Below are 41882 nucleotides of genomic sequence, written 5' to 3' on the forward strand. Positions count from 1 at the left end.
GATGGTGCCTTCATCGACGGCTTCGAATTCCATCGTGGCCTTGTCGGTCTCGATCTCGGCCAGGATGTCGCCCGACGATACGGTGTCGCCTTCCTTGACCAGCCATTTTGCAAGCGTGCCTTCCTCCATGGTGGGAGAGAGCGCGGGCATCAGAATTTCGGTTGCCATGTCTGTCCCCTCCCCTCAGGCTTCGGCGTAGATGTCGGTATAGAGTTCCGAGACATCCGGCTCGGGGCTTTCCTTGGCAAATTCGGCCGAGTCGTTCACCACCTCCTTGATCTCCTTGTCTATCTCTTTCAGCTCGTCCTCGCTGGCATGTTTGCCGGTCAGCAGAAGCTCGCGCACATGCTCGATGGCGTCGCGCTCCTCGCGGATCTTCTGCACTTCGTCGCGGGTGCGATATTTCGCCGGATCCGACATGGAATGCCCCCGATAGCGATAGGTCATGACCTCAAGGATATATGGCCCCTTGCCCGCGCGGCAGTGCGCGACGGCCTTGTCGCCGGCAGCCTTGACCGCCAGCACATCCATGCCGTCGACCTCTTCCCCGGGGATGCCATAGGCCTCGCCCCGCTCCCACAGCGAGGCCGAGCGCGTGGCCCGCTGCACGCTGGTGCCCATGGCATATTTGTTGTTTTCGATCACGAAGATCACCGGCAGTTCCCACAGCGTGGCCATGTTGTAGGTCTCATAGACCTGGCCCTGGTTGGCCGCGCCGTCGCCGAAATAGGTGAAGGTGACGCGGTCGTTGCCCTTGTACTTGTCCGAAAAGGCAAGCCCCGCGCCAAGCGGGACATTGGCCCCGACAATCCCGTGGCCGCCGTAGAAATGCTTTTCCTTGGAAAACATGTGCATCGATCCGCCCTTGCCGCGCGAATAGCCGCCCTCGCGGCCTGTCAGCTCGGCCATGACGCCCTTCGGGTCCATCCCGCAGGCCAGCATGTGCCCGTGGTCGCGATAGGTGGTGATGCGCTTGTCGCCCTCTTCCGCCACCGCTTCGAGCCCCACGACAACCGCCTCTTGCCCGATATAGAGGTGACAGAAACCGCCGATCAGCCCCATCCCGTAAAGCTGCCCGGCCTTCTCCTCGAATCGCCGTATCAGAAGCATTTCGCGGTAGTAATGCAGCAGTTCCTCTTTCGAGATATTTGATTTCTTGGAAGATTTTCGTGCAGCCATGCGAGATTCCCCGTCGCGCTTCGCGTTAGTTCAATATTAAACTAACTCATAGCGCACCGTCGCTACAAGAGCGAGGGCAAATCCCCGCCCCACGACAAGGGCAGACACGCGCGAAATGCGTCCCCCGGTTCAGTTGAGATCCCTGAGCAGCCGCCCGTGCTTGCGCATCTGGGCCAGCACATCGCCAAAGGTCACAAACCCACGGGCCTGCAACATCGGCAGCAGCTTGAGAAAGGCATCCGCCGTGGCGACCGTATCGCCCAGCGCGGTGTGGCGCGCCTCTTCCGGGATGGTGATGCCCAGACGTGCGCTCAGCGCATCGAGCGAATGCGCCTCCTGCTGGCCGAAGATCACTGCTGAAAGCAACACGGTATCGAGCACCGGATGTTCGAACCTTGCGCCGATATTTGCCTCGTGGCGGCGCAGGAACTCCATATCAAAAGGCGCGTTATGCGCGATCAGCACCGACCCTTGCGCGAAACGGTGAAAGGCCGCGCCAGCCTCGGCGATACTTGGCGCTCCCTTCACCATGCTGTCGGTGATCCCGTGGATTTCGGTCGAGCCGGGCGGGATCGGCCGCCCCGGATCGACCAGGGTTTCGAACACCTCGCCCTCGACCCGGCGGCCATTGACCAGCCGCACGCCCGCGATCTGCACGATCTCGTCGCTGGCGGGTGAAAGCCCGGTGGTTTCGGTGTCGAACACCACATAAGTCAGGTCTTCCAGGCGGCTGTCGGCCACACGGGCGTTGCGCGCCTTTGAAAGCAGCTCGAAATCATAGACCACCGCGCGGCTGATGGGCGGCGGGCGGCGCCCGGCGCGGCGCGCCTCGCGAATGGGCATCCGCAGCGCCGACCAGCCATCAGCGCGCGCCTCGGGCCAGATCTCGGTGCCGTGGTTGTGCAGCACGGTGCGGCCGGTGAATTCGGGCATCCCCACCTCAAGCGGCGCATCGAGCCAGCGCTCAAGCCGCGCCACGCCCAGCGGCTGACCCTGCCATTCCAGGTCAAGCACCGCACCGGGGCCATCCTCTTCGATGATCTTCATTCGGAAATGGCCCGCCTCCTGTTCTTCCGCCAGCCGCCCGGCCAGCGCGGCCAGCAACCCGACCATCTCGAACCCGTCGCAACGCAGGATCAGATCGGGGCTGTCGGTCTCCAGCGTGGCGCCCAACGCCTCGACCCGCGCGCGCAGGCTGTCGATCAGATCGGCGCTGCGGGTCTGGCCCAGCGGGCGCCAGTCGGTCCGCCCGGCGTCATAGCGACGCGCCAAATCGGTGATGGCCGCACTCAGCGCCTGCACCTCTTGCAGCATCGCGGCGTTCAGATCCTCGGCGCCGCGCATGTCCGGGTCTTCCGAGAGCACCCCCACCACCGTCTGCAGGTTCGCCGCCAGCCGGCGCACCCGGTCGAACACCTCGGCCAGCAGGGCCTCGCGCGCGCCATGTGCCGCCAGATCGGCGGTAACGTCGCGCAGGGTCAGCACGTAACCTGGCGCCACGCTTTCCTCGCGGCGGCGCAACACCCGCATCCGCCCGGCCAGGACCCGCGCCGCGCCGGTGGTGGTGCACAGCAGGTCGGTCACGGCGTCAGGATCGCCCGCCTCGGCAAGGCGACGATAGGCGTGGCGCACCGGCCCGTCGCGCAGGTAATCGAACAGGTTTCGCGCCAGCCCCGGCGCCTGCCCGGTGCCCAGGAAATCCACCGCCTGCCCGTTGTAGAAAACGATTTCATGCTCGCCGGTGCATAGCACAACCCCCACGGGCACATCGGCCAGCAATGTCTCGAGCCGCGCCTTTTCGGCCGAGAGCCGCGTGGTTTCGCGCGCCACCGATTCTGCCAGCGCGTTGCGGGTTTCCGAAAGCCGCCGCGCAACAGCCGCCGCAGCCGGAGCCAGATCACCAAGGTAGCGCGCCGGGGTGCGGTCGATGTCTCCCTCGATTTCGGCATGGGCGCGGGCACGGATCGCGGCAGCGACAGACTCGATCGCGCGGGCCACATGGGTGTCGAACAGATACCAGACCCAGGCCAGCAGCGCGACGATGGCGAAAGCCGCGAGCACACCGCCCTGGATGAAAGCTGCCAGCGTCTCGGGAATGTCCAGGCGGCGGTAGCCGATGAACAGCCCCAGCCCCAGTGCGATCAGGCTGCCCGCCGCGAGCGCCGCGAAGAACAGGAAGATGCGCAGCCGCAGGCCAAGACGTTCAACCATGCCCGGCAGCACCTCCATTATCGGCCGCGCCGCCATCGCCATGCAGGATGCGTCGCACTTCGTCGCGCAACTCCTTCAGCTCGAAGGGCTTCGAGATGAAGCCGTCCGCCCCCATGGCCAGCCCCTTGCGACGCTCAATCGCCGAGCCCCGCGCCGTCATCATCAGGATGCGCACATCCGCAAGCGCCGGGTCCATGCGCACCTGCTGGCAGATCTCGTAACCCGACTGCCCCGGAAGCATGACATCCAGCAGCACCAGATCGGGGCGCAGCTCGCGGATGCGCTCGAGTGCGCCCGCGCCGCTCGACATGCGCTCCTGAGCGTACCCCTCGCGACTGATCAGGTAATCCAGCGCAATGGCGATGTTGTCCTCGTCCTCGATCACCAGAATGGTTTTTGCCGGCGCGGTCATTCTGTGTCACTCCCGGTCGCAGACGGCCCTTAGGGCCGGATCATCCTCGGGCAGGCGCAGCCAGTCGGCCCCCTCGAGCGCGCCGTCATCGGTAAAGACCACATCGGCGCTCATATCGGCGCGCAGGCTCTGCGCACAGTCGAACACGACCGGAACCTGCCGTCCCGGCTCCCAACGGCCCATCAGCACCACGGCGGTCAGCACATGGTCTGGGAAAGCCTCGTTGCGGCGGTCGAAACGGTGATCGACCAGCGTCATGCGGTTGGTCAGCGGCCAGATATAGGTCCAGGGGCGATACCAGTTGCGCACCTCGTTTTGCGACACCACGCTGACCTCTTCGGGCAGGGTGTCGATGATCCGGCTCGACCAGCTGTATTCCGACCACACGATGAAACCGATCATGCCCGCCCCGGCCGCCAGAGGGATCAGCCATTTCGGCAGCCGCCCGCCCAGGATCCAGTTCAGGATCAGGACGCAGCCGGCAGCGGCAAAGCCCATGACGACGGTGGCAATGAGTTCCAGAAGCATTCGTTGCACTCCTTTGGCGCTGGCCAGTTTCAGCCAAGCGCACCCTTTCCGTGGCCCAGCGCCGATTGCATCGTCCGCACGACGACGAAGGCATCGCGCAGGTGGCTGCGCTCGAAATCCGACAGGTCGGACGGCGCAAGGTAGTTGTCAGGCTTGCGGCCCGAACGCACCAGCGCGGCCTGGCTTTCCAGCCTCATGCTGGCAATCATGTCATAGGCCTCGATCAGGTCGCGCCCCCCCGAGACGCTGACCACCCCTGCCTCTTCGGCCGCCAGCAGCCGCGCGCGGGTGTTGACCTCGCTCAGACGCCCCTGCAACGCGTAAATGCGGCCCAGATCGACAATCGGGATCACCCCGCCCAGCTTCATGTCGATATGGTTGCGGTGCTCGCCCGAGCGGATCGTGGCAAAGCCGCGCAAGAGCCCAAGCGGCGGCTGATGCTTGAGCGAGTTCGAGATCATGTGCGCCACGAAGATCGAGTTGCGCGATGCCATTTCCAGCGTCTCGGCCTGAAGATCGCGAAACAGGCTGGAGGTGCCGCCGATCGGGCGCAGATCGAACATCACGCTGGCCAGCATTTGCGCCTCGGGGTCGGGGGTTTCCACCCAGTTGCGGAAATACTGCCGCCACACGCGCACCGGCTGGCACCAGCGCGGGTTGGTCGCCATCATGTCACCGGGGCAATGAAAATACCCGGCCGCGTTCAGCCCGTCGCAGACGAAACGCGCGAGCCGGGCAAAATAATCCATGTCGTCGGGTCGCACGGCATCGTCGAGAAACAGGCAGTTGTCCTGATCCGACACGCCGGTCTGTTCCTGCCGGCCCTGGCTGCCGCAGGCCAGCCACAGGTAAGGCACCGGCGGGGGGCCAAGCCTGGCCTCGGCCAGCACAAGCAGCCGCCGCGTCACTGCATCGGCGATATCGGTGATCAGCCGGGTGACGACCTCATGGGCGTTATGCGCCCCCACCAACTGCATCAGCAACCGGGGTATACGCTCGGTGACCTCGGTCATTTCCTCAACCGTATCCGCGGTCGCGACATCACGGATAAGCTGCGCCGAAGACACCGCCTGGAACCGCGTCAGATCGGTCTGTGTGATCATGCCGCGCAGCACGCCGTTTTCCACCACCGGCAGATGTCCGATGCGGCGTTCGAGCATCATGTGCAGGATGTCCGAGCCCAGCGACCCGGGCGCCAGGGTCAGCGGATCGGGGGTCATCACCAGCCCCACGGGGGTGGAGCCATCCAGCCCCTCGGCCAGCACCCGCGCTGTCAGGTCGCGCGTCGTCACGATGCCGGTCAGGCGCGCGGCCTCGCCATCGCCCTCGACCACACCTAGGCTAGAGACATTGTTGTCGCGCATCAGGCGCGCGGCCTCGGCCACCGGGGTTTCGGGGTCGCAAGTCAGCGGCTTGCGCGCCATCAGTTCCGATACCTTGGTCGTGGCCAGATCGGCACCGTGGCCCGCGCTTTGCCGTGCGCGGCTGAAAAAGCGCTCGAACGCGGGGTATTCGTCGATCAGCCGCCGCAATTCGGCCTTGGGCAGCATCAGCAGCACACTGTCGCGCGTGGTGCGCGCGCTGGTCATGGCCAGCCCGTCGCGCAGCAGGCCGCGTTCGCCAAAGCTGTTGCGCGGCCCCAGCACCGAGACGAGCGCGCCATTGGGGTCCAGCACCTCGACCGCGCCTCGCTTGACCAGGTAGAGGCCTGAAAGCGGCTCGCCCGCGGCGTAAACTTCAGAATTCTCGGGGTATTCCCTGCGGCGAAACTGCGCCGCCACCCGTGTCAGCACATCTCGTGGAAGGCTGTCGTAAGGATGCACCGTTTCCAGAAAGGCGATGATCGTCTCTTGGGCGCTGTCCATGACACCAGGCTCCGGGATGGAGGGGGGCGGATGCGCCAGCGAGGACCGGCGGGCGCATCCCTTGTTCATGGTGGACCGGGCCGGGGCAGTTGCCTGCCCGGCCCGGCCGATATTGCTCAGTGGCTCTGGGCCGAACCGGCGCCGCGCGGCACGCGGATGCTTTCCACCAGTTCCTGGATCTCTTCCGGCGGCTCCTTGGTCATGTTCATCACAACATAGGCTGCGATGAAGTTGAGCGCCGCACCAACCGCCCCGAACGAGAGCGGCGAGATGCCGAACAGCCAGTTGGCCGGTACGTTCTCCAGCATGTTGGTGCCGGGGATGAAGAACCAGCCCAGATAGGTGAAGATGTAGAGCAGGGTCGAACCAAGCCCCACCAGCATGCCGGTGACGGCACCTGCGGTGTTCATCTTCTTGGAGAAGATCCCCATCATGATCGCCGGGAAGAGCGACGAAGCAGCAAGCCCGAAGGCCAGCGCCACCACCTGCGCCGCAAAGCCTGGCGGGTTGGCCCCAAGATAGGTGGCCACCACGATCGCCCCCGCCATCGAGATCCGCGCGGCCAGAAGCTCGCCCTTCTCGCTGATATTGGGGTTGATCGTCGACTTGATGAGGTCGTGACTGACCGCCGACGAAATCGCCAATAGCAGACCCGCCGCCGTGGACAGTGCCGCCGCAAGGCCGCCGGCCGCGATCAGACCGATCACCCAGCCGGGCAATTGTGCGATCTCCGGATTGGCCAGAACGAGGATGTCGTTGTTGAACCGCACCATCTCGTTGCCTTCCCAGCCACGCTCTGCGGCGATGGCGGCGAATTCGGGCGAGGCATCGTTGTAGTACTGGATCAGGCCGTCGTTGTTCTTGTCCTCGAAGGCCAGAAGACCCGTCTGTTCCCATGTGCGCATCCAGTCCGGCCGTTCCTCATACGAGATAGGCTGGCTGTCCGTGCCATCCGGGTAGATCGTGGTCATGATGTTCAGCCGCGCCATGGCACCCACGGCCGGAGCCGTCAGGTAAAGCAGCGCAATGAACACCAGCGCCCAACCTGCCGACCAGCGCGCGTCCGACACCTTGGGAACGGTGAAGAAGCGGATGATCACGTGCGGCAGGCCCGCGGTCCCGATCATCAGCGAGATCGTGAACAGCGTCATGTTGAGCATGCTGCCATGGTTCGACGTGTAGTCGCGGAAGCCCAGCTCCTGCACGATCTCGTCGAGCTTGGCCAGAAGCGGCATGCCGGATTCCACATGGGTCGAGAACAGGCCCAGCGGCGGGATCGGGTTGTTGGTGAGCTGCAGCGAGATGAACACCGCCGGGATGGTGTAGGCGGTGATCAGCACGCAGTACTGTGCAAGCTGGGTGTAGGTGATGCCCTTCATGCCGCCCAGCACCGCGTAGGCGAATACGACCGCTGCTGCGATGATAAGGCCGGTGGTGGCATCCACTTCCAGAAAGCGCGAGAACGCCACGCCCGCCCCGGCCATCTGACCGATCACATAGGTGATCGACATGACCAGGAGCGAGATGACCGCCACCATGCGGGCGGTCTGGCTGTAGAACCGGTCGCCGATGAACTCGGGCACGGTGTAGCGGCCAAACTTGCGCAGGTAGGGCGCCAGAAGCAGTGCCAGAAGCACATAGCCCCCCGTCCAGCCCATCAGGAAGGTCGAGTTGTCATAGCCCACGAAGGCGATGAGACCCGCCATCGAGATGAACGAGGCCGCCGACATCCAGTCGGCCGCAGTGGCGGCGCCGTTGACCACCGGGTTGACCCCGCGGCCGGCTGCGTAGAACTCCGAGGTCGTGCCCGCGCGCGCCCATATGGCAATCGCCACATAGAGCATGAACGAACCGCCGACGAAGATGATGTTGATTGTAAACTGATCCATGCCGGGCGCTCCTTACTGCTCGTCCACGCCGTGCTCGCGATCGAGCCGGTTCATGTAGGTCGCGTAAAAGAAGATCAGCGCGATGAAGACCAGGATCGAGCCTTGCTGGGCGAACCAGAAGCCAAGATCCGTCCCGCCGACGGGGATGCCCGAAATCAACGGGCGAAGCAGAATGCCGAAGCCCAGCGAGACGAGCGCCCAGATCACCATGCAAATCTTGATGATCCGGAGGTTCGCCTGCCAGTAGGCATTCGAGGATGATTTGTCCGACATGAGATGTTACTCCCTGGGTTGCTGGTGCCCGCGCCCCTCTCACAGGGCGCAGGTTTCCTCCACGCCCGCGCCCCCTCCCCTCTCACAAAGGGGGGCGCGGGTTCCCTCAGGCCGATTCCCTTTCAAGGGCCTCGGCCATTGCCACGGCGATATTGTCGATCGTTCCCATCGCATCGACTCGCCGCAACACGCCCTTGCCTTGGTAATAGGCAATCAGCGGTGCCGTCTGCGCGTGGTAGGCCGTGAGCCGCTCGCGCACAGTTTCGGCATTGTCGTCGGCGCGGCGCGTGAACGCCGTGCCGCCGCATTTGTCGCAAACCCCATCGCCGCGCGGGGGTTTGAATTCGTCGTGATAGCCTTCGCCGCAGCCTGCGCAGGTGAAGCGGCCCGCCACACGGCCCACCATCGCGGTGTCATCAACCTCGAGCGATATGGCCACCGTCACCTCGGCCCCCTGCGCCGCCAGCAGCGCATCGAGCGCGCGCGCCTGCCCTTCGGTGCGCGGAAAGCCATCAAGAATGATGCCCCTGGCCGTGTCGGGCTTTGCCATGCGATCCTTGAGCACGGCTAGCACGATCTCGTCGCTGACAAGCTGGCCGGCCTCCATCACCGCCTTTGCCTTCTGCCCGGCCTCGGTGCCCTCGGACACGGCGGCGCGCAGCAGGTCGCCGGTGGAAAGCTGAACCAGGCCGAAGCGTTCCTCCAGAAGCCTTGCCTGGGTACCCTTGCCGGCACCCGGCGGCCCCAGAAGGATCACCACCCGGGGCGCCGATCTCGATGCTCCTCCCGCCATCGGCTCAGCCCCGGTTCATGCGGTTGGCGATCAGATCATCGACCACCGCCGGATCGGCCAGCGTCGAAGTGTCGCCCAGCGCGCCATAGTCATTCTCGGCGATCTTGCGCAGGATGCGGCGCATGATCTTGCCCGAACGGGTCTTGGGCAGGCCCGGCGCCCATTGGATCAAGTCCGGCTTGGCGATCGGCCCGATTTCCTGGCGCACCCAGGCCTCCAGCTCCTTGCGCAGCGCGTCGCTGGGCTCTTCGCCGGACATCAGGGTCACATAGGCATAGATCCCCTGGCCCTTGATGTCGTGCGGATAGCCCACCACAGCGGCCTCGGCGACCTTTGCATGAGCCACAAGCGCGCTTTCGACCTCGGCGGTGCCCATCCGGTGGCCCGAGACGTTGATCACGTCATCGACACGCCCAGTGATCCAATAATAGCCGTCGCCATCGCGCCGGCACCCATCGCCCGAGAAATAATACCCCTTGTACTGCTGAAAGTAAGTATCCTGAAAACGCTGGTGATCGCCCCAGATCGTGCGCATCTGCCCCGGCCAGCTATCCTTGATGCACAACACGCCCTCGGCTTCGGCGCTGGTGATCTCGCGGCCCGACTCGGGCTCCAGCACCACCGGCTGCACACCGAAGAAGGACTTCGTGGCGCTGCCCGGCTTGGCGGGAATCGCGCCCGGAAGTGGTGTGATGAGGTGCCCGCCGGTCTCGGTCTGCCACCAGGTATCGACAATCGGGCAGCGGCCCTTGCCGACGACCGTGTTGTACCAGTTCCAGGCCTCGGGGTTGATCGGCTCTCCCACGGTGCCCAGTAGGCGCAGACTGGACAGATCATGTCTCTCGACCCATTCGTTGCCCTGCCCCATCAGGGCGCGGATCGCGGTGGGCGCGGTATAGAACTGGCTGACTTTGTGCTTTTCGCATACTGCCCAGAACCGCCCTGCATCCGGCCAGGTCGGCACCCCCTCGAACATCAGCGTGGTCGCGCCATTGGCCAGCGGGCCATAGATGATGTAGCTGTGGCCGGTCACCCAGCCGACGTCGGCCGTGCACCAGAAGACATCGCCATCGTGATAATCGAACGTGTACTGGTGCGTCATCGCGGCATAGACAAGATAGCCGCCTGTGGTGTGCACCACCCCCTTGGGCTGACCGGTCGAGCCCGATGTATAAAGGATGAACAGCGGGTCTTCGGCGCCCATTTCCTCGGGCGGGCAATCGGCGCTGACCTTCCCGGCCTCCTCATGCCACCAGTAATCAAGCCCGTCGCGCCAGGCGATCTGGTCGCCGGTGCGGCGCACGACCAGGCATTTCACATCGTCGGTATCGTGCAGCAGTGCCTGGTTCACATTGTCCTTGAGCTTGGTGCGCCGGCCACCGCGCGGGGCGGTATCGGCGGTGATCACCAGTTTGGCGTCGCAGCCATTCACGCGCGCGCCCAGTGCATCAGGCGAAAAGCCCGCGAAGACGATCGAATGAATCGCACCGATCCGCGCACAGGCCAGCATCGCGTAGGCGGCCTCGGGGATCATCGGCATGTAGATCACCACCCGGTCGCCGCGCCCGACACCCAGCGCCTTGAGCACGTTGGCCATCTTGCCGACCTGGGCGTGCAGTTCGCGATAGGTGATGTGCTGCGCGGGCTCGCTGGGGTCGTCCGGCTCCCAGATGATCGCTGTCTGATCGGCCCGCGTCGCCAGATGCCGGTCGACACAGTTGGCCGCGACATTGAGCGTGCCATCCTCGAACCAGCGGATATCGACCTTGCCAAATTCGAAGCTGGTATTCTTGACGCGGCTGAAGGGCTTGATCCAGTCGACCCGCTTGCCATGCTCGGCCCAGAAAGCCTCCGGGTCACTCACCGAAGCGGCATACATCTTCTCGTAGCCGGCGGCATCGATATGCGCCTTCGCCGCAAACTCTTCCGATGCAGGGTAAAGCTTGGTCGAATCGGTCTGGCCCTGTGCACTCATGGATAGCTCCTCCGTCATCTGGCGGGATTCGGCCCCGCCACGCCCGTTCCGCCCCATGCAGGGGTATCTGGACTCTCACTCCTCACGCCATTGTAGCGCATTCGTCAATAATTTCGTAACCCTCTTTTTTTACTCATTTTTTTTGAAAATTTCTTCACTGATTTTGAAGAAAACCTGTAAACAGCCTCCGCCGGTCATAAAAAACACATTGAACAATCAGGTCTTTGGGTCGGTTCGAATCTGTCAAATTTTGGGCAGTTTGCGAAAAGATGCTGCCGCGCGGCGAAAATTCCCTTACTGGCGCCGAGTGCAACACGCGGCGACTTGCAGGCCTATAGCCGCCAGTGATTCGTCCGCGCGCCCATAGCGGGTTTGCGGCTGCCGGCGCGGCGGCTATACTTCGCAGCGATGCGCAGCAGGGCAGGGTCGGCCATATCGTGATACAGGCAGAAAAGGCCGGGGGTGGCCTCAACATCCTCGCGGTGGCGCAGGCCGGGCGGCTGCAATACGAGGCGGTGCTGCTCGCCGCCAGCCTTGCGCAGACCAACCCGCCAGGCAGCTACAGGCTCTGGCTGGCCGAGCCGCAGCCCGGCCCGCTCTGGCCTGAAGACCCGCGCATCGCCGACGCGGAAACCCGCGCCCTGCTGGAGGGGCTTGGCGCACGGTTTCTGCCATTCGAGAACAGGCATTTCGGTGCCGCCTATCCCCACGGCAACAAGATCGAGGCGCTGATGGCCCTGCCCCCAGGCGAGCCGTTTCTGTTTCTCGACACCGACACGCTGGTGCTGGCGCCGCTGTCCGAAGTACCCTTCGACTTCAGTTGCCCCACCGCCTCGTTGCGCCGGGAAGGCACCTGGCCGCAGATCGAGCTTTACGGCCCCGGCTACACCGCCATCTGGAAATCGCTCTATGACCGGTTCGGGCTGGATTTCGACAGCTCGCTCGACCTGTCCCAGCCCGCCGAATACTGGCGCCGATACCTTTATTTCAACGCCGGGTTCTTCTTCTATCGCTGCCCGCATGAATTTGGCCGCCGTTTTGCCGAATATGCCTGCGCCATCCGCGACGACCCACCGCCCGAGCTGGTTTGCCAGCCGCTCGACCCCTGGCTCGACCAGGTGGCACTACCGCTGGTAATCCACAGCCTAGGCGGCGGGCGCGACACTCTGCCTGCGGGGCTGATGGATGGGCGCATCACCTGCCACTGGCGCGCGCTGCCGCTGCTTTACGCCCGCGAAGGCGACGCAGTGGTCGACCTTCTCGAGAAAATCGCGGCCCCCAACAAGATCAAAAAGGTGCTCAAGCAATACGATCCTTTCCGCAAGATGATCTACCACGGCAAGGGCCGCCGCCTGCGCGACGATTTCGACCGCGACAACCTGCCCCGCCCCGAGGCCCGGCTGCGCAAGATCCTGCGTAACCGCAACCTCTGGCTGCGTTGAAACCGGCGGGCCAGCCCCTTTTACTGCCGGCAGAAGGTTCTATACAAACCCAATGGCCCCTGAATCCCCGAACGGTGGGCGAAGCCCCGCAACTCCGGCCAGGGCCAATACAGAGGGATCGACCGAAAGGCGACGCATGATACAGCGCAAGGGCATCATCCTGGCCGGTGGCTCGGGCACGCGGCTCTGGCCGATCACCATGGGCGTGTCGAAACAGCTCTTGCCGATCTATGACAAGCCAATGATCTATTACCCACTGTCGGCACTGATGCTGGCGGACATTCGCGAAATCGCCATCATCACCACATCGGAGGATCAGGAGCAGTTCCGGCGTCTGATGGGCGATGGCGGGCAATGGGGCCTGCACTTCACCTGGATCGTGCAGGACCGCCCCGAGGGGCTGGCGCAGGCCTATCTTCTGGCCGAGGATTTTCTGGCCGGCGCGCCCTCGGTCATGGTGCTGGGCGACAACCTGTTTTTTGGCCACGGCCTGCCCGAACTGCTGGCGCGGGCCACCGCGCGGCCGTCGGGGGGCACGGTTTTCGGCTATCGCGTGGCCGACCCGCAGCGCTATGGCGTGGTCGATTTCTCGGCCGAGGGCACAGTGCGCGGCATCATCGAGAAACCCGTGCAGCCACCCTCGAACTATGCCGTGACCGGGCTTTACTGCCTTGACGGCAGCGCGCCCGAACGCGCAGCGGGTATCCGCCCCTCGGCCCGAGGCGAGCTGGAAATCACCCACCTGCTGGAAAGCTACCTGGCCGAGGGGTTGCTCTCGGTCGAGACGATGGGCCGTGGCTACGCCTGGCTGGATACCGGCACCCATGAAAGCCTGCTCGATGCGGGCAATTTCGTGCGCACGCTTCAGGCGCGGCAGGGCCTGCAAATGGGCTGCCCCGACGAGATTGCCTATCTCAAGGGCTGGATCGACCGCGCCGCACTGCGCGCGCGGGCGGACCTGTTCGGCAAGACGGGCTATGGGGCGTATCTTGCCTCGCTTCTTTCGTGATCGCGATTGTCCGGACCATGAATATAGTGGGCATGAATACGCCAGGTGACACCCCGCAGGAGGAACAAAATGCCCGAACAGACCCGAACCGCCGAGCAGGATCAGATCATTCGCGACCTTGCCGAGCGTTTCGGCACAACCCTGCGGGGCGGCGCTCTCCCCGGCGCCGGCGCCAGCCTGCTTGCCCATATGGCCGGGCACAGGGTGCATCGCCGGTTCGAGAAACGTCCCGTGCCCGACGACCTTCTGCGCCTGCTTTGCGCTTGCGCGCTTTCGGCCCCCTCCAAGAGCGACCTTCAGCAGCGCGACATCATCGTCGTGGATGACCCGGAAATCCGCGCCCGCATCGCCGAACGCACGCCGCGCATGACCTGGATGCACGAGGCGCCTGCCTTCGTGGTGTTCTGCGCCAATGGCCGGCGCCTGCCACAGATTGCCGCGTGGCGCGACAAACCCTTCCCCAACGATCATTTCGATCTTCTGTTCAACAGCATCGGCGATGCGGCCATCGCCTTGGCCTGGTTCCAGATCGCGGTGGAAAGCGCAGGGCTGGGCGGCTGCCCGATCAGCGAGATCCGCAACTTCGCCGATGATCTGTCCGAATGGCTGGACCTGCCCGAGCGCGTGATCCCCTATGCCGGCTTCTGCCTTGGCTGGCCTGCGGAGCCCGGCCAGATCAGCCCCCGCCTGCCCCTCGAGGCCACGCTGCACCGCAACCGCTTTTCCGAGGCGGGGCTGCAAGAGCAGATCGACAGCTACGACCAGCGCCGCGCCGCCCTCCAGCCCGCCACCCGCCAGCGCGCCGAGGCCCGCTGGGGCCACAGCGACAGCTACGGCTGGTCTGAAGACAAGGCCCGGCAATATGCCGAACCGTTGCGCGATGCTTTCGGTGCCTTCGTGCGCGGCAAGGGCTTCAGCATGGAATAGGCGCGGCTCCGTCCCGGCCCAGCGGGTAGCTGGCCAGCACCTCGTAAACCGGTCCTTCGCGCCCCGGCAGAGACTGGTAGAGCGCGAACGCGTGCACCGTGAACGGCCCCAGCCTGAAATCCATCGCCGCGGCAAGCGCGCGCTCCAGCCGCGGCGGATCAACCCGGCCAGCTCTGGGCCGCGCCAGCGTCACATGCGGCACGAAGCGCCGGGCAGGCAGCGCGATGCCAAGCCCGCGCGCCGCGTTCTCGACCTTGCGGCGCAGCCCGTCCAGCGCCGGGTCGGGGCGCAGCACGGCATGGATGCTGCGCGGCCGCGGCCCCGGCCCGAAACCGCCCACCCCCTCGATCCGCAGCGACAGCGCGGGCGCGGCAATGGCCGCAAGCGTCAGGTCAAGCTCGGCCAGAAGCGGCTCGGGCTGGCGGCCGATAAAAGCCAGCGTGACATGCAGGTTCTCGCGCGGCACGATCCGCCCGGCGGGCAGTTCCGCCTGCAGCCCGGCAAGCTGGTCGCACACCTCGTCAGGCAAGATAAGGGCGACAAAAGCGCGGATCATCATGCCTGCCTCACGCAACAAGCTGTGTCTCGGCATCCGGCATGCGCAAGGTTCCGCCACCGCACGCACACGCAGTTTCTCGCACAGCGCGCCGCTTTGGCACAACCGCCGGCAAACCCCCGCAAGCCCGATGCCATGCTTGATTTCCTCCCCGAAATGAATAGTTTCAGCAGGATTTATTGGAGCACGCTCGATGATCCTCTATTCCCTGAAATGCAGCAAGGGCCACAGTTTTGACAGCTGGTTCAAATCGGCCGCCGCTTTCGACACCCTCAATGACAGCGGGCATCTGACCTGCGCCGTCTGCGGCGACGCCCGCATCGAGAAGGCGCTGATGGCGCCGCAGGTGCGCCCGGCGCGCCAGGCCGCCGCCGGTCCGGCCGGGCCGACGCCACCCGCAGCAGCCGCCCCCGCGCGCCCGGAGACCCCGGGTCGCCTTGCGCCCAGGCCCGACACGCCTGCGGCAGAACTTGCCCGAATCCGGCGCGCGATCGAGAAAAACTCCGAATATGTCGGGGTAAGTTTCGTCACCGAGGCAAGGCGCATTCATCAAGGGGACGCCCCCGAGCGCCCGATTCACGGCGAGGCCCGTCTCGACGAGGCCCGCGCCCTGATCGAAGAGGGCGTGCCGATCGCACCCCTGCCCTTCCTGCCCGGCCGCAAGGCAAACTAGGCCCGGCATTCCCGGGCGCGCCGCCTGTCTCTTCACTGTGGTGAAAATATCCTCGCCGAAGGCAGCCGCCACCCGCCGCGGGCACCACACCGATCCGGAAGGCGCACGCCCGGCACAGCGGCTGCCCGGCCCTTGCGTCCGCCACGGCTGACGCCTATGAGACGCGCTTGACGCAACCCTTGGCAGAGACACACCATGCCGATCCTGGTGATGAAATTCGGCGGAACCTCGGTGGCAGATCCCGGCCGCATCAAGGCCGCCGCCGAGAAAGTGCGCGGCGAGGTCGAAAACGGCTCTGACGTGATCGTAATCGTCTCGGCCATGGCCGGGCGCACCAACGAGCTTGTCGGCTGGGTCGACTCCATCGCGCCCTTTTACGACGCGCGGGAATATGACGCGGTGGTCTCCTCGGGCGAGAATGTCACCGCCGGGCTGATGGCGCTTACATTGCAGGAAATGGATGTGCCCGCGCGCAGCTGGCAGGGCTGGCAGGTGCCGGTGCGCACCAGTTCAGCCCATGGCGCCGCCCGGATCGAGGAAATCCCCCGCGCCAATATCGACGGCAAATTCGCCGATGGCATGAAAGTCGCGGTGGTGGCCGGTTTCCAGGGCATCAGCCCCGAAGGGCGCATCACCACGCTTGGCCGGGGTGGTTCCGACACCACTGCAGTGGCTTTCGCCGCAGCCTTCGGAGCGGAACGCTGCGACATCTACACCGATGTCGATGGCGTCTACACGACCGACCCGCGGATCTGCAGCAAGGCGCGGCGGCTCGAACGCATTGCCTTCGAGGAAATGCTGGAACTGGCCAGCCTGGGCGCCAAGGTTCTGCAGACCCGCTCGGTCGAGCTGGCCATGCGCTATAATGTGCCGCTGCGCGTTCTGTCAAGCTTCGAGGAAACCGGCGCAAGTTCAGGCACCATCGTCTGCGGCGAGGAGGACATCATGGAATCACGCGTAATCTCGGGTGTCGCCTATTCGCGCGACGAGGCGAAAATGACCCTCACTGCCGTGGCCGACCGCCCCGGCATCGCCGCGGCCATTTTCGGCCCGCTGGCCGAGGCGGGGGTGAACGTGGACATGATCGTGCAGAACATCTCGGAAGAGGGGCGCACGGACATGACATTTTCCTGCCCGGTACCCCAGGTCACACGTGCCGAACAGGCGCTTCAGGCCGCCCGGGAGAAAGGCCAGATCGATTTTGCCGAATTGATCGCCGATACCGAGGTGGCCAAGATTTCGGTCGTGGGTATCGGCATGCGCAGCCATGCCGGCGTGGCCGCGCGCATGTTCCAGGCACTGGCCTCCGAAGGGATCAACATCAAGGTCATCACCACATCGGAAATCAAGATTTCTGTCCTGGTCGAACGGAAATACATGGAACTCGCGGTGCAGGCGCTCCATGATGCCTTCGAACTGGACAAGGCCGGCCAACCGGAGCTGGCGGCCAAGGCAAATTAACAGCGTCGGGAGCAAATGCCCGAAAGGTATGAAACCGAAAGCCGCAAGCTGCTGCGCCGCCTGCGCGACTCTTTGGCCGAGCCTGGCGAAGGTCAGGAGCGGCTAGATCGCATCACCACGATCATCGCCGATTCGATGCGCACAGAGGTGTGTTCGATCTATCTGTTCCGCGACGCCGAAACACTGGAACTGTGCGCCACCGAAGGGCTGAAGCCCGAGGCGGTGCATCAGACCCGGCTGCGCCTGGGAGAAGGGCTGGTGGGCCGGGTCGCGCGCACAGCTATCCCGATCAATACCGGGGACGCCCCCGCCGCGGCGGGATTCCGCTACATGCCGGAGACCGGCGAGGAAGTCTATTCCTCCTTCCTGGGCGTGCCGATCCAGCGGTTGGGCGAAAGGCTGGGCGTCCTGGTCGTGCAGTCCAGGGAGGCGCGCGAATTCTCCGATGACGAAGTTTACGCGCTGGAGGTCGTCGCCATGGTGCTGGCCGAGATGACCGAACTGGGTGCCTTTATCGGCGAAGGCGCCGCACTGGCCGCACCGCACCAGCGCGCGGTCATGCTGCGCGGCGGCAGCGCACAGGAAGGCGTGGCCGAAGGCCAGGTCTGGTTGCACGAGCCGCGCGTCGTCGTCACCAACCCGGTCGCTGACGACCCCGAGACCGAACGCGAACGCCTGCGCGAGGCGGTCGGGCAACTGCGCCTGTCCGTCGATGAGATGCTCGCCGTCGCACCCGCGCATGACAAGGACCAGCACGAGGTTCTGAACGCCTATCGGATGTTCGCGAATTCGCGCGGCTGGCTCAAGCGCATGGAACAGGATATCGAGCGCGGCCTTTCCGCCGAGGCCGCAGTGGAAAAAGAGCAATCCGCCGCCCGCTCGCGCCTGCAGATGGTGCCCGACCCTTACCTGCGAGAACGCCTGCACGATCTGGACGATCTTTCGCATCGTCTGCTGCGCATCCTCACCGGCCAGGGCAACGACACCGGCGCCGAGATGCCGCTCAACCCGGTGCTCGTGGCCCGCAATATCGGCCCCGGCGAGTTGCTGGACTACGGGCAGCGGCTGCGCGGCATCGTGCTGGAAGAAGGCTCTGTCGGCAGCCATGCCGCGATCGTTGCCCGCGCGCTGGCGATCCCGCTGGTGATCAATGCCGACCATATCACCACCGAGGCGCTCAACGGCGACCATATCCTTGTGGATGGCACCGAAGGCATCGTTCACCTGCGCCCCGAAGAAAGCATCTCGGCCGCCTTCCGTGACAAGATGGCGATGCACGCAAAGGCGCAGGAGCGCTACAAGGACCTGCGCGACAAGCCGGCGCAGGCGCTTTGCGGCACCACGATAGATCTGCACATGAACGCCGGGCTGATGGCCGACCTGCCCTCGCTTGCCGGCTCGGGCGCGCACGGGGTGGGACTGTTCCGCACTGAGTTGCAGTTCCTCATCAGCAACAAGATGCCGCGCCGGTCGGAGCTCGCGGCAATCTACGACCGCGTGCTCAACGCGGCGCAGGGCAAACGTGTGGTGTTCCGCACGCTCGACATCGGCTCTGACAAGGTTCTGCCCTATCTCAAACCGCAAGACGAGCCCAACCCGGCGCTTGGCTGGCGGGCTATCCGGGTCGGTCTGGACAGGCCCGGCATATTGCGCATGCAATTGCAGGCCCTGATCCGCGCATCGGCCGGCCGGCCGCTGACGCTGATGTTTCCGTTTGTCGCCCAGCCGGAAGAATTCGCCACCGCCCGCGACCATGTCATGCGTGAGATGGAGCGCGAAGACCGGCTTGGCCATCCGCTGCCCGAGAATCTGGAAATCGGCGCCATGCTGGAAACGCCCAGCCTTGCCTTCGCGCCCCGGCAGTTCTTCGAGATGGCGGATTTCATCTCGATCGGCGGCAACGATCTCAAGCAATTCTTCTTCGCCGCCGACCGCGAAAACGAAAGGGTGCGCCGCCGCTACGATACGCTGAGTGTCAGTTTTCTGGCATTCATCCAGCAGATCATCGCCCGATGCGCCGAAACCGGAACGCCGCTTTCCTTCTGCGGCGAAGATGCCGGGCGTCCGATCGAAGCGGCCTGTTTCGCCGCGCTCGGCCTGCACAGCCTGTCCATGCGGCCCGCATCGATAGGGCCCGTCAAACATTTGATTCGGCGAATAGACCTGAATGATCTGCGCGCCACGATCAAAGCCGAAATGGGCAATGGCGTGCAATCCGTCCGCCCTGCCGTGATCTCCTGGTTCAGTCACAACACCGCCGATAACGGGGCCTGACGCCAGGGCACACCCGCAATAGCCAGCTTTACTTTTGCGATGTTTTCCCGATCTCGGCGCCGTCCCTGACCACATCGCCCGTGATACCTTCCCAGGCGCCCGGCGTCAGCTCAAACCCCAGAACACGGTCGGGGTTCGTGGGCGGCGGCATCCGCACCCCCTGCAGCCGCCGAAAGCCGAAACGCTCGTAATAGGGCGCATCCCCGACCAGGAGCACCCGCGCCCAGCCCAGCGCGCGGGCACGCCGCAGGCTTTCGGCGATCAGATGGCCGCCCAGCCCCTCGCCCTGCCGGGTGGGATGCACGGCAATCGGCCCCAGCAACAGCACCCGCTGCCCGGCCACCCGGACCGGCCAATACCGAACCGCCGCCGCCAGGCTGTCCTGGTCGCGCAGCACCATGCACAGCGACGCCACCGGCGCGACCCCCTCGCGCAGCCGGTAGGACGACAGCGCCTCGCGCCCCGGTGCAAAGCACAGGTCGTAAAGCGCCTCGACCTCCCACCAGTCCGACGGGTTTTCCTCGCGTAGCTCCACAATCCCTGCCCGCCGACCAGCCCATACCCGGAAAATGACTGGAAACGCCCCTAGCACGCGGCTAGGTCGGGATCAAACGTGAAGGATGCATGATGTTCTACCGCCCCCATGACGGTCACGGCCTGCCGCACAACCCGTTCGGCGCCATCGTCACGCCCCGCCCGATCGGCTGGATCGCGACACGCAGCGCCGATGGCGCGGAAAACCTTGCGCCCTATTCCTTCTTCAACGCGGTGGCTTACGCGCCGCCGCAGGTCATGTTTGCCTCGGTCAGTGCCAAGCAGGATCGCGGCGACACCAAGGACAGCGTGGCCAATATCCGGGAAACCGGCGTGTTCTGCGTCAATATCGTCGAATACGCCGCGCGGGACAGGATGAACGAAACGTCGGGCCCCTGGCCGCGCGAAACCGATGAATTCGTTCATGCGGACGTGCCCCGCGCCGATTGTGAAACCATCGCCTGCTCGCGCGTGGCCGGGGCGCCCGCCAGCCTGGAATGCCGCATGACACAGATCGTGCCGCTGAAAGGCCGGGCCAATTTCGCAGTCTTCGGCGAAGTCACCGGCATCCACATGCGCGACGACTGCCTCATTGATGGAATATTCGACATCACCCGCTTCCAGCCGCTCAGCAGGCTGGGCTATAGGGATTACGCCCGTATCACCGAAGTCTTCACCCTCAAACGCCCCGGCGAATGAGCCCCAGCCAAGAGACCGCCAATGACCAGGACCGTCAGGGATTATATCCGAACCATCGCGGACTTCCCCAGGGAAGGCGTCCAGTTTCGCGATGTCACCACGCTCTTCGCCGATGCGCGCGGCTTTCGCATGGCCATCGACCAACTTCTGCATCCCTATGCCGGCGAACGGATCGACTGCGTCGCCGGGCTCGAGGCGCGCGGCTTCATCCTGGGCGGCGCCATCGCGCACCAGCTTTCGGTGGGCTTCGTGCCGATCCGCAAGAAAGGCAAGCTGCCCGGCACGACCATAGCGCAGGAATACACGCTGGAATACGGCGAGGCGGTCATGGAACTCCACGACGACGCCCTGCAACCGGGCGACCGCGTGCTGCTTGTCGATGACCTTCTCGCCACGGGCGGCACCGCCGAGGCCGGCATCCGCCTGATCGAACGCCTCGGCGCCGAAGTCGCCGGCTGCGCCTTCATCATCGACCTGCCCGACCTGGGCGGGCGCAAACGGCTCGAGGCGCTGGGCATGAAGGTGCACACGCTCTGTTCCTTCGAGGGTCACTGAAGCAGTTTCAAGTCAGGCCGGGTCACCTTGCGGCTCGAAAATTTCGCCAAAACAGGAGATTACAGCCATTTGGCGTTTCAACGAAAAACCGAATGGCTGTAACAGCACCCCGCCTCCATCTTCTTGGCAAAAATATCCTTGCCGAAGGCATTCCCGGCAGGCAAGGCAGCGGCGTCTCCAACCGCGGCGCGCGGCGCTCGCAATTCGGGCCGGTGCCGCCGCACTCAATGCGCGGGGGCTGCCACCACATCCACCAGGCTGCGCCCGCCATCGATCGTGACCACCTGCCCGGTCATGAAGGCCGCCCCGTCCGAGGCCAGGAATTGCGCCGCTTCGGCCAGTTCGCCCGGCGCGGCGATGCGCGACAGCGGCGTGTTGTCGCGAATCTCGTCACGGTAGTCGTCATGTTCGCGGATCTGCCCGCGCAGGCTTGCGCTCATCACGCTGCCGAAGGCCAGCGCGTTGACGCGAATGCGATGCGGTGCCAGCGCGACAGCCAGCGCACGTGTCATCTGGTCCACGGCCGCGGTGCTGATCGAATAGGCCAGAAGCTCCGGCTGCGACCGTCGCGCAGCAATTGAAGAAAGGTTCACGATGGCGCCGACACTGCGCGCGTCGCTTTCGTCGCGCTCGGCCTGCTGGATCATTCGCCGTGCCACCGCCTGGCTCAGCCGCAGGCTGGTCATCAGGTTCTGCTGAAGCAGTTCCTCCACCGTGCCGTCATCGGCTGCCAGGGGGTCGCTGCGCAGGCACTGGCGCGAGGCGTTGACCAGAATGTCGATCCGGTCAAAGGCGTCGATGGTCGCCGAAAGCAGGTTGGCGATGGTCAGCCGCTCACGCAGGTCGCCGCCAAAATAGCGAACAGGCCCTTCCTTGCGGGCCTCTTCGCCGATTTCCTTTTCAAGGCGATCCTCGTCGATATCGGCGAACATCACATTCGCACCGTTTGCAACGAAATGGCGCGCGATCGCCAGCCCGACCCCGTTGGCCGCGCCCGTCACGATAGCCGTCCGGCCCTCGATGGAAAAGCTCATGTCGCCTCGCGTGATGATTCAGGAGGGAGGACTGTAGGCCAGATCGTCACCTTGTGCGAGGGGGCGGCTTTCGCGGCCCCTGCGCGAGGTGGACCTTGAAGGCGGAACTGCCCGCGATTTCCTCGTGGCGTCTGAATGCGGCCGCAAGTGCAGCCTCATAGGGCAGATGCCGGTTGGCGACCATCCAGAGCCGCCCCTGCGGGCCAAGCAGCCGCGCGGCGGCGTCGATGAAAGCCACGCCCAGCGCCGGATCGCCCTTGCGGCCAGTGTGGAAGGGCGGGTTCATGACCACCGCATCCAGCCCCGCCGCGCCGTCGAAGCGCGTCGCATCGGCCCAGTGGAAACGCGCACGGGGGTCACGGATATTCTCGCGCGCGCAGTCCAGTGCCTCGAACCCGGCCTCGACAAGATGCAGCTCCTCGACCCCGTCGCGCGTCAGGATCTGCGCCGCCAGCCAGCCCCAGCCCGCCCCCAGATCGGCAATGCGCGGCGGCAAACGCGCAGGCAGCGCCCCGGCCAGCAACATCGAGCCCGGATCGGGCCCATCGGCCGAAAACACACCCGGCCGGGTGACGAACCCGCCTTCAAGCCGACGCGGCTGCGCCTGCCAGTCCGCGAACGCTTCGGGCGCGGGTGCAGGCATCCAGAACAGCTTGCCATGCCCCTTGGAGACCACCCCCGCAACCCCGGCGCGCGCACGGCAGGCGCGCAGCACAGCATCGGCACCTTCGGTTTTCTGCCCGTCCACGATCACCGGCCCATCGGTTTGGGAAACCGCGCGAGCGATCAGATCATGCGCTTCTTCCCGCGCGCGCGGCAGGCAAACGATACTGGCCGCGAAACGCCCCTCTTCCAGGCGGGGTGCCACCTGCCACCCGGCGCGGGAAAGGGCGTCGTGATCGGGCCGAAAACCCTGCACCAGTTGCGCCCTCTCGCGCGGCAGCAGCGACAGGTCATCGCCCGCGCGCGGACCGAGCACACAGATGGCACCTGCTTCCGGCAGGGTCAGCCCCTCCTCGCGCAGGGCAAGCGCAAGGCGCGCGGCACGCGGGTCATTCATCGGCATTGTCGGGCGCGGCCCTATTCCTTTTCCATGGTGCATTGCAGCGGGTGCTGGTGGCGGCGGGCGAAATCCATCACCTGGGCGACCTTGGTTTCGGCAATCTCGAAACTGAACACCCCCACGACCGCTACACCGCGCTTGTGCACCACCAACATCAGCTCGAAGGCCTGCGCATGGCTCATCCCGAAGAAACGCTCAAGCACATGCACCACGAATTCCATCGGGGTGTAATCGTCATTCAAAAGCAGCACCTTGTAGAGCGGCGGCCGCTGGGTGCGCGTGCGTGTCTTGGTGACAACGGCGGCGTCACCGTCGCGCCCCCCGCCGTCATCCGAATCCTTGCCGGACATCGCGATCGCGCGCTGCATGGATGGCGTCGTGCCTTTGACTGGGATAACCATATTCATCGTTGCAATTATAGCGTTTCACGAGGGCGAGAAAAGAGGGCCGAGAACAATGCGCGATCATGGTGGCAATACGGGATGAGCGAGGCAATCACCATCATCGGTTTCGACGCCGATGATACGCTCTGGCACAATGAGCGGTTTTTCCGCCTCACCCAGGCACGTTTCTTCGAGTTGCTGGCCGATCACGCCGAGGCCAGTGCCCTTTCCGAGCGCCTGCTTGCGGCCGAGCGGCGCAACCTGGGACGCTACGGATTCGGGGTGAAGGGCTTCGTGCTGTCGATGATCGAAACCGCGATCGAGGTCACGGACCGTCAGGTGCCCGCCCAGGTCATCGCCGAGCTGATGGACGCCGGACGCGAGATGCTCGATCACCCGATCGAGTTGCTGCCCGGCGCGCGCGAAACTGTCGCGGCGCTTGCCGGGCAGTATCGCCTCGTGCTGATTACCAAGGGCGATCTTCTCCACCAAGAGCGCAAGTTGGCGCAATCAGGCCTGGGCGATCTGTTCGACGGGGTCGAGATTGTCAGCGAAAAGACACCGCAGGTTTATGCCAGCGTCTTTTCCAGACATGGAAGCGGCGCTGAACAGGCGCTGATGGTCGGCAATTCGATGCGTTCCGATGTGATCCCGCCCATTCTCGCCGGAGGCTGGGGCGTGCATGTGCCACATGGCGAACCCTGGGCAATCGAGCACGCCGAACCGCCCCTGGATCATGCCAGGTTCCGTGAATTGGGCGAACTCGGCCAGTTGCCCGATCTCGTGGCGTGGATTGATGGTGCATGAGCCGCGAACGACCACAAGATATTGCATTCCGCGGCGAATAATCCCGGATCAACTGTGGCGGCAAAGTACTTGACAGAAAAAAGTTTTCCCACCGGGGGCGCTGTGCTATCCTTGTTTGACAATGTTGTGACTCCGGCAAAAGATCAGGAGCGCATGAGGCAGTAAGAGGGCAGTGCCCGTGACATCGCTGGCTGATTTTCTGCGCCGTCGCGTTATGGCGTGCATGGCAGGCATTCTGTTTCTGGCGATTCTGCCGGTTGCGGCTACGGCCGCACCCTATGCAGCAATGGTCATCGATGCCCGCTCGGGCGAGATCCTGCACGCGCGCAACCACGACACTCGGTTGCACCCCGCCTCGCTGACCAAGATGATGACCCTATACATAACCTTCGAGGCGGTGAAGAACGGCGAAATCAGCCTCGACACTCCCGTGCGTGTTTCGGCCAATGCTGCGGCCGAAGTCCCTTCGAAGCTCGGCCTGCGCGCCGGGCAGACCATTTCGCTACGCTACCTGATCCGCGCCGCCGCACTTCGGTCGGCCAATGATGCCGCAACGGCTATCGGCGAGGCGATCGAGGGCAGCGAAGCCGCCTTCGCCGCCCGCATGACCCGCACCGCCCGCGCGATGGGCATGAACGACACCACCTTCCGCAACGCGCACGGGCTGACCCACCCCGAACACTTGTCCACCGCGCGCGACATGACGACACTGGCGCGGCAGCTCTTCTTCGATCACCCGGAGTATTACAACCTGTTCTCCCGCCGCTCCGATTCGGCTGGAATCGCCGTTGTGCGCAACACCAACTGGCGGCTGCTGGACAATTACCGCGGCGCCGACGGGATCAAGACCGGCTATACCCGCGCGGCAGGCTACAATCTGGTGGGGTCAGCCGAACGGGGCGGCAAGCGCGTCATCGCCACGATCTTCGGCAGCACCTCGGTGCCGGTCCGCACCCGGCAGATGATGGAACTTCTCGACATGGGCTTCGGCCGCGCGCCTGTCCAGGTTGCCGTGCGCCGCCCACCGCCACCCGACTATACCGGCACCGGCTCGGGCAGCCAGCCGGCGGGCCGCACGATCCGTGTCAGCACCGTGGTGTCGCGCAGCCCCGTGCCCCCGTTACGCCCCGCCCCTGCACCCGCCGAACCGCCCGAAGAGATGCTGCTCGCCCTGCAAGACGGCATCGGCGCCGCCCTCGCCGAGGCTCAGAATGCGCTCGACGCCCCTGAGGATACAGCCGAGGCCGTCATCGCCGCCGCCATTCCGGCGCCCAGGCCCGATGACCTCGTGGAACAGTTGGCCGAGATCGGCACCGAGGCTCGGGACACCCTCGCCGAACAGGTCGCACAGCAAGACCCGGACGTGCCGGACGACAGCCCCGCAGCCGCGGACGTGATCCTGCTGGCCGCATCCGACAGCGACATCAGCGCCTTCCCCGAACCCCGCCCGGAAGAGCTGGCCACCCGCGCCGTCGCTTTCGAGGATGAGGAAGGCGCAGAATTCGCCACCGCCGGACTTTCTCCGGTCAGCGCCGAGGCGCTCGAACGCGCGGTTGCCTTGGCCGCGGCCAGCCCCACCGAGACCGCCCCCGCTCTCGAAACCGTCACAGCCTCAGACGCGCCCCCGCAGATCATTCTCACTTCTTCCGTGCCGCCGACACGGCCCGACACCGACCTGATCATCGCCGCGCGCCCTACCGCCAATGATGCGACACCCGAAGTCGGCGCAACCCGGGTCGAGATGCTGACGCGGCAGGTCTCCACCTCGGATCCCCGCCTCTGGGGCATCAATGTGGGGCGCTACGGCTCGCGCTTCGAGGCCGAGCGGGTACTCATGCAGACCGCCCTGACCGAAACCGGCGTTCTGGACGGTGCGCTGCGCAAGGTCAGCCAGGGCAGCGGCGGCTTCGACGCCAATTTCATGGGATTGTCACGCGAACAGGCCGATCTTGCCTGTCGCCGGCTTCAGGCGCGCGATCGGCTCTGCTTCACTCTCAGCCCCTGAAGGGGTGGAAGGCGCCGCCCTGAACAGGCCGCGCCCGCTCGCCCCATCTTCTTGGCCCAAATATCCCTGCCGGAGGCATCCGCCACCGGCCAGGGGCAGGCCGCGCGCAATTCCCGCGGGCCTCTCCCGCCAGCCCCCAAGGCTCAATCCTGTTTCGGCTTGTCGTCGTAATCGTCCCTCAGGATGCGGCGGCTATCCCCTTCAGGGTCGTCATACATGCCCTTGCGCAAGGTCCACCAGAACGCCAGCAGACCCAGCAGACCCAGGCCCAGCGACACCGGAATCAATATGGCCAGAACTTCCATCTCGGCCTCCTTATTCCCTGGCTTTCGTCACTTCAGCCGCAGCGCGTTGAGCGACACAGAGATCGATGACAGCGACATCACCGCTGCCGCCCAGAGCGGCGTGCACCAGCCCAACAGCGCCACCGGCACGAAAATCGCGTTATAGACGCCTGACTGCCAGAAGTTCTCGCGAATACGGCGGGTCGAGGCCTTCGCCACCCGCAGCGCATCGTTGATGGGCGCGAGGTCACGCCCCAGAAGCACCATATCCGACGCCGCCCGCGCCGCATCCAGCGCCGAGGCCGGCGAGATCGACACATGCGCCGCCGACAGCGCCACCGTGTCGTTCAGCCCGTCGCCGACCATCAGCACCCGGTGGCCCTCCGCCTGCAGCGCGGCGACCTTCTCGGCCTTGTCCTCGGGCAATGCGTTGGCGTGCCAGTGCGCGATTCCCAGCCGCCGCGCCATGGCCTCGACCGCCGGGGCCACATCGCCCGAAATCAGCCAGACCGCCTTACCTTGCGATTTCAGGGCGGTCACCACCTCCTCGGCGCCGGGGCGCAGCGCATCGGTGAACGTGAAGCTGTGCGTCTCCTCGCCCAGTGACAGGTATGCACCGGTGGTCGCGCAATGGGTCGCGCCGACCCACCCGGCACGCCCCAGCCTGACCATCCGCCCCTGCCAGAGCCCCTGCACCCCGTAGCCCGGCGCCTCGCGCAGATCTTCGATCTCCGCCGGGCGGATGCCGCGCGCGTTCAGCGCCCTCGCCAGTGCACGCGCCAGCGGATGGCCGGAGGCTTCCGCCAGCCCCAGCGCCACGCCCAGCGCTGACTCGGGGTGATCGTCCAGGTTGTCGGGCACTGGTGTGCCCATGGTCAGCGTGCCGGTCTTGTCGAAGACCACCGTGTCGACCTCGGCCAGGCGCTCAAGCGCGGTGCCGTCCTTGATCAGGAGCCCCTTGCGAAACAGCTTGCCGCTGGCCGCCGTCACCACGGCCGGCACCGCCAGCCCCAGCGCGCAGGGGCAGGTGATGATCAGCGTCGCCACGGCGATATTGACCGACAGCCGCAAATCGCCCCCCGACAGGTACATCCAGGCCAAAAAGGCCCCAAGCGACAAGAGCGGGATGGTCGGCGCATAGGCGCGCGCTGCGCGGTCGGCAAGCGTGGTATAGCGCGTGCGCGCCGATTCCGCGGCGGCCACCAGATCGGCCATGCGATGGAGCGAGCTGTCCTTGCCCGCCGCCGTCACCCGCACTGTCAGCGGGCCGGTCAGGTTGACCTCGCCCGTGCTCAACTCGGCACCTTCGGCGATCACCGCCGGCAGGGTCTCGCCCGTCAGCAGCGAGCGGTCGATCTCGGAGCGTCCGGCCACCACAACGCCATCGACAGGCACCCGCCCGCCGGGGCGCACCAGCACCAGATCGCCCGGCACCAGATCCGACACCGAAACCGTGTGTTGCTGTCCGTCTTGCAGCCGGATCGCGCGCGGCACTTCGAGCGCGGCCAGTTCCTGTGCCGCCGAGCGCGCCACCGCGCGGGCGCGATAATCCAGATACCGCCCTGCCAGCAGGAAAAAGCACAGCATCACCGCCGCTTCAAAGTAAGCGTGCGCGCCCGACTGAAGCGTTTCATAAAGCGAGATGAGCACTGTCAGAACCAGCGCAAGCGAAATCGGCCCATCCATGTTCAGCCGCCCTGCCCGCAGCGCCCTGGCTGCCGAGCGAAAGAACGGCTGCCCGGCAAAGGCCACCGTGGGAATGGCGATCAGCGCCGATATCAGGTGGAACAGGTCGCGCGTGGCATCCGTGGCCCCCGACCAGACCCCAACCGACAGCAGCATGACATTCATCATGGCGAAGCCGGCCACGCCCATCCGCATCAGCAGATCGCGGCCCTGCCTGTCGGTTTCGGTCACCGAAAGGATGCCTGGGTCAAGTTCATGCGCCTCGTAACCCAGCCCTTCGAGCTGTTTGATCACCTCATCGGCAGTGACATCGGGCGCGGCATCGACGCTGACGCGCCTGAGTGTCAGATTCACCCGCGCCGAGCGGATGCCGGGGTGCCGGGCCAGCCCGCGCTCAACCGCCGCGATGCAACCGGCGCAATGGATCGTCGGCAAGGACAGCAAGAGCCGCGCGCCCTTGTCTTGCACGGCCGCGCGCCCGGCCATCTCCGCCGCCGGCCCTGCGACATCGCAGGCCGGGCAAGCCGAAGGGGGCGGGCGCAGAACCGTGGTCATTGGCGCTCAGCCCTCGCGCACATGCAGTACGACGCGCTGGCGGAAGGCCGTGCCATCGGGTGCGGTTGCGATCAGGCGGATGTTCCAGTTGCCCGGCGCCAGATCGACGGGGGCGCGGAATTCGCCCTGGCTATAGGTAAATTCGGGCGTCCGGTCGTCGCGCACATGGGTGGCGCGCCCCAGCGTCGCATCGAGCGAGGCCACCTCGACCGGGCGGCCCTGGGCATCGGTGAAGCTCAGCACCAGGTGCCCGGCTTCGACAGCGGCGGTCAGGTCCCAGCCAAGGGATTCCTGCGCGGCCAGGTCTTCGTTGAAGGTCTGGCTGGCCACATAGCTGTTTTGCACTTCAAGCCCCGGAAAGCTGCGCACGGCGTTATAGGCCAGCAAAAAATTCGCTACGAAAATGACGCCGAAGGCCGAAACCGCGATGGCGAGCACCTTCTTGCCGGTAAGTGGTTTCATGATGGTCAGTTCCCCCGTCCGTTGAAAACCGTGTCGGAATAAACCCGCTCGCCCAGCAGCCCCTCTTCGGCCCAGATGCGCAGCGGCGTGCTGGCGGCGGTGGCGGCGGGGCTGGATGCAGGCGCGGTGACATAGACCCGCTGGTTGAGCAGTTCGTCAGCAGCCACCACCACCGTGGCGCCGTCGATCCCTTCCAGCGTCAGCTCGAACGGCTGGTCGGCGCTCAGCGACAATGTGAAGGGGCGCGGCTCTCCGTGCATGTTGCGCAGGCGCACCTCATAGGCATTGCGCACCGATCCGTCAGACAGCACCACATGGGTTGGGTTGCGGATGGGTGACACGCTCATGTCGAGATCGCTGCGCAGGAACAGCAGCACCACCAGCCCGACCCCCACACCGGCCCAAAGCACGGTGTAAAGCATGGTGCGGGGTCGGAAGATGTGCTTCCAGACCGAGATCGGCGGTTTTCCGGCGCGTTCGCTTATCTCGTCGGACAGGGCCAGGTAGCCGATCAGCCCGCGCGGCTTGCCGACCTTGTCCATCACTTCGTCGCAGGCGTCGATGCACAGCCCGCAGGTGATGCAGGCCAGTTGCTGGCCATCGCGGATATCGATGCCCATGGGGCAGACATTGACGCAGGCGTTGCAATCGATGCAGTCGCCCAAGGCCTCGGCACCTTCGGCCTTGCGGTGCTTGCCGCGCGGCTCGCCGCGCCAGTCGCGATACCCGATGGTGATGGTGTCCTCGTCCATCATCGCTGCCTGGATGCGCGGCCAGGGACAGGCATAGATGCAGATCTGTTCGCGGAAGAACCCACCAAAGAAGAAGGTCGTCGCAGTCAGGATGCCGATGGTGATATAAGCCACCGGATGCGCCTGAAAGGCCAGCAGGTCGCGTGCCAGCGTCGGCGCGTCGGTGAAATAGAACACCCAGGCCCCGCCGGTTGCCAGCGCGATCAGCAGCCAGGCGGCCCATTTGCTCAGGTAGATGCGGGCCTTGCGAACACTCCACGGTGCCTTCCACAGCCGCACGCGCGCATTGCGGTCGCCCTCGATCCATCGCTCGACAGTGATGAAAAGGTCGGTCCAGACGGTCTGCGGGCAGGCATAGCCGCACCAAACCCGGCCCAATGCCGAGGTAAACAGAAACAGCCCCAGCCCCGCCATGATCAGCAGCCCGGCGACGAAATAGAACTCATGCGGCCAGATCTCGACCACGAAGAAGAAAAAGCGCCGGTTCGCCAGATCGACCAGAACCGCCTGATCGGGCATGTTGGGGCCACGGTCCCAGCGAATCCAGGGGGTAATGTAGTAGATGCCCAGCAGCACCCCCATCAGCCACCATTTGAGTGTGCGGAAGCTGCCCTTCACCTTGCGGGGAAAGACCGGCTCGCGCGCCTCGTAAAGGCGGGGGGGCTCTTCGGATGTGCTCACGCTATGCTCCATTTCCGGCGGCACGGACCACGGGCGCCTGCCGCCGGCCTGTTTGGGTTTCCACCATGACTTGACGGCGCCAAATCATGCAGAAAAGATATATCAATTGGCGGCACCGACACCCTTTTGGAAACGCGCGAACAGGAAGGGTGTCGGCGCCTCCCCCGGGGCCGCGGATGGCCCCGGGGTTTTCCCGCCATTACTCGCCGCCGCCCAACTGGTGGACATAGACGGAAACGGCACGGATTTCTGCCTCGCGCAGGCGGCCATCGAAGGCAGGCATGACGCCTGCGCGGCTATACCAAATGCTTTCGCGGATCGAGGCGCGGTCGCCCCCATAAAGCCAGACCTGATTGTTCAGCGCGGGTGCGCCAAGGGCATGGTCGCCCGCCCCATCAGCGCCGTGGCAAGCCGCGCATTGCATCTGGAATATCTCGCCTCCGGGTTCGGCCAGCGCCTCATCATGCGACTGGCCGGAAAGCGACAGGACATATTCGACAACCGCGTCGACCTCGTCCACGTCGAGCAGCCCGTCACGGCCGAAGGCGGGCATCTGCGAGAAACGCGCCTGCGGGTCGGTCTCGTTGCGGATGCCGTGGGCCACGGTGAGATGGATGTCCTCAAGCGTGCCGCCCCAGAGCCAGTCGTCATCGAGCAGGTTCGGGTAGCCCGCCGCCTGCACCCCGGCCCCGCCGGTGCCATGACACTGCGAGCATTGCGCGGCAAACACCGCGCCCCCCGCCTGCACGGCGAAGCGCTCCAGTTCGTCATCGTCGCGCAGCGCGGCAATTTCAGTTTCATTCAAGCGCTGGAACCAGACCTCGTTGCGCGCCTCGAAATCGGCGATCTCGTTGGCCACCTCTGCACGCGACGAATAGCCCAGGATCCCCGATGTGGCCTTGGTCACAAGCGGCCACGCCGGATAAAGGATCATGTAGATGATGGCCCAGACGATGGTGATGTAGAAGGTCCAGAGCCACCAGCGCGGCATCGGGTTGTCGTATTCCTCGATCCCGTCCCATACATGGCCGGTCGTGGGTGGTTCCTCCACGATTTTCTTCTTCGGATCGGGATACTGCCGTTCGGGCGGGCTGACCTTGTTCTCGGGAGTCTTGTTTTCAGGATCGACCATCAGCGTGCCTCGTTGCTTTGCCCGCGCCCCTCAGGCGCGGCGGTGTCGTCACCCTCGCGCGCAGGCCGGTCGTCATTGCGGAAAATCATGTTAGAGGTCTCTTCATGCACCTCGCGGCTGCCGGGACGGAAGACGAACAGCACCACCCCGATGAAAAAGAGAAACATGAACAGCAGATGCCAGCTGTCGGCAAAGGTGCGCAGCATCGTGTAGGTTTCCATGGTGCCCTCCCTTATCGGCTGGGGTCAGGCACGAAGGTGGAGAAATCCACCAGCGTTCCCAACATCTGCATATAGGCGATGATCGCATCCATCTCGGTCAACTGGGGCTGACCGTCGAAGTTGCGTGTCTGCGCGCCCGGATACCGCTCGAGCAGGCCCGAATGATCGGCATCGGGATTGGCCTGCGCCAGGAAGTCGGCGCGCGCGTTCTCAAGCATCTCGTCGGTGTAGGGCACGCCCAGCATCTGATGCGTGCGCAACAGATCCCCGACATATTGCCCGTCGATCTCGCGGTTCATCAGGAAGGCGTAGCTTGGCATGATCGACTCGGGCACGACCGATTTCGGGTCGATCATGTGCTGCACATGCCACTCATCCGAGTAGCGCCCCCCCACACGTGCCAGGTCCGGCCCGGTGCGCTTGGAGCCCCACTGGAACGGCCGGTCATACATTGACTCGGCCGCCAGGCTGTAATGGCCGTAACGCTCCACCTCGTCACGCATGGGGCGGATCATCTGGCTGTGACAGACATAGCAGCCCTCGCGCACGTAGATTTCGCGCCCGGCCAGTTCAAGCGGGCTGTAGGGGCGCACGCCCTCTACCTCCTCGATGGTGTTCTCAAGGTAGAACAAGGGCACGATCTGCACGATGCCGCCGATCGTCACCACCAGAAAGCTGAGAACGAGCAGCAGGGTGGCGTGGGTTTCGATCTTCTTGTGATGGTCGAGAATGGCCATTTGATCCCACCCCCCTTACTGAGCGGCAACCGGCGCGGCGGAAGGCTGGCGTGCCCCCACCGACGTCACGGTTTTCCACAGGTTGTAGCACATGATGATTGCCCCCAGCAGGAACAGAACCCCGCCCAGGCCACGGACCACATACATCGGGAACTTGGCCGAGACCGTGTCGGCGAAGGAGTTCACGAGGAAGCCCTGCGAATCCACTTCGCGCCACATCAGGCCTTCCATGATGCCGGTGACCCACATCGCCGCCGCGTAGAGCACGATGCCGATGGTCGCCAGCCAGAAGTGCCAGCTGACCAGCCTGAGCGAATAGAGCCGCTCACGCTGCCACAGCCGCGGCACCAGGAAGTAGAGTGCGCCGAAGGTGATCATGCCGTTCCAGCCCAGCGCGCCGGAATGCACATGGCCGATCGTCCAGTCGGTGTAATGCGACAGCGCATTGACCGTCTTGATCGACATCATCGGCCCCTCGAAGGTGGCCATGCCGTAGAAACCCACCGCCACGACCATCATGCGGATGATCGGGTCGGTGCGCAGCTTGTCCCAGGCGCCCGACAGCGTCATCAGCCCGTTGATCATACCGCCCCAGCTTGGCATCCACAGCATCACCGAGAAGGTCATGCCCAGCGTCTGCGCCCAATCGGGCAGCGCGGTGTAATGCAGGTGGTGCGGACCGGCCCAGATATACAGAAAGATCAGCGCCCAGAAGTGGATGATGCTGAGCTTGTAGCTGTAAACGGGCCGCTCGGCCTGTTTGGGGATGAAGTAATACATCATCCCCAGAAAGCCCGCAGTCAGGAAGAAGCCCACCGCGTTGTGGCCATACCACCACTGCACCATGGCGTCTTGCACCCCGGCCCACAGGATCACCGATTTGGAGCCCCAGATCGACACCGGGATCGAGACGTTGTTCACCACATGCAGCATCGCCACCGTGATGATGAAGCTCAGGTAGAACCAGTTGGCGACATAGATGTGTTTCTCGCGTCGCTTGATCAGCGTGCCCATGAACACAGCCAGATAGGCCAGCCAGACGACGACAAGCCACCAGTCGGCATACCATTCGGGTTCGGCGTATTCCTTGGACTGGGTCGCGCCGAGAAGGTATCCCGTGGCCGCCAGCACAATGAAGAACTGATACCCCCAGAACACGAACCAGGCGAGGTTGCCGCCCCAGAGCCGCGCCGCCGAGGTGCGCTGCACCACATAGAACGAGGTCGCGATCAGCGCGTTGCCGCCAAAGGCGAAAATCACCGCCGAGGTGTGCAACGGCCGCAGCCGGCCGAAGTTGAGATACCCCTGCGCCCACGTGAAGTTGAGCTCGGGCCAGGCCATCTGGAAGGCGATGACAACCCCCACCAGAAAGCCCACAACCCCCCAGAATGCCGTGGCGATCACGCCTGCGCGCACCACGTCATCCATATATACTCCCGGATCATGCACCGTGGCCGGTTCGCCCACACGGCGCAGCTGCCACAGAAACAGCCCCCCCGCGGTCAGCATCACGATAATTGCATGAACCAGATAAGCCTCGTCGCGCGCGAAATTGGTGGCGATCGCTGCAAACAGCGTGATCGCCGCCAGCGCAGCCAGCTTCACGAAATCCCACATTCGGCGTCCCTCGCGTTCCTGTTCTGGCTCCGGTGCCCCTTAATGGCGGGCACGCAGAGCGTATCCCCGTCCGGACATCGTAACCTATTCTGCCTTCTCACGTCATGGGAAAGGAACATCCTTGATCCATGTCAAAGTGACACAGGCTTTCGCTTGTTCATCATGGGGCAAGCTGCGATGATCGCTCGTGGTCGTGGCGACCGCTGCCGCAGCCGACTGCGCGCGCCGCCAGAACTTCGCAAAGGAACACCGGACATGGCCTACAAGACACTTGCGACATTCATTTCAGACCCGGACTCGGTCGCCCCGGCGCTGGAGGCGTCTGTCGCGCTCGCAAGGCGGGAAGACGCGCATCTGGATGTCTGCTGCCTTGGGGTCGATCACACGCAGCCGGGCCATTTCTATGCCGGCGCTCCAGCCATGATCTATCAGGAAACCCTGGACCGTGCCCGCGAAGAAGCCGAGGAACTGGAAGCCGAAGTGCGCAAGCGTCTGGGCCGCGAAGATATCCGCTGGGGCGTGGAAACGGCGGTGGTGCAACTTGGCGGATTGAGCAGCCTGGTCGGCCTGCGCGCCCGGTTCAGCGACCTGGTGATCCAGCCCAAGCCCTACGAGAAAGGCCGCCCCACCGATGCCGAAGCCATCGTCGAGGCCGCCCTGTTCGACGGCCAAGCCCCCGTGCTGATCGTGCCCGAAGCGGGGATTGGCGACACCCTGGGGCAGCGAATCACCGTCGCCTGGAACCAGAGCGACGAGGCGCTTTCCGCCGTGCGCCGGGCCTTGCCGCTACTGGTGGCGGCCGAACATGTCGATATCGTCATCATCGACCCGCCCGCCCAGGGACCAGAGCGCTCGGACCCCGGCGGCCTGCTGACCCAGATGCTGACCCGTCATGGCGTGCGCGCCGAGGTTTCGGTGCTGGCCCGCACCATGCCCAAGATTTCCGAGATCCTTCAGCGCCACGTCCGCGAGCATGGATCGGACATGCTGGTGATGGGGGCCTATGGGCATTCGCGCTTCCGCGAGGCCATTCTCGGCGGTGCGACGCGCAACATGCTGGAACTCGCCGAAACCCCGGTCTTCATGGCGCATTGAGGCAGCAGTCGCGGCTCAGCCGCCGGCGTCAGACCAGAAAGCCCCCGTCGGTATCGTCGCCGGTTTCCTCGACCAACCGGTTGAAATCGGGAATCGTCACATGGCGCTGGCCAGTCAGTTGGATGACACCGTCCTTCTTCAGCGCCGAAATCTGACGGCTGACCGTTTCCAGCGTCAGGCCCAGGTAATCGGCCATCGCCTCGCGCGTCAGCGGCAGGTCGAACGACAGGCTCTGCGAGCGGCCATGTAGCTTGAGCGACGCATCGCGCCGCGCGATGATCGCCACAAGGCTTGCGATCTTCTCGCGCGCGGTCTTGCGCCCGAGAAGCAGCATCCACTCGCGCGCGGCGTCCAGTTCGTCCAGCGTCATCTCCAGCAGGCGCTGGCTGATGCTGGGTGTCGTGCGCATCATATCCTCGAACGGGCCACGGCGGAAACAGCACATTACAAGGTCGCTGGTGGCGGTGACATCATAGGCCGCAGCAGGCCGCCCGGGCCTTCCGACGAAATCCGACGGCAGCAAAAGCCCGACCATCTGCCTGCGCCCGTCTTCCATGGTCTGACTCAACGTCGCGATACCCGAGACGACCGAGGCCACGAAATCCATCCTGTCGCCCGACCAGACCACCGTCTGACCGGCATCGAACCGGCGATAATACTTGATCGTTTCCAGAAACCGGAGTTCATCTGCCTCGCAGCGCGCGCAGACTGCCCGGTGCCGGATCGGGCAATTGTCGCAATCCTGCGACAGCGGCGTTTCCTGGGCGGTCCTGACTTTGGGCATGGTTTTGATCTACGTCAAGGCGGCGACCCGCAATGAGGATCACGGTAGCCGAATGAAGACCAATCCGCAACTCGCACGCTTGGGACTCTTCGACGCGAAAGTCCCGCGCTACACCAGCTATCCGACCGCACCGCATTTCAGTGATGCCGTGTCAGCCGGGGATTTTTCCCGTTGGATTTGCGCCATCAAGCCGGATTCGCGCATCTCGCTTTATGTGCATGTGCCTTTCTGCCGCAGGCTGTGCTGGTTTTGCGCCTGCCGCACGCAGGGCACCAGCACGGATGCACCGGTGCGTGCCTATGTCGAGACACTCAAGGCCGAGATCGCGCTGCTGCGCGCCCATCTGCCCGAAGGCATCACGTTATCGCGATTGCACTGGGGCGGCGGCACGCCCACGCTGATGGCGCCCGAAATGATGCGCGACCTCGCAGAGACGATTTTCGCCGTCACCCCGCTGGGGGACGATGCCGAGTTCTCGGTTGAGATCGACCCGAACGAGATCGATGCCGCGCGGCTCGATGCGCTGGCCGAAATCGGCATGAACCGCGCCTCGATCGGCGTGCAGGATTTCCACCCTGAGATCCAGAAGACGATCGGTCGCGACCAGAGCTATGAGATCACCCAGGCCGCGGTTGAAGGCGTCCGCGCGCGCGGGGTGCACAGTCTCAATGCCGACATCCTCTATGGCCTGCCCGACCAGACCACGGCGCGCATGGCCGACAGCGTGCAGAAGCTGCTCTCGCTCTCGCCCGATCGGGTGGCGCTTTACGGATACGCCCATGTGCCCTGGATGGCGCGGCGTCAGCAGATGATCCCGTCAGATAGCCTGCCCACCCCGGAAGAACGGCTGCACCTGTTCGACACCGCCCGGCGGCTGTTCGTCTGGGACGGCTACACCGAGATCGGCATCGACCATTTCGCGCGGCCCGAGGATGGGCTGGCCCGTGCGGCACAGGCCGGCACCTTGCGGCGCAACTTCCAAGGCTATACCGACGATACGGCACCGGTGCTGATCGGTCTCGGCGCTTCGGCGATTTCGTATTTCCCGCAAGGCTATGCGCAGAACGCCCCGGCCACGTCGGCCTATCAGAAGGCAGTGCGGTCAGGCGCATTCTCCACCGCGCGGGGTCATGCCTTCAGCGGAGAGGACCTGATGCGCAAGCGGATGATCGAGGCGTTGATGTGCGATTTCCGCATTGATGCGGCCGAGATGAAGGACAGCTTCGGCGCAAGCGAGGCGCAGCTGTCAGAGCTGTTTTCGGCCGCGGCCACGCGGTTCGAAGGCATGGTCAGACATGATGCGCAGGGGCTGCACATCCCCCCCGAGGGGCGGCCCCTGACCCGAATGATCGCCAGCAGTTTTGACGCCTATTTCGGCACCGTCAAGGCGGGGCACAGCTCGGCCGTGTAAGGCGTGCTCCAGCGCGCTTGACGCTGACGCGTCGCAATGGGTGCAACCTGTCGGCGCGCTAGGGCGCGCCGATGCCTTCGGCGAGGATACTTTCGCCAAGAAGAAGGGCGCGGTCCGTGCCCCCGGGAACGGAGTCAGCCGCTCCGGGCGACACCGGGGTGCGGTTGGCCCGCGCCCGCGCCTTGCGCTTCGATAAGCGCCACCATCCGGGGCAGGCAGATGCCTTGCAGGTCATAATGCGCCTGCACATGCGCCCGCGCCGCCCGGCGCAGCGGCTCATGTGCAGCAGGATTGGCGAGCGCTTCGGTCAGCGTCCGGCTCCAGCCGCGCAGGTCGAAGAAATCCACCATATGCCCGGACTTGCCGTGTTCGACCAGTTCCTCAACCGGCGCGATGCGCGAGGCGACGACATGCGCGCCCGCGCTCATCGCCTCGAGCAGCGACCAGGACGGCACGAAAGGATAGCTCAGATAGGCATGCACCCGGGTAATCTGCAAAAGCGCCGTCAGGTCGGCACGCGGCAGGAATCCGGTAAAATGCACGCGCGACAGGTCGAGCCGGGCGGAAACCTCACCCAGAAAATGCTGCTTCCAGGTCGTGGTGCCGGGCGCGTCGGCGCCATAGCTGGCACCTTCGCCGCCGACGATTACCGCCCGCATTCCGGGCCGGGCGCGCATCACCTCGGGCAGCGCCCGCATGAAGATGTGATAGCCGCGGTAGGGTTCCAGATTGCGTGCGACATAGGTCAGAACCTCGTCGCCGGCCTTCAGTCCGGTGCCATCGGGCAATGTCAGCCGCGCGGCTGGATCGGGACAGATGGCATCGGTGTCCACCCCGTCGTGGATCACATGGATGCGGTCGCGAAAGCAGGCCGGGAAGGTGCCGGCCTGAAAGCGGGTGGGCGCAATCGCCGCATCGGCCTGTGCCATGGCATGAGCCAGATGCGCCTGCCGCGCTGTGGTCATGGCCGCTGCATCCGGCGCGTGAGGGCGAAACTCGGGGTCGAACCCGGCATCCAGGCCCTGCGCGGCGTAATAGAATTCGGCATAGGCCAGATGCCGCGCCCCGGGCCAGACATCGCGCAGATACAGCGTCTCGCCCCAGCCGGGATGACCGAAGACCACATCGGGCACGAATCCATGCCGGTCGCGCAGGGCACGCGCAGCGCGGGAGGCCATGAGGCCACGCTCGCTCATTTGGGTGTAGGTCTTGCCGAGGCGGGCCTGCGCGGGGTCGAGATCCAGCTTCGGCGCGCGGTAGCGATAAAGCTCGGAGATCGCTGCAGGGCGAGGGTTGTGCTGATCGGTCAGCGCCACCACCCGGTGCCCGCGCGCCTCGAGCGCCGGCGCGAGATGCAGGAACTGTCCGGGAAAATTCTGATGCACGAACAGGATATTCAAGTCTGCGCCGCCCCTTTACCGCCTTGCCTGCCATGCCCCTTGCCGCCGCTGCGCGCCTCAGTCCGTGCCCACGGCCTTGAGGTCGAACGCAGCCGCCATGAGCGTTCGGGTATAGTCAGAGCGCGGCGTATCGAAGACCTGCGCCGAGGGGCCGGCCTCGACCACATCGCCCTGTTTCATCACCAGCACATGATGCGACAGCGCCCGCACCACCCGCAGATCATGGCTGATGAACAGGTAGCCCAGGCGATATTTCTGCTGCAGCTTGCGCAACAGATCGACGATCTGCACCTGCACCGTCATGTCGAGCGCCGAGGTCGGCTCATCGAGCACCAGCAGGCGCGGGCGCAGGATCATGGCGCGGGCGATGGCGATGCGCTGGCGCTGGCCGCCGGAAAACTCGTGCGGGTAGCGGCCCATCATCATCGGGTCCAGCCCGACCTCGTGCATCATCTGCGCCACCAGTTCGCGCCGGTCCTGCCCGTCAGCAAAGCCATGCACCCAAAGCCCTTCGGAAATGATCTGCTCGGCGGTCATGCGCGGCGAGAGGCTGCCGAACGGGTCCTGGAACACGATCTGCATGTCGCGCCGGATCGGGCTGAGTTGGCGTGACTTCAGCCCCTGGATATCGCGGCCCTGGAACACCACCGGCCCCTGCGACGAGATCAGCCGCATCATCGCCAGCGCCAGCGTGGTCTTGCCCGAGCCGGATTCGCCAACGATGCCCACGGTTTCGCCCTCGCGCAGCGAGATGGTGGCATCGTTGACGGCCTTCACATGCCCCACCGTGCGGCGCAGGAATCCGCGGTGGATCGGGAACCACACGCGCAGCCCTTCGGTGCGCAGGATCTCGCGCGCGCCCTGGGGCACCGGATCGGGAGTTCCGCGCGGCTCGGCCGCCAGCAGCGTGCGCGTGTAGGGGTGCTGCGGGTTGGCGAAAATCTCGGCGGTCGACCCCTGTTCGACGATCTCGCCGCCCTGCATGACGCAGACGCGGTCGGCGATGCGGCGCACGATGCCCAGGTCATGGGTGATGAAAAGCAGGCTCATCCCTTCCGCCCGCTTGAGATCGGCCAGCAATTCGAGGATCTGCGCCTGGATCGTGACGTCAAGCGCGGTGGTTGGCTCGTCGGCGATCAACAGGTCCGGGCCATTGGCCAGCGCCATGGCAATCATCACCCGCTGGCGCTGCCCGCCCGAAAGCTGGTGCGGATAGGCGCCCAGCCGGCTTTCGGCCTCGTGAATGCCGACCTTTTCCAGCAGTTCGATGGTGCGCACGCGCGCGGCCTGGCCTTGCAGCCCCTGGTGCAGGGCAAGGCTTTCGCCGATCTGCTTTTCCAGCGTGTGCAGCGGGTTGAGCGATGTCATCGGCTCCTGAAAGATGAAGCTGATATCGTTGCCGCGCACCTCGCGCAGGGTTTTCCATGTCGCCCCGACCATCTCGCGGCCCATATAGCGGATGGAGCCCTCGATCCGCGCGGAATCCGGCAGAAGCGACACGGTCGAAAGTGCTGTCACCGACTTGCCCGAACCAGATTCGCCTACCAGCGCCACGGTTTCGCCCCGATCCACCCGGAACGAGACACCCCGCACCGCGCGAGTTTCGACCCCTTCCTGCCGGAACGTGACCGACAGGTCCTGAACCTCGAGAACCGTGCTCATCGAAAGGTCTTTCTCGGGTCGAAGGCGTCGCGCACGCCCTCGAAGATGAACACCAGAAGCGACAGCATGATCGCGAAGGCGAAAAAGGCGGTGAAACCCAGCCAGGGGGCCTGGAGGTTCTGCTTGGCCTGGAGCGTCAGCTCGCCCAGGCTGGGCGCCGATGAAGGCAGCCCGAAGCCAAGGAAATCGAGCGCCGCAAGGCTGCCGATAGTGCCTGTGATGATGAAGGGCAGCATGGTCAGCGTGGCCACCATGGCGTTGGGCAGCACATGGCGGAACATGATGACAGCGTTGGAAACCCCCAGCGCCCGCGCAGCCCGGATATATTCGAAATTGCGCGCACGCAGGAACTCGGCCCGCACCACCCCCACCAGCGCGGTCCAGCCGAACAAGGTCATCAACCCCACGAGCAGCCAGAAATTCATCTGGAAGATCGCCGCCACAATGATGATGATGTAAAGCGATGGCGTTGCGCCCCAAAGCTCGATGATACGCTGGAAAAACAGGTCGATCAGCCCGCCGAAATAACCTTGAATGGCGCCGGCCGTGATCCCGATCACCGAGGTGAGCAGCGTAACGATCAGCGCAAAAGCCACCGATAGCCGGAAGCCGTAGATCACCCGCGCGGTCACGTCGCGCGCGGTGTCGTCGGTGCCCAGCCAGTGGTTGCGGTCGGGCGCCGAGGGTGCAGTGCCCTGAATGTCGTTGACTGTGTTGTACTTGTAGGGGATCAGCGGCCAGATCATCCAGCCGGCCTCGATCGCTTCGCCCTCGACAGTGCCGCTGGCCTCGGCCTCGGCCATGGCTTCTTCCGGCTCGTAGAGGCACAGCTCGGCCCCGCCGGTGGCAATCAGGC

General features: G+C 64.9%; 39 protein-coding genes. 12 read left to right on the top strand and 27 right to left on the bottom strand.

Going from position 1 to position 41882, the window contains the following annotated elements; all coding sequences use genetic code 11:
• The 10 genes from DQ229_RS06150 to acs form a co-directional block, all read right to left on the bottom strand.
• The coding region (locus DQ229_RS06150) for a biotin/lipoyl-containing protein (RefSeq protein ID WP_114965391.1) at positions 1-168 on the bottom strand (168 nt) is incomplete at its 3' end.
• A gap of 15 nt (positions 169-183) precedes the next feature.
• Positions 184-1179, bottom strand: a complete 996-nt coding sequence (gene pdhA / locus DQ229_RS06155; protein ID WP_114965392.1) for a pyruvate dehydrogenase (acetyl-transferring) E1 component subunit alpha — start codon at positions 1177-1179, stop codon at positions 184-186.
• A gap of 129 nt (positions 1180-1308) precedes the next feature.
• A complete protein-coding gene (locus DQ229_RS06160) occupies positions 1309-3390 on the bottom strand; it encodes a 3'-5' exonuclease (RefSeq protein ID WP_114965421.1) in 2082 nt (693 codons plus the stop codon).
• Positions 3383-3802 carry a response regulator transcription factor gene (locus DQ229_RS06165; RefSeq protein WP_114965393.1) on the bottom strand — a complete coding sequence of 140 codons (420 nt, stop codon included), beginning with the start codon at positions 3800-3802 and terminating at the stop codon, positions 3383-3385. Before DQ229_RS06165 ends, DQ229_RS06160 begins: the two co-directional genes overlap by 8 nt.
• Positions 3803-3808: 6 nt before the next feature.
• On the bottom strand, positions 3809-4330 hold the full coding sequence (locus tag DQ229_RS06170; protein WP_114965394.1) for a hypothetical protein: 522 nt from the start codon (positions 4328-4330) through the stop codon (positions 3809-3811).
• A 29-nt stretch (positions 4331-4359) separates the two neighbouring features.
• Positions 4360-6195 carry a DUF294 nucleotidyltransferase-like domain-containing protein gene (locus DQ229_RS06175; protein ID WP_114965395.1) on the bottom strand — a complete coding sequence of 612 codons (1836 nt, stop codon included), beginning with the start codon at positions 6193-6195 and terminating at the stop codon, positions 4360-4362.
• Positions 6196-6311: 116 nt separating this feature from the next.
• A complete protein-coding gene (locus DQ229_RS06180; protein ID WP_114965396.1) occupies positions 6312-8084 on the bottom strand; it encodes a sodium:solute symporter family protein in 1773 nt (590 codons plus the stop codon).
• Positions 8085-8096: 12 nt separating this feature from the next.
• Positions 8097-8357, bottom strand: a complete 261-nt coding sequence (locus DQ229_RS06185) for a DUF4212 domain-containing protein (RefSeq protein ID WP_114965397.1) — start codon at positions 8355-8357, stop codon at positions 8097-8099.
• A gap of 106 nt (positions 8358-8463) precedes the next feature.
• Positions 8464-9150: an adenylate kinase gene (locus tag DQ229_RS06190; protein WP_114965398.1), complete on the bottom strand. Its 687-nt coding sequence runs from the start codon at positions 9148-9150 to the stop codon at positions 8464-8466.
• Between the two features lie 4 nt (positions 9151-9154).
• A complete protein-coding gene (gene acs, locus DQ229_RS06195) occupies positions 9155-11125 on the bottom strand; it encodes an acetate--CoA ligase (RefSeq protein ID WP_114965399.1) in 1971 nt (656 codons plus the stop codon).
• Positions 11126-11562: 437 nt separating this feature from the next.
• On the opposite strand from acs, the gene DQ229_RS06200 reads away from it, so the two are divergent.
• The 3 genes from DQ229_RS06200 (at position 11563) to DQ229_RS06210 (ending at position 14503) form a co-directional block, all read left to right on the top strand.
• Complete coding sequence (locus tag DQ229_RS06200) at positions 11563-12567, top strand: hypothetical protein (RefSeq protein WP_420796856.1); 1005 nt, start codon at positions 11563-11565, stop codon at positions 12565-12567.
• A gap of 136 nt (positions 12568-12703) precedes the next feature.
• Entirely contained in the window at positions 12704-13576 is an 873-nt protein-coding gene (gene rfbA / locus DQ229_RS06205) for a glucose-1-phosphate thymidylyltransferase RfbA (protein ID WP_114965400.1), read from the top strand.
• A 69-nt stretch (positions 13577-13645) separates the two neighbouring features.
• Positions 13646-14503, top strand: coding sequence for a nitroreductase family protein (locus tag DQ229_RS06210; protein ID WP_114965401.1), 858 nt, complete (start codon positions 13646-13648; stop codon positions 14501-14503).
• On the opposite strand, the gene thpR is transcribed toward DQ229_RS06210, so the two are convergent.
• Positions 14490-15095: an RNA 2',3'-cyclic phosphodiesterase gene (gene thpR, locus DQ229_RS06215; RefSeq protein ID WP_238380977.1), complete on the bottom strand. Its 606-nt coding sequence runs from the start codon at positions 15093-15095 to the stop codon at positions 14490-14492. The genes DQ229_RS06210 and thpR overlap by 14 nt on opposite strands.
• 157 nt (positions 15096-15252) lie before the next feature.
• Here thpR and DQ229_RS06220 point away from each other — a divergent pair, with 157 nt between their 5' ends.
• The 3 genes from DQ229_RS06220 to ptsP all read left to right on the top strand — a co-directional run bounded on the left by DQ229_RS06220 (position 15253) and on the right by ptsP (position 19467).
• Positions 15253-15732 carry a DUF1178 family protein gene (locus DQ229_RS06220; protein WP_114965402.1) on the top strand — a complete coding sequence of 160 codons (480 nt, stop codon included), beginning with the start codon at positions 15253-15255 and terminating at the stop codon, positions 15730-15732.
• A gap of 195 nt (positions 15733-15927) precedes the next feature.
• Positions 15928-17193 (top strand): aspartate kinase, encoded by a 1266-nt coding sequence (locus DQ229_RS06225; RefSeq protein WP_114965403.1) that lies wholly within the window; start codon positions 15928-15930, stop codon positions 17191-17193.
• Positions 17194-17208: 15 nt separating this feature from the next.
• Positions 17209-19467, top strand: a complete 2259-nt coding sequence (ptsP, locus tag DQ229_RS06230) for a phosphoenolpyruvate--protein phosphotransferase (protein WP_114965404.1) — start codon at positions 17209-17211, stop codon at positions 19465-19467.
• A 28-nt stretch (positions 19468-19495) separates the two neighbouring features.
• Here the strand turns inward: ptsP and DQ229_RS06235 are convergent, their stop codons facing one another.
• The gene (locus tag DQ229_RS06235; protein ID WP_114965424.1) at positions 19496-20005 is read right to left on the bottom strand and encodes a GNAT family N-acetyltransferase; all 510 of its coding nucleotides are present in this window, start codon (positions 20003-20005) and stop codon (positions 19496-19498) included.
• Between the two features lie 89 nt (positions 20006-20094).
• Between DQ229_RS06235 and DQ229_RS06240 the strand changes: the two genes are divergently transcribed.
• Together DQ229_RS06240 and DQ229_RS06245 are read left to right on the top strand one after the other, a co-directional pair.
• Positions 20095-20700 carry a flavin reductase family protein gene (locus tag DQ229_RS06240; protein ID WP_114965425.1) on the top strand — a complete coding sequence of 202 codons (606 nt, stop codon included), beginning with the start codon at positions 20095-20097 and terminating at the stop codon, positions 20698-20700.
• A 21-nt stretch (positions 20701-20721) separates the two neighbouring features.
• Entirely contained in the window at positions 20722-21255 is a 534-nt protein-coding gene (locus tag DQ229_RS06245; protein WP_114965405.1) for an adenine phosphoribosyltransferase, read from the top strand.
• A 224-nt stretch (positions 21256-21479) separates the two neighbouring features.
• On the opposite strand, the gene DQ229_RS06250 is transcribed toward DQ229_RS06245, so the two are convergent.
• The 3 genes from DQ229_RS06250 to clpS are packed head-to-tail and all read right to left on the bottom strand — an operon-like array spanning position 21480 to position 23702.
• Positions 21480-22289 (bottom strand): SDR family NAD(P)-dependent oxidoreductase, encoded by an 810-nt coding sequence (locus DQ229_RS06250; protein WP_114965406.1) that lies wholly within the window; start codon positions 22287-22289, stop codon positions 21480-21482.
• A gap of 46 nt (positions 22290-22335) precedes the next feature.
• Positions 22336-23349, bottom strand: a complete 1014-nt coding sequence (locus tag DQ229_RS06255; RefSeq protein ID WP_114965426.1) for a class I SAM-dependent methyltransferase — start codon at positions 23347-23349, stop codon at positions 22336-22338.
• A gap of 20 nt (positions 23350-23369) precedes the next feature.
• Entirely contained in the window at positions 23370-23702 is a 333-nt protein-coding gene (gene clpS / locus DQ229_RS06260) for an ATP-dependent Clp protease adapter ClpS (RefSeq protein ID WP_114965427.1), read from the bottom strand.
• A gap of 132 nt (positions 23703-23834) precedes the next feature.
• Here clpS and DQ229_RS06265 point away from each other — a divergent pair, with 132 nt between their 5' ends.
• Positions 23835-24542 carry an HAD family hydrolase gene (locus DQ229_RS06265; protein ID WP_114965407.1) on the top strand — a complete coding sequence of 236 codons (708 nt, stop codon included), beginning with the start codon at positions 23835-23837 and terminating at the stop codon, positions 24540-24542.
• Between the two features lie 223 nt (positions 24543-24765).
• Positions 24766-26547, top strand: a complete 1782-nt coding sequence (locus tag DQ229_RS16770) for a D-alanyl-D-alanine carboxypeptidase family protein (protein WP_238380978.1) — start codon at positions 24766-24768, stop codon at positions 26545-26547.
• 143 nt (positions 26548-26690) lie between these two features.
• On the opposite strand, the gene ccoS is transcribed toward DQ229_RS16770, so the two are convergent.
• From ccoS to ccoN, 8 genes are all read right to left on the bottom strand, one after another.
• Positions 26691-26852, bottom strand: coding sequence for a cbb3-type cytochrome oxidase assembly protein CcoS (ccoS, locus tag DQ229_RS06280; RefSeq protein ID WP_114965409.1), 162 nt, complete (start codon positions 26850-26852; stop codon positions 26691-26693).
• 27 nt (positions 26853-26879) lie between these two features.
• Positions 26880-29072 (bottom strand): heavy metal translocating P-type ATPase, encoded by a 2193-nt coding sequence (locus tag DQ229_RS06285; RefSeq protein WP_114965410.1) that lies wholly within the window; start codon positions 29070-29072, stop codon positions 26880-26882.
• Positions 29073-29078: 6 nt separating this feature from the next.
• Positions 29079-29534, bottom strand: coding sequence for a FixH family protein (locus tag DQ229_RS06290; protein ID WP_114965411.1), 456 nt, complete (start codon positions 29532-29534; stop codon positions 29079-29081).
• Between the two features lie 5 nt (positions 29535-29539).
• Positions 29540-30979 carry a cytochrome c oxidase accessory protein CcoG gene (gene ccoG / locus DQ229_RS06295; RefSeq protein ID WP_114965412.1) on the bottom strand — a complete coding sequence of 480 codons (1440 nt, stop codon included), beginning with the start codon at positions 30977-30979 and terminating at the stop codon, positions 29540-29542.
• A gap of 187 nt (positions 30980-31166) precedes the next feature.
• The gene (gene ccoP / locus DQ229_RS06300) at positions 31167-32099 is read right to left on the bottom strand and encodes a cytochrome-c oxidase, cbb3-type subunit III (RefSeq protein ID WP_114965413.1); all 933 of its coding nucleotides are present in this window, start codon (positions 32097-32099) and stop codon (positions 31167-31169) included.
• Positions 32099-32320 (bottom strand): cbb3-type cytochrome c oxidase subunit 3, encoded by a 222-nt coding sequence (locus tag DQ229_RS06305; RefSeq protein ID WP_114965414.1) that lies wholly within the window; start codon positions 32318-32320, stop codon positions 32099-32101. Before DQ229_RS06305 ends, ccoP begins: the two co-directional genes overlap by 1 nt.
• Before the next feature lie 11 nt (positions 32321-32331).
• Complete coding sequence (gene ccoO / locus DQ229_RS06310; RefSeq protein ID WP_114965415.1) at positions 32332-33057, bottom strand: cytochrome-c oxidase, cbb3-type subunit II; 726 nt, start codon at positions 33055-33057, stop codon at positions 32332-32334.
• 15 nt (positions 33058-33072) lie between these two features.
• Positions 33073-34674: a cytochrome-c oxidase, cbb3-type subunit I gene (gene ccoN / locus DQ229_RS06315; protein WP_114965416.1), complete on the bottom strand. Its 1602-nt coding sequence runs from the start codon at positions 34672-34674 to the stop codon at positions 33073-33075.
• Between the two features lie 255 nt (positions 34675-34929).
• On the opposite strand from ccoN, the gene DQ229_RS06320 reads away from it, so the two are divergent.
• Positions 34930-35769 (top strand): universal stress protein, encoded by an 840-nt coding sequence (locus tag DQ229_RS06320; protein WP_114965417.1) that lies wholly within the window; start codon positions 34930-34932, stop codon positions 35767-35769.
• Positions 35770-35797: 28 nt separating this feature from the next.
• Here DQ229_RS06320 and fnrL read toward each other — a convergent pair whose 3' ends face one another.
• A complete protein-coding gene (gene fnrL / locus DQ229_RS06325; RefSeq protein ID WP_114965418.1) occupies positions 35798-36553 on the bottom strand; it encodes a transcriptional regulator FnrL in 756 nt (251 codons plus the stop codon).
• Between the two features lie 52 nt (positions 36554-36605).
• Between fnrL and hemN the strand changes: the two genes are divergently transcribed.
• Positions 36606-37964, top strand: coding sequence for an oxygen-independent coproporphyrinogen III oxidase (gene hemN, locus DQ229_RS06330; protein ID WP_114965428.1), 1359 nt, complete (start codon positions 36606-36608; stop codon positions 37962-37964).
• A 134-nt stretch (positions 37965-38098) separates the two neighbouring features.
• Here hemN and DQ229_RS06335 read toward each other — a convergent pair whose 3' ends face one another.
• From DQ229_RS06335 to DQ229_RS06345, 3 genes are all read right to left on the bottom strand, one after another.
• A complete protein-coding gene (locus DQ229_RS06335) occupies positions 38099-39364 on the bottom strand; it encodes a glycosyltransferase (RefSeq protein WP_114965419.1) in 1266 nt (421 codons plus the stop codon).
• Between the two features lie 57 nt (positions 39365-39421).
• Entirely contained in the window at positions 39422-41026 is a 1605-nt protein-coding gene (locus tag DQ229_RS06340; RefSeq protein ID WP_114965420.1) for an ABC transporter ATP-binding protein, read from the bottom strand.
• Positions 41023-41882, bottom strand: an 860-nt coding sequence (locus DQ229_RS06345; protein WP_155326455.1) for an ABC transporter permease, incomplete at its 5' end; no start/stop codon positions are given. The genes DQ229_RS06340 and DQ229_RS06345, both read right to left, overlap by 4 nt.

It is taken from the genome of Alkalilacustris brevis (genome assembly GCF_003350345.1).
GTDB lineage: Bacteria > Pseudomonadota > Alphaproteobacteria > Rhodobacterales > Rhodobacteraceae > Alkalilacustris > Alkalilacustris brevis.

Bases quoted from the DNA above. Each gene is read 5' to 3' on its own strand.
- pdhA (WP_114965392.1), bottom strand. From the start codon at position 1,179: ATGGCTGCACGAAAATCTTCCAAGAAATCAAATATCTCGAAAGAGGAA.
- DQ229_RS06160 (WP_114965421.1), bottom strand. From the start codon at position 3,390: ATGGTTGAACGTCTTGGCCTGCGGCTGCGCATCTTCCTGTTCTTCGCG.
- DQ229_RS06165 (WP_114965393.1), bottom strand. From the start codon at position 3,802: ATGACCGCGCCGGCAAAAACCATTCTGGTGATCGAGGACGAGGACAAC.
- DQ229_RS06170 (WP_114965394.1), bottom strand. From the start codon at position 4,330: ATGCTTCTGGAACTCATTGCCACCGTCGTCATGGGCTTTGCCGCTGCC.
- DQ229_RS06175 (WP_114965395.1), bottom strand. From the start codon at position 6,195: ATGGACAGCGCCCAAGAGACGATCATCGCCTTTCTGGAAACGGTGCAT.
- DQ229_RS06180 (WP_114965396.1), bottom strand. From the start codon at position 8,084: ATGGATCAGTTTACAATCAACATCATCTTCGTCGGCGGTTCGTTCATG.
- DQ229_RS06185 (WP_114965397.1), bottom strand. From the start codon at position 8,357: ATGTCGGACAAATCATCCTCGAATGCCTACTGGCAGGCGAACCTCCGG.
- DQ229_RS06190 (WP_114965398.1), bottom strand. From the start codon at position 9,150: ATGGCGGGAGGAGCATCGAGATCGGCGCCCCGGGTGGTGATCCTTCTG.
- acs (WP_114965399.1), bottom strand. From the start codon at position 11,125: ATGAGTGCACAGGGCCAGACCGATTCGACCAAGCTTTACCCTGCATCG.
- rfbA (WP_114965400.1), top strand. From the start codon at position 12,704: ATGATACAGCGCAAGGGCATCATCCTGGCCGGTGGCTCGGGCACGCGG.
- DQ229_RS06210 (WP_114965401.1), top strand. From the start codon at position 13,646: ATGCCCGAACAGACCCGAACCGCCGAGCAGGATCAGATCATTCGCGAC.
- thpR (WP_238380977.1), bottom strand. From the start codon at position 15,095: ATGCCGAGACACAGCTTGTTGCGTGAGGCAGGCATGATGATCCGCGCT.
- DQ229_RS06220 (WP_114965402.1), top strand. From the start codon at position 15,253: ATGATCCTCTATTCCCTGAAATGCAGCAAGGGCCACAGTTTTGACAGC.
- DQ229_RS06225 (WP_114965403.1), top strand. From the start codon at position 15,928: ATGCCGATCCTGGTGATGAAATTCGGCGGAACCTCGGTGGCAGATCCC.
- ptsP (WP_114965404.1), top strand. From the start codon at position 17,209: ATGCCCGAAAGGTATGAAACCGAAAGCCGCAAGCTGCTGCGCCGCCTG.
- DQ229_RS06240 (WP_114965425.1), top strand. From the start codon at position 20,095: ATGTTCTACCGCCCCCATGACGGTCACGGCCTGCCGCACAACCCGTTC.
- DQ229_RS06245 (WP_114965405.1), top strand. From the start codon at position 20,722: ATGACCAGGACCGTCAGGGATTATATCCGAACCATCGCGGACTTCCCC.
- DQ229_RS06250 (WP_114965406.1), bottom strand. From the start codon at position 22,289: ATGAGCTTTTCCATCGAGGGCCGGACGGCTATCGTGACGGGCGCGGCC.
- DQ229_RS06255 (WP_114965426.1), bottom strand. From the start codon at position 23,349: ATGAATGACCCGCGTGCCGCGCGCCTTGCGCTTGCCCTGCGCGAGGAG.
- clpS (WP_114965427.1), bottom strand. From the start codon at position 23,702: ATGTCCGGCAAGGATTCGGATGACGGCGGGGGGCGCGACGGTGACGCC.
- DQ229_RS06265 (WP_114965407.1), top strand. From the start codon at position 23,835: ATGAGCGAGGCAATCACCATCATCGGTTTCGACGCCGATGATACGCTC.
- DQ229_RS16770 (WP_238380978.1), top strand. From the start codon at position 24,766: ATGGCAGGCATTCTGTTTCTGGCGATTCTGCCGGTTGCGGCTACGGCC.
- ccoS (WP_114965409.1), bottom strand. From the start codon at position 26,852: ATGGAAGTTCTGGCCATATTGATTCCGGTGTCGCTGGGCCTGGGTCTG.
- DQ229_RS06285 (WP_114965410.1), bottom strand. From the start codon at position 29,072: ATGACCACGGTTCTGCGCCCGCCCCCTTCGGCTTGCCCGGCCTGCGAT.
- DQ229_RS06290 (WP_114965411.1), bottom strand. From the start codon at position 29,534: ATGAAACCACTTACCGGCAAGAAGGTGCTCGCCATCGCGGTTTCGGCC.
- ccoG (WP_114965412.1), bottom strand. From the start codon at position 30,979: ATGGAGCATAGCGTGAGCACATCCGAAGAGCCCCCCCGCCTTTACGAG.
- ccoP (WP_114965413.1), bottom strand. From the start codon at position 32,099: ATGGTCGATCCTGAAAACAAGACTCCCGAGAACAAGGTCAGCCCGCCC.
- DQ229_RS06305 (WP_114965414.1), bottom strand. From the start codon at position 32,320: ATGGAAACCTACACGATGCTGCGCACCTTTGCCGACAGCTGGCATCTG.
- ccoO (WP_114965415.1), bottom strand. From the start codon at position 33,057: ATGGCCATTCTCGACCATCACAAGAAGATCGAAACCCACGCCACCCTG.
- ccoN (WP_114965416.1), bottom strand. From the start codon at position 34,674: ATGTGGGATTTCGTGAAGCTGGCTGCGCTGGCGGCGATCACGCTGTTT.
- DQ229_RS06320 (WP_114965417.1), top strand. From the start codon at position 34,930: ATGGCCTACAAGACACTTGCGACATTCATTTCAGACCCGGACTCGGTC.
- fnrL (WP_114965418.1), bottom strand. From the start codon at position 36,553: ATGCCCAAAGTCAGGACCGCCCAGGAAACGCCGCTGTCGCAGGATTGC.
- hemN (WP_114965428.1), top strand. From the start codon at position 36,606: ATGAAGACCAATCCGCAACTCGCACGCTTGGGACTCTTCGACGCGAAA.
- DQ229_RS06340 (WP_114965420.1), bottom strand. From the start codon at position 41,026: ATGAGCACGGTTCTCGAGGTTCAGGACCTGTCGGTCACGTTCCGGCAG.